This window comes from Lutibacter sp. (genome assembly GCF_041555395.1).
GTDB lineage: Bacteria > Bacteroidota > Bacteroidia > Flavobacteriales > Flavobacteriaceae > Lutibacter.
Genome location: NZ_JBFFKM010000021.1, coordinates 1 through 40,530, shown reverse-complemented (window position 1 = coordinate 40,530; position 40,530 = coordinate 1). Strand labels below are relative to the sequence as shown.

General features: G+C 35.0%; 35 protein-coding genes, 1 tRNA gene and 1 pseudogene. 13 read left to right on the top strand and 24 right to left on the bottom strand.

What is annotated here, in order from left to right:
• From ABY285_RS06440 to ABY285_RS06430, 3 genes are all read right to left on the bottom strand, one after another.
• On the bottom strand, window positions 1–1,175 hold a 1,175-nt coding region (locus ABY285_RS06440; RefSeq protein WP_372768222.1), incomplete at its 3' end, for a carboxypeptidase-like regulatory domain-containing protein.
• 128 nt (window positions 1,176–1,303) lie between these two features.
• Window positions 1,304–1,978 carry a hypothetical protein gene (locus tag ABY285_RS06435; RefSeq protein ID WP_372768220.1) on the bottom strand — a complete coding sequence of 225 codons (675 nt, stop codon included), beginning with the start codon at window positions 1,976–1,978 and terminating at the stop codon, window positions 1,304–1,306.
• Window positions 1,979–1,981: 3 nt separating this feature from the next.
• On the bottom strand, window positions 1,982–5,728 hold the full coding sequence (locus ABY285_RS06430; RefSeq protein ID WP_372768218.1) for a reprolysin-like metallopeptidase: 3,747 nt from the start codon (window positions 5,726–5,728) through the stop codon (window positions 1,982–1,984).
• Window positions 5,729–5,883: 155 nt separating this feature from the next.
• Between ABY285_RS06430 and ABY285_RS06425 the strand changes: the two genes are divergently transcribed.
• The 7 genes from ABY285_RS06425 to mgtE all read left to right on the top strand — a co-directional run bounded on the left by ABY285_RS06425 (window position 5,884) and on the right by mgtE (window position 13,431).
• Complete coding sequence (locus ABY285_RS06425; protein ID WP_372768216.1) at window positions 5,884–6,825, top strand: bifunctional riboflavin kinase/FAD synthetase; 942 nt, start codon at window positions 5,884–5,886, stop codon at window positions 6,823–6,825.
• A gap of 18 nt (window positions 6,826–6,843) precedes the next feature.
• Window positions 6,844–7,422: a hypothetical protein gene (locus ABY285_RS06420; RefSeq protein ID WP_372768214.1), complete on the top strand. Its 579-nt coding sequence runs from the start codon at window positions 6,844–6,846 to the stop codon at window positions 7,420–7,422.
• A 131-nt stretch (window positions 7,423–7,553) separates the two neighbouring features.
• A complete protein-coding gene (serS, locus tag ABY285_RS06415; RefSeq protein ID WP_372768212.1) occupies window positions 7,554–8,828 on the top strand; it encodes a serine--tRNA ligase in 1,275 nt (424 codons plus the stop codon).
• Window positions 8,829–9,098: 270 nt separating this feature from the next.
• Window positions 9,099–10,874 carry a tetratricopeptide repeat protein gene (locus ABY285_RS06410; protein WP_372768210.1) on the top strand — a complete coding sequence of 592 codons (1,776 nt, stop codon included), beginning with the start codon at window positions 9,099–9,101 and terminating at the stop codon, window positions 10,872–10,874.
• A 100-nt stretch (window positions 10,875–10,974) separates the two neighbouring features.
• Window positions 10,975–11,307, top strand: coding sequence for a DUF4286 family protein (locus tag ABY285_RS06405; protein WP_372768208.1), 333 nt, complete (start codon window positions 10,975–10,977; stop codon window positions 11,305–11,307).
• A gap of 5 nt (window positions 11,308–11,312) precedes the next feature.
• Window positions 11,313–12,089: a 16S rRNA (adenine(1518)-N(6)/adenine(1519)-N(6))-dimethyltransferase RsmA gene (gene rsmA, locus ABY285_RS06400; RefSeq protein ID WP_372768206.1), complete on the top strand. Its 777-nt coding sequence runs from the start codon at window positions 11,313–11,315 to the stop codon at window positions 12,087–12,089.
• Window positions 12,079–13,431 carry a magnesium transporter gene (gene mgtE, locus ABY285_RS06395; protein WP_372768204.1) on the top strand — a complete coding sequence of 451 codons (1,353 nt, stop codon included), beginning with the start codon at window positions 12,079–12,081 and terminating at the stop codon, window positions 13,429–13,431. The genes rsmA and mgtE overlap by 11 nt, the downstream gene beginning before the upstream one ends.
• Before the next feature lie 227 nt (window positions 13,432–13,658).
• Here mgtE and ABY285_RS06390 read toward each other — a convergent pair whose 3' ends face one another.
• Window positions 13,659–14,189 carry an RNA methyltransferase gene (locus ABY285_RS06390; RefSeq protein WP_372768202.1) on the bottom strand — a complete coding sequence of 177 codons (531 nt, stop codon included), beginning with the start codon at window positions 14,187–14,189 and terminating at the stop codon, window positions 13,659–13,661.
• Between the two features lie 231 nt (window positions 14,190–14,420).
• Between ABY285_RS06390 and mutS the strand changes: the two genes are divergently transcribed.
• Window positions 14,421–16,994, top strand: a complete 2,574-nt coding sequence (mutS, locus tag ABY285_RS06385; protein ID WP_372768200.1) for a DNA mismatch repair protein MutS — start codon at window positions 14,421–14,423, stop codon at window positions 16,992–16,994.
• A 107-nt stretch (window positions 16,995–17,101) separates the two neighbouring features.
• A complete protein-coding gene (tatA, locus tag ABY285_RS06380) occupies window positions 17,102–17,650 on the top strand; it encodes a twin-arginine translocase TatA/TatE family subunit (protein WP_372768198.1) in 549 nt (182 codons plus the stop codon).
• Between the two features lie 29 nt (window positions 17,651–17,679).
• On the opposite strand, the gene ABY285_RS06375 is transcribed toward tatA, so the two are convergent.
• From ABY285_RS06375 to ABY285_RS06365, 3 genes are all read right to left on the bottom strand, one after another.
• Window positions 17,680–18,321: an O-methyltransferase gene (locus ABY285_RS06375; protein WP_372768196.1), complete on the bottom strand. Its 642-nt coding sequence runs from the start codon at window positions 18,319–18,321 to the stop codon at window positions 17,680–17,682.
• A gap of 105 nt (window positions 18,322–18,426) precedes the next feature.
• Window positions 18,427–18,681 carry a hypothetical protein gene (locus tag ABY285_RS06370; protein ID WP_372768194.1) on the bottom strand — a complete coding sequence of 85 codons (255 nt, stop codon included), beginning with the start codon at window positions 18,679–18,681 and terminating at the stop codon, window positions 18,427–18,429.
• Window positions 18,682–18,694: 13 nt separating this feature from the next.
• Complete coding sequence (locus ABY285_RS06365; protein ID WP_372768192.1) at window positions 18,695–19,264, bottom strand: sigma-70 family RNA polymerase sigma factor; 570 nt, start codon at window positions 19,262–19,264, stop codon at window positions 18,695–18,697.
• A 319-nt stretch (window positions 19,265–19,583) separates the two neighbouring features.
• Between ABY285_RS06365 and ABY285_RS06360 the strand changes: the two genes are divergently transcribed.
• The 3 genes from ABY285_RS06360 (at window position 19,584) to ABY285_RS06350 (ending at window position 22,901) form a co-directional block, all read left to right on the top strand.
• Entirely contained in the window at window positions 19,584–20,738 is a 1,155-nt protein-coding gene (locus ABY285_RS06360) for an amidohydrolase (RefSeq protein ID WP_372768190.1), read from the top strand.
• Window positions 20,735–21,895: an alanine racemase gene (gene alr / locus ABY285_RS06355; RefSeq protein ID WP_372768188.1), complete on the top strand. Its 1,161-nt coding sequence runs from the start codon at window positions 20,735–20,737 to the stop codon at window positions 21,893–21,895. Before ABY285_RS06360 ends, alr begins: the two co-directional genes overlap by 4 nt.
• Window positions 21,896–22,055: 160 nt before the next feature.
• On the top strand, window positions 22,056–22,901 hold the full coding sequence (locus ABY285_RS06350; RefSeq protein ID WP_372768186.1) for a mechanosensitive ion channel family protein: 846 nt from the start codon (window positions 22,056–22,058) through the stop codon (window positions 22,899–22,901).
• Between the two features lie 81 nt (window positions 22,902–22,982).
• Here the strand turns inward: ABY285_RS06350 and ABY285_RS06345 are convergent, their stop codons facing one another.
• The 6 genes from ABY285_RS06345 to ABY285_RS06320 all read right to left on the bottom strand — a co-directional run bounded on the left by ABY285_RS06345 (window position 22,983) and on the right by ABY285_RS06320 (window position 28,298).
• Entirely contained in the window at window positions 22,983–24,821 is a 1,839-nt protein-coding gene (locus tag ABY285_RS06345) for a M1 family metallopeptidase (protein WP_372768184.1), read from the bottom strand.
• Window positions 24,822–24,923: 102 nt separating this feature from the next.
• On the bottom strand, window positions 24,924–26,567 hold the full coding sequence (locus ABY285_RS06340; RefSeq protein WP_372768182.1) for a S8 family peptidase: 1,644 nt from the start codon (window positions 26,565–26,567) through the stop codon (window positions 24,924–24,926).
• Window positions 26,568–26,583: 16 nt separating this feature from the next.
• Window positions 26,584–27,444 (bottom strand): MBL fold metallo-hydrolase, encoded by an 861-nt coding sequence (locus tag ABY285_RS06335; protein WP_372768180.1) that lies wholly within the window; start codon window positions 27,442–27,444, stop codon window positions 26,584–26,586.
• Window positions 27,445–27,538: 94 nt separating this feature from the next.
• Window positions 27,539–27,609, bottom strand: a tRNA-Cys gene (locus ABY285_RS06330).
• A 103-nt stretch (window positions 27,610–27,712) separates the two neighbouring features.
• Entirely contained in the window at window positions 27,713–28,081 is a 369-nt protein-coding gene (gene folB, locus ABY285_RS06325; RefSeq protein ID WP_372768178.1) for a dihydroneopterin aldolase, read from the bottom strand.
• A 1-nt stretch (window position 28,082) separates the two neighbouring features.
• The gene (locus ABY285_RS06320) at window positions 28,083–28,298 is read right to left on the bottom strand and encodes a zinc ribbon domain-containing protein (protein WP_372768176.1); all 216 of its coding nucleotides are present in this window, start codon (window positions 28,296–28,298) and stop codon (window positions 28,083–28,085) included.
• A gap of 218 nt (window positions 28,299–28,516) precedes the next feature.
• On the opposite strand from ABY285_RS06320, the gene ABY285_RS06315 reads away from it, so the two are divergent.
• Window positions 28,517–30,196 carry a glutamine--tRNA ligase/YqeY domain fusion protein gene (locus ABY285_RS06315; RefSeq protein WP_372768174.1) on the top strand — a complete coding sequence of 560 codons (1,680 nt, stop codon included), beginning with the start codon at window positions 28,517–28,519 and terminating at the stop codon, window positions 30,194–30,196.
• A 62-nt stretch (window positions 30,197–30,258) separates the two neighbouring features.
• Here the strand turns inward: ABY285_RS06315 and ABY285_RS06310 are convergent, their stop codons facing one another.
• The 11 genes and pseudogenes from ABY285_RS06310 to ABY285_RS06260 form a co-directional block, all read right to left on the bottom strand.
• Window positions 30,259–31,233 carry a DUF4837 family protein gene (locus tag ABY285_RS06310; protein ID WP_372768172.1) on the bottom strand — a complete coding sequence of 325 codons (975 nt, stop codon included), beginning with the start codon at window positions 31,231–31,233 and terminating at the stop codon, window positions 30,259–30,261.
• Window positions 31,233–32,759, bottom strand: a complete 1,527-nt coding sequence (locus ABY285_RS06305) for a LysM peptidoglycan-binding domain-containing protein (protein WP_372768170.1) — start codon at window positions 32,757–32,759, stop codon at window positions 31,233–31,235. The genes ABY285_RS06310 and ABY285_RS06305 overlap by 1 nt, the downstream gene beginning before the upstream one ends.
• A 6-nt stretch (window positions 32,760–32,765) precedes the next feature.
• Window positions 32,766–33,716, bottom strand: coding sequence for an OmpA family protein (locus ABY285_RS06300; RefSeq protein WP_372768168.1), 951 nt, complete (start codon window positions 33,714–33,716; stop codon window positions 32,766–32,768).
• A 23-nt stretch (window positions 33,717–33,739) separates the two neighbouring features.
• Entirely contained in the window at window positions 33,740–34,501 is a 762-nt protein-coding gene (locus ABY285_RS06295; RefSeq protein ID WP_372768166.1) for an exodeoxyribonuclease III, read from the bottom strand.
• A gap of 137 nt (window positions 34,502–34,638) precedes the next feature.
• The gene (locus ABY285_RS06290) at window positions 34,639–35,295 is read right to left on the bottom strand and encodes a 3-oxoacid CoA-transferase subunit B (protein WP_372768164.1); all 657 of its coding nucleotides are present in this window, start codon (window positions 35,293–35,295) and stop codon (window positions 34,639–34,641) included.
• A 3-nt stretch (window positions 35,296–35,298) separates the two neighbouring features.
• Entirely contained in the window at window positions 35,299–36,000 is a 702-nt protein-coding gene (locus tag ABY285_RS06285; protein ID WP_372768162.1) for a CoA transferase subunit A, read from the bottom strand.
• A 10-nt stretch (window positions 36,001–36,010) separates the two neighbouring features.
• The gene (locus ABY285_RS06280; RefSeq protein WP_372768160.1) at window positions 36,011–38,299 is read right to left on the bottom strand and encodes a transglycosylase domain-containing protein; all 2,289 of its coding nucleotides are present in this window, start codon (window positions 38,297–38,299) and stop codon (window positions 36,011–36,013) included.
• Window positions 38,296–38,742 (bottom strand): gliding motility lipoprotein GldH, encoded by a 447-nt coding sequence (locus tag ABY285_RS06275; protein ID WP_372768224.1) that lies wholly within the window; start codon window positions 38,740–38,742, stop codon window positions 38,296–38,298. Before ABY285_RS06275 ends, ABY285_RS06280 begins: the two co-directional genes overlap by 4 nt.
• Before the next feature lie 31 nt (window positions 38,743–38,773).
• On the bottom strand, window positions 38,774–40,006 hold the full coding sequence (locus ABY285_RS06270; protein ID WP_372768158.1) for a stage 0 sporulation family protein: 1,233 nt from the start codon (window positions 40,004–40,006) through the stop codon (window positions 38,774–38,776).
• Window positions 40,007–40,118: 112 nt separating this feature from the next.
• Window positions 40,119–40,349, bottom strand: a complete 231-nt coding sequence (locus tag ABY285_RS06265) for a ferredoxin (protein ID WP_372768156.1) — start codon at window positions 40,347–40,349, stop codon at window positions 40,119–40,121.
• 36 nt (window positions 40,350–40,385) lie between these two features.
• Window positions 40,386–40,530: pseudogene (locus tag ABY285_RS06260) on the bottom strand (U32 family peptidase); the annotation flags it as partial.

Here is a 40,530-nt window from a genome sequence, read left to right as displayed (position 1 = left end):
TTAATATAATATCTATTGGCGCCTTGGTAAATGGTATTTCCTTGTCCAAATTTTCCATTATAAACAATTTCTAAATCGTTGGCAAAAGGCCTGTAATGCAAAGCAAAATCAGTTTTAGCGCTTTTTGCTTCATAATCCATTAAATCTACCTCATTATAACCAGTTCTTGAAACTGTACCTAATGTTCCTGCAGGAGTACCAAAAGTAGCATCCATATTAATTGAAACCTCATCTCCATATACGTTTAAACCGTCATAAGCAGGATTGGCTCTTGTAGCTCCAGGATTGTTATAATCTTCATAGTCTGTAGCATACCACTCTGTTCCTTTTAGGAACGAAAATGAAGCTTTTGCAGCAAATTTATCACTGAATTTATGTGCAATTCTAATTCCCACATCAACAAAACTATTATCTCCAGCTGCTTTTTGAGAGGTAATTCCTGTTTTTCCATAAACACTAATTCCTTCAGAAGTAAACGGGTTTTTACTTGTCATAAATAAAATACCATTAAAGGCATTAGCCCCGTACAAGGCAGAAGAAGCTCCCGGAAGTAATTCAACGGTATTCACATCAAGTTCAGACATTCCCAATAAGTTTCCTAAATTAAAGTTTAAAGCAGGGGATGAATTGTCCATACCATCAACCAACTGCATAAAACGCGTGTTGGCAAAAGTTGCAAAACCACGGGTATTGATTGATTTAAATGTTAAACTATTCGTGTTAACATCCACACCTTTTAAATTTTCCAATCCGTCATAAAAAGTTGGAGAAGACGTGTTTTTAATATCCCTAATGTCCATTCTTTCAATAGTTACCGGAGACTCTAAAACGCGTTCTGGTGTCCTTGATGCTGATACAACTACTTCATCTAACGCTGTGGCAGATTCGGTGAGCAATACGTTAACAGTTTGTTCCATTTGAGTAATTTCAACTTTAGTTGATGCATACCCAATAAGCGAAATCTCTAAAGTAAAAGGTGGATTCTGAGCTACTTTAAATGAAAAGTTTCCATCAAAATCAGTGGCAGTCCCAATTGATTTACCTTCAACTTTTATATTAGCGCCCGGAATGGGCTCACCAGTTTTTGCTTCTTTCACATTTCCTGTAATAGAAGTTTGGGCAAACACAACTGAACCCATAAAAAGTACAAAAATAATACTTAATAATTTTTTCATAATATCCTAAATAATAATTGGTTAATGTTGATGCAAAATACAAAAAAATTTCAATTATTATAAAAAAGGAAATAAAAAAAGGAATAAAATCTAGATTTTATTCCTTTTCCCTGATAATATGATAATTATCAACCTGTTGTAAAGACCCAAACCTGTCCAATAGTTTGTCCGCCTTTGTTATCTTTCACCACTATTTTCCAATAATACGTTGTTGAAGCCGATACGGTTTTGGTTAAAGTGGCTGTACTTTGATTTGGTGAAGCAACAATTGTTGGTGGATTTGCTGTTCCAAAGTATACATCATAGGTTAAAGTGTCGTTGGCATCCGCATCACTTGCCGTCCATTCTAAGCTTACCGTTGTTCCGCTTTGCACTGAATTTAAAGCCGGACTCAACAAAACCGGTGAAAACGGCAAATGATTTGAAACACTTTCTCCATAGGTATAAAACTTATATACCAAAGAGTAACTGCTGGAGTCTTCATTATCCGTTGCTTTTACGCGCCAATAATATGCAATATCTTCCTCTAAAGGAATAGTTTGTGCGGTACTTTGGATATTGAATATTTGTTTATCTAATGTGAATGACATGTTTTGCGCTACTTCTATTTGATAGGTTATCACATCTCCATCTGAATCTGAAGAAGCATTCCATTTAAAAGTTACAGGATTCTCAATACACAATAAATTATTAGCAGGAGACATCAATGTAGGTGCTGTTGGTGCATGGTTAACGTCACTACCTCCACCTCCGCAAGACCACAAACCTATACTTAGTAATGCAATATATAAAAGATTTTTCATTCGTTATTGTTTGATAATTTTCAAGGTAACGGGTTTGTCTAAATTTACTTTTGCAAAATATAAGCCCGTTGGTTTGTTTTCCAGGCTTATCTGAACTTTCCCGTAAACAACCGGATAGGTTTTTACCGAAATCAATTGTGAAAGGACGGAATACAATTCAATAACAACTTCGGTTTGAGTTGTAGGAACCGTGATTTCAAAAGTACCTTGGGTAGGATTGGGATAAGCAATAACGGCATCAAATAAATCGATTATTTTTGAATAAATACCCTCACAACTTACACTCGTTTTAACTTCTAAAACATCACCGCTTTTTACATCAACAGAGAATATTCGCGAAGATGTTTGAAACTGTTCTTGTCCGTTTACAAAAATATTAAATGGAGTGGTTCCTTCCACAATTTCTACAGAAGCTTTGCCCGCTGCAACACTTGTTTTTCCTGAAACCGTTGTTCCTTCAACAACTTCAACAGTATAACATTGCGAATAGGTATCGCCAGCAACACCAATACAAAAATCATAGGTATCTGGCTGTAAATTTTCAAAAGTATAATTGTTAGTAAAAGTTTTAGTAGTGCTAAAACCTAAAGAGCCTGTAACATTAACTTCATAATTATGCGACTCTATTGCTGAAATTATTATTTGTCCATTGCTTTTATTAGGGCAAGTTTCTCCTATAACCTCAATGTTGAAATTATTAGAAGGTAAACTGAAAACGCTGGGAACACCACAAATTTCAATGCTCCAATTATTAATGATTCCTAAATCTTCAGGCCCTGAATCTATCGCTTTTAATATCCAATTACCTAAAGAGTATTCGTTATTAAAAGTTGACAAATTCCCTTGAGGCATAAAACTACCTGTATAAGGAGCTGTTCCATTGCTAATTGAAATAGACGCATCATCATCAAAAACAGTGTTTGCATAATCAACGCCTTCGTCATATCTGCTGGCTACTAAAAGTACTGAAGTACCGGCTGGACTTATTAACATCAAATCCAAATCTCCTATCCAAGGATGGGTGATGTTCACGGTAACATTGACATCTCTAATGATTTTATTGTTCGTAATAAAAATTTTTGAAGAGGCACCTGTGGCATTGTAATCAGGAATATTCAGGGGGACATCGATGGCATTTTCGATGTCACAAACATCATTTTCTGTTGTAAAATTAAATGAGGAAGAAAAACTGCTCTCCCCACAACCGTTTATCGATTTAACCCTCCAAAAATAATTGGTGTTAGGCTGCAAAAGTTGAGGATTATACGAATTAATGTTCACATTTTCCCATTCCACAATTGTTACGAAAGAAAGGTCAGTTGCAATTTCTACATTGTAATTCAGGGCGTTTACATCACTTGCCCAACTTAAAGTAAAAGGTTTTAAAACTTCTGTTGAACCATTTGCCGGTAAATTTAATACAGGTGCATTTATGGTTGAAGAAAAAACACCCAAATTTACAACGGTTGTTTTTGTTATTGAAGAAGAAGTTCCGATAACCGAAATATTATAATTATTAACATCCGCATTTGCTATTCCGTTCACCTCCATTTGAACTGGAGTATTGTCAGCTGAAGCTGAAGCTGGTTTAAAAGTAACCGTTGTGCCGGCGGGATTTCCTTCATAAGAAAAAGTTGTTACTTCGTTAAATTCGTTAAAAGTATTATAAGTGAAGCTATAAACAGCATTTTCCGGAATACAAACATTTTTAGAAGAGGTGTCAAAATTCATTATAAATTCTGACCTTTGGATGGTAATATTTTTGGTGTTTACCGAATAAAAAATATTCTCAACACTTTCTACTTTAATCCGAACTGTTTTTGTTGTTGAAATATTTGGAACAACAATAGGTTGAGATCCGTCGTTGGGTGTATCAGAAGCTAATGTTATTGGGTAAGTTAAACCTCCATCAACAGATAAAAGTATGTTTACAAAAGAACAATTTACAGGGGCCAAATTAGAATTGGCAACATTCCAAGTAATTGTTTGGGCAGTTCCAGTATCCCAAGTTACTGCAGCAGATTGAGAAGTAACCTTAAACGGACCGGCACCTCCAATGAAAGTAACAACAGTTTCCCTACTAGCCGTTTGTCCGCCGAAAGGATTGTTATCTCTAACATTTACGCCAAACCGCATCGTTCGGGCAACAGAAGGCAATACTTCCCACGTATTTGATAAATTTCCTGCATTTACTGTTGTTTGATTTGGAAAATAACGCATTGAAGAACTGACTGGAAGTGTTGACCTGAAAGCCGGACCAACAGTAGCTGTTGAAACTGGAGGAGCAGTAGCTATTTCGATATCCAATTGTTCCCATGTATACTTTAAATTATCTCCATTAATATCCAACGCATTTGCATTTAATATAAAAGGGGTAGAAATTGGGATCGTATAATTGAGCAAGTCATTTACTGTTGGCGCACTATTCCCCGTTACCGAAATTGCTGCGCATGTACTCTGTCCTGTTGAAATATTTGCAAACATTTCCCTGATACTCACCAAATGAAAATAAGGATCTGCAAGGTTTTGCACATTTTGCGGTGCACAAAGTCCGGCATAGGACATAATGGTTGAACCGCTCCCGGGCTCAACTGCTGTTGCTGCATTTTTGTTAGCACCGGCACAATTGCTCGCTTCTCCGTTAAAGGTGTGATGTGCCCCGTATTGATGACCCATTTCATGGGAAACATAATCTATATCATATGCATCTCCTATTGGATTGGTTGACCCAGTTATTCCCCTAGCTTTTCCATCACCACAAGGAGAACTTAACTGCGCCAGACCTCCGCCTCCTGTACTAAAAGTATGTCCTATATCATAATTGGCTGTTCCAATCTTAGTATCAATAACTGTCTGGCTTTCTTCCAATAATAAATCGGAATCGTTATTTGTGAAACCATCAGTTAATGCATCTAAGAATATAATATTTGTGTTATTTGCTACGAGTATCATCCTTATGGCAACATCTCTTTCAAAAATGCCGTTTACCCTGGTCATAGTTGTGACTATTGCCGATAAAACTGCCTCTTTTTTTATGGCATCTGTTGCCGTGGAACTTATTCCTTGTCGGTCTAAATGAAACTGAGCATATTCTCCAGTTGTGGCAACTGCCAATCTAAAGGTTCTTAGTTTCCCGTCATTTGCATTTTCGGCTTTAGCAGAAATGGTTGTTGTGGTTGTTTTTTGGGAAGTATTTACCTCATCAAATTTACATTCAAAGGGTTCAATGGCAGGTAAATTTTTACTAGAATAAAAGATGTAAGAATCATTGTTTTCAGTATAAGGATCAATATAAACACTTCCTTCAGCATTACCCAAAAACATGGCATGCAAACCAAATGGAGACACACTGAATCTTATTGCGGAACCAGGATTGTCAATTCCTTTTCCAACATAAGACCTGATATCAGGATATTGTTTTTGAAGATTTTCTTCCATGACTGAAGCTTCAAAAATCCGATATTTTTCCAGCTTTCCATTTTCATTCGGAAAACTTATAACAGTATTCGATTTTTCTAAATTTCCTTTTCGTTTTGGGGCATTATTTAACCTGCTTTTAAGCTGATTTACATTTAATTGATATATTTCAAATTTTTTCGGAAGGGATTTTCTGATTAATTTTTTTGAAGCGGTTTTCTCAAAATCAGTCTTTTTAGTCCATAATTCATCCGAATTTTGTGCAGAAACGGCAAAAATTAATAGACACAAAGAAAATGTTAATAACAACTGTTTTTTACAATGTCGTTTCATAAATTAATTTGATGTTGAGACAAGCTTAATTTACAAAGATAATAGGATATTCCTTTGCTTACAATTTTAATACCAAATTAATCACACACATCAATCTCGTTTTAATTAATTAAAGTATTTTTGTAATCCATAAATAACCAATACTGTTTTCAACTTTGAAAATTTATACCGATTTATCTAACTATACTTCAACAAATAAAACTTTTGTTACCATTGGCACCTTTGATGGCGTGCATGTTGGCCACCAAAAAGTATTGTCAAATCTTGTCCAAAGCGCAAAAAAAAACAATGCTTCTTCTGTTTTATTGACATTTTTTCCGCATCCCAGAATAGTTTTGCAGAAAAATGCCAGTATAAAATTAATCAATACTATTGATGAACGTATTAAATTGTTGGATAAAACAGGGTTAGAAATATTGGTGATTCACGAATTTACGAAAGATTTTGCTGAAAAAACGGCATTCGATTTTGTGAAAAATGTATTGGTTGACAACCTGAAAATTTCTAATTTAATTATTGGTTATGATCATCGCTTCGGTAAAGACAGGGAAGGTAATTTTGAACAATTAACCGCCTTCGGGGAAAAATTTGGTTTTAAGGTGAACAAAATACCCCAGCAAGAAATTGACCACATTACCATCAGCTCCACAAAGATCAGAAAAGCCATTGAACTTGGCAATATTGAGGACGCAAACCGCTATTTAGGGTATTATTTTATGCTAACCGGGGAAGTTGTAAAAGGCAAAAATTTAGGAGAAAAAATTGGATTTCCAACTGCAAATTTATCGATAAAAGAAACCTACAAACTTTTACCTAAGACAGGGTCTTATGTTGTGAAGGCTGAACTGGAAGGTGAAACCGTTTACGGTATGATGAATATTGGATACAACCCCACAGTAAAGGGCAAAAACCAAACAATTGAAATTCATTTTTTTGATTTCAACAAAGATTTATACGGTAAAACCATTCAAATTGATGTGTTGAAATTTTTGCGGGAGGAGCAAAAATTTAATTCTGTCGAAGATCTGAAAAATCAATTATTGAGAGACAAACAAAATTCATTAAAAATAATACAAAACAATTATTTTGACCTTTAAATTTACTAAATTCATCAAATGAAAAAGCTACTCCCATTACTCATTTTAATAATTGTCTCTTGCAAATCGACTAAAAATACAATTTCAACTTTTGTGGTAAACGAAGCTTTTTTGATAAATACTGTAAATTGTCCCGAAAACGGCACTTGCACCATTGAATTGCTGCCAAACACATCCTTGGAATTTAAAAAAGATGAATTTGGCAATACCTATCCGGTGATTGAAGAAGGAAATAAAACGATTTTTAAATATATCTATACAAGAAATCCAGTTCCAAATACCCAGGACAGCAATTATTCGGAACTTGTTTTTGCCGAATTGGATTCAATTGTTTCAGAAAAAACATTCACCGATGAAGCACTTCAAAATATAAAACTGCACTTTGGCCGCTTGTGTTTTTGCAAAGGCGAAACGGGTTATTATCCAGTTAAAAACGGAAAATTTAAAATCTCTAAATCTTCTAAAAAATCATTTAAAATAGACTTTAATTTTAAGATTAAGGAGGTTCCTCAAATTATTTCGGCAATAAACGAAACCGTTTGTGTTAAATCAAATGAAACGAGCAAGACAAATTTAGACATACAAAGAAATGATTAATGGCGAACCTGCCTGCCGGAAGGCAGGTAGCATCTGTTACCACTAAAAAATAAAATTAAAACAGATGAAACTAATTAACCTCTTTTAACTGCAATTTGTTAAATTTGCCTTTCAATTAAAGGATAATAATCATGTTACAAGTTGCGTTTATTAGAGAAAACAGAGAAACTGTTTTAAAAGGTTTGGCGAAAAGAAATTTTAAAAACGCTATAGAAATGGTCGACAAAACCATTTTGGCAGATGAGGAAAGAAGGGCAATACAAACAGAACTGGATGCTGTTTTAGCCGAATCCAACAAACTTTCTAAAGATATCGGTGGACTTTTTAAATCAGGCGAGACCCAGAAAGCGGCTATTTTAAAACAAAAAACCATTCTGTTAAAAGATCAGTCAAAGGAATTATCTGAAAATCTTCAGCAAAAAGCAACCGAATTACAGGAGTTATTGTACCTGATTCCAAATATTCCAAATGAAATTGTGCCTGCAGGAACTTCCGCAGAAGACAATTTAAACATTTTTCAGGAAGGTGATATTCCAAAATTGCACAAAGGAGCCATGCCGCATTGGGAATTGGCAAAAAAATATGACATTATTGATTTTGAACTTGGTAATAAAATAGCCGGAGCTGGTTTTCCCGTTTACAAAGGAAAAGGAGCAAAATTACAACGCGCTTTAATCAATTATTTTTTAGATAAAAATACCGCTGCCGGTTATGATGAAGTTCAGGTACCGCATTTGGTGAATGAAGCATCGGGATTTGGAACCGGACAATTGCCCGATAAAGAAGGGCAAATGTACCATGACGCCACAGATAATTTATATTTAATTCCAACAGCGGAAGTTCCAGTTACCAATATTTATAGAGACGTTATTTTAAAAGAAGAAGAGTTTCCCATTCGTAAAACAGCTTATACGCCTTGTTTTAGGAGAGAAGCCGGTTCTTATGGCGCACATGTTCGCGGTTTAAACAGATTGCATCAATTTGACAAGGTTGAAATTGTAAGAATTGAACATCCATCAAATTCATATGCAGCTTTAGAACTTATGGTAAATCACATAAAAGGAATTTTGCAAGAGCTGAAATTGCCTTATAGAATATTGCGATTGTGTGGTGGCGACTTGGGGTTTACTTCGGCCTTAACTTACGATTTCGAGGTGTTTTCTACGGCACAGGATAGGTGGCTTGAAATTAGTTCAGTTTCAAATTTCGAAACATTTCAGGCAAATCGGTTGAAACTTCGATTCAAAAACAGCGAAGGAAAAAGTGAATTGGCACATACGCTCAACGGAAGTTCGTTGGCATTGCCACGCGTTTTGGCCGGCTTGTTGGAAAATTGTCAAACGCCCGAAGGAATTAAAATTCCGGACGCTTTAGTATCATACTGCGGATTTGAATACATCAATTAGCACAAACAGTGAACATTAATTTTTTGTAATTATTCATTTCAATTAACGCCTCAAAATAAGCGTTCAATTGTCCGTTTTTCATGAAATTTATTGCGCTACTCTTTTTTGTTTCGTAATTTTCTACAAGTGCTTGCATAACTTAAAATTTAATGGTTCTTTCTAGAAAGACTTTTTACGCGTAAATTTGTAACAGCACAATTTAGAAAACCCCTTTATTTATAAAAACTTTAACACTTGTTTGGTTATCTTTGAAAATGTAAAAATCACTTCATGCGCTGCACTTTATTTCTACTTGTCTGTTTTTTTTCCTTGCAAATTTATGCACAGGAAACGCAACTGGCATCCCAATATTTTAGAAATGGCGAATATGAAAAAGCAGCTTCTGTTTATAAAAGTTTGTATGAGAAAAATCCATTAAACAACAATTATTTAAACTATTTAATTGACTGCTATCAGCAGTTGGAAAAATTTGAAGAAGTTACAGACCTCCTTAATTTACAATTAAAAAAATTTCCGAATCAAGAATATTTATATGTTGAATTGGGCTACAATTACCAATTGCAAAATCTTCAAGACAAGGCAGTTCCCTATTATGAAAAAGCCTTAATTTTCATTGAAAAATCACCAAATGCAGGCTATTTTATCGGTAAAACTTTTCAGGATAATTACCTGCTCGATTATGCATTGCTTGCTTATAACAAAGCAATGGAAGTAAATCCGAATGCCAATTATAAATTTCAAATTGCATTAATTTATAGTGAAAAAGGGGAGATTGAAAATATGTTTAACACCTATTTAAACCTTATTGAAACGAATGAAAATTACGAATCGATTGCGAAAAATTATATCGGAAAGTTTATTACTGAAGATTCTGAGAGCGAACCTAACTTTTTGCTGAAAAAACTCTTATTAAAACGATCGCAAAACAATCCTAATAACACTTGGAACGAATTGTTGAGCTGGCTTTTTATTCAGCAAAAAGAATATGACAAGGCATTTATTCAGGAAAAAGCGCTGCATAAAAGAAATTTAGAAAACATAAATGGTGTTGTGGCTCTTGGAAAAATCACCTTTGAAAACAATGATTTTGAAATCACAAAAAACTGTTTCAACTATGTATTGGAAAATACGGTAGATTTAGAAACGGAATTAATTGCCAAGTTGTATTTGCTTGAAGTGGCTAATAAAACAAACGAACCAAATGAAACTATTGAAACCCTTTTTCAACAATTTTTCAACCAATACGGAAAAAATGTTGCCACTATTAATATCCAAGCGATTTATGCGGAATTTTTAGCCTTCAAAAAAAATGAACCTGAACAAGCCATTTCAGTATTAAAAGAAGCCTTAAAATTACCTGTCAATCAATTTCAAAAAGGGTATTTAAAAACAAAGTTAGCCGATATATTGGTGTTTGACAACAAATTTAGCAGTGCATTAATATATTATACCCAAGTTCAAAACGATTTAAAAAATCAAACCATCGGACAAACAGCGCGGTTTAAAATTGCACAAACTTCCTATTTTAAAGGTGATTTTGAATGGGCGCAATCACAGTTAAGCGTATTGAAAAAGTCCACTTCGCAACTCATTGCAAACGATGCGCTGGCCTTAAATCTGCTCATTACGGACAATGTGGTAAAAGACAGTTTAAAAATGGCATTGAAAAAATATGCTGTTGCCGATTTACTCTCTTATCAAAATAAAAACAAACAAGCCATTGATACTTTAATGGTTGTTTTGAGTCAATACAAAGGACATCCCATTGAAGATGAAACATTGTTTAAACAAGCGCAGTTATTTGAAAAAATAAATCAGTTTACCGATGCAGAAAACAACTATTTGCAAATTATCAACCTAAACAAAGAGGATATCTTAGCCGATGATGCGCATTATTATTTGGCTGAATTATATTTAAATAAATTAAACTCCGTTGAAAAAGCAAAAGAATACTATCAAAAAATTATATTTGAATACCCATCGAGCATTTATGTAGTTGATGCACGCAAAAAATTCAGAAAACTACGAGGCGATGAAATAAATTAACAAAATTTGAATTATTTAATCTTTTAATTTTTGAATCTTTGACCATTTGAACTTTAGCCTTTAACCTTTGAAACTTTTAACTTTTAACTTTTTTAAAAACATGTACATCTACAACGTTACCACAAATATAGAAGAATCCATTCATGACGAATGGCTAAAATGGATGAAAGAAAAGCACATTCCCGATATGCTCTCAACCGGAAAATTCAACTATGCCAAAATGTGTCAAGTGATTATTGAGGAAGAAATGGGAGGTACCACCTATTCTGTACAATATTCTACAGACAGTTTAGAAACTTTGCAGGATTATTATAAAGAAGACGCTGTGAGATTACGTGATGAGGCACTTAGGCTTTTTAGCGGTAAATTTGTAGCTTTCAGAACCGAATTAAAAGTGATCAGTGAACAATTTAGTATGAGCGTTAAAAACTAATTATAATGAGTGTCAGAGCAAAAAAACACCTTGGGCAACATTTTTTGAAAGACGAGCAAATAGCACAAAATATTGCCGATAGTTTAACAGAAAATGGTTATGAAAATGTATTGGAAATTGGTCCGGGAATGGGTGTTTTAACAAAGTACCTGCTTAAAAAAAAGTTAAAAGTGCACGTGATTGAAATTGACACAGAATCAGTGGAATATTTAAAAGCCAACTATTTAAATTTAGCCGACAGAATTATTTTAAAAGACTTTTTAAAAATTAATTTATCCGATTATTTTGGAGACGAACAAGTGGCGATTATAGGCAATTTTCCTTATAATATTTCCACTCAAATTGTTTTTAAAACACTTGAAAACAGACATCAAATACCTGAATTTTCAGGCATGTTTCAAAAAGAAGTCGCCAAACGCATCGCAGAAAAAGAAGGCAGTAAAGTATATGGAATATTATCTGTATTAACCCAAGCCTTTTATGATGTTGCGTATTTATTTACGGTTCCCCCCACCGTTTTTAATCCGCCGCCAAAAGTGGAATCCGGTGTAATACGGCTTATAAGAAAAGAGAATTTCACCCTACCTGTTAACGAAAAACTTTTTTATACTGTTGTTAAAACCGCATTCAACCAACGAAGAAAAACATTAAGAAACAGTTTAAAAACACTCAATTTATCTGATATTTTAAGAGAAGACCCTATATTTGCAAAACGTCCGGAACAATTATCTGTGCAAGAATTTATAAGTCTGACTTCTAAAATAGAAAACGATGTCATTTGAAATAACAACAGAATATATCGAAGAAATTAAGCAGTTAATTGCTGACGGTAAAAACGAGGAAATTTTAAAGCACCTGGAAGAGGTGCATTACGCCGACATTGCTGAAATTATTGAAGATTTAACCGTTGATGAAGGAATCTATTTAATAAAATTACTCGATAGTGATGTAACTTCTGATGTTATTACCGAATTAGATGAAGATACGCGTGAAAAAATATTAGGTGGACTTTCATCCAAAGAAATTGCAGAAGAAATTTCTGAATTGGATACTGATGATGCTGCCGATATTATTGCTGAACTTAACAACCGACAACAGGAAGAAGTAATTTCCCATATTGAAGACACAGCACATGCAAATGACATTAGAGACCTTTTGCGTTATGACGAAAATTCTGCTGGTGGTTTAATGGCAAAAGAGCTTGTAAAAGTTAACGAAAATTGGAATGTGCTTACTTGTGTTAAAGAAATGCGCGCCCAGGCAGAAGAAGTGTCGCGCGTACATTCCATCTACGTGGTTGATGACAATGATACCTTAAAAGGCCGTTTGTCTCTAAAGGATTTATTAACAACCTCAACCAGAACTGCTATTAAAGATGTATTTATAAAAAAAGTTGATTTTGTGCATGTTGATGATAAAGCGGAAGATGTGGCGCGAATCATGCAAAAATATGATTTAGAAGCCATTCCTGTTGTTGATAAAACTGGTCGCTTGGTGGGGAGAATCACCATAGACGACATTATTGACGTAATTACAGATGAGGCTGAAAAAGATTACCAAATGGCGGCAGGGATCTCACAAGATGTTGAGGCCGATGATACCATTTGGGAATTGACAAAAGCACGCTTACCTTGGCTAATTTTAGCCCTTTTGGGCGGATTTGTAAGTGTTTCCATTTTAGGCGGGTTTTCAACTGCGTTGGTAAAATATAAAGAACTTTTCTTTTTTACGCCGTTAATTGCTGCTATGGCGGGAAATGTTGGCGTACAGTCTTCTGCAATTATTCTTCAAGGCTTGGCAAATGATACTTTAAAAGATCCTTGGTTGAAAAGACTTCTGAAAGAAGTTTCTTTAAGCCTATTAAATGGCTTGGTGCTCGCCGCTATTTTAATGTCTGCAGGCATGTACTTTTTAGGCTTCGACGTTAAAGTTGGACTTACCGTTGCCATTTCCCTGGTTTCAGTAATTATTATCGCCTCTATAATTGGAACATTTGTACCCCTTCTTTTAGACAAAGTAGGAATAGATCCTGCATTGGCCACAGGTCCTTTTATAACAACAAGCAATGATATTTTTGGAATTTTAATTTATTTTTGGATAGCCAAAATGATTTTAGGATTTTAATTTTTGGGCATTACACTTCGTGTCAGGCTTTTCGCACTCGCTTTTTAATTATTTCCAACAATAAAAAGAGCTCAAACAATTGATTCAACCCTTAATGCAAATTGATTTACGATTTTTGATTTTGAAGCTATCATAATCAAATTTTAACAGTAAACATCATGAGTTTGGCAAATTACACCTGCATTCATGATGTAAAATACTTGATGTCTAACACCAAATAACAGCTGCTAAAATCTAAATTTCTTGAACAAATCCCAAAGAACAACACCTACGCTTACTGAAATGTTCAAAGAATGTTTGGTGCCAAATTGTGGAATCTCAATGCAATAGTCTGAAGCAGAAACCACTTTTTGCTGAACGCCTTTTACCTCATTTCCAAATACTACCGCATATTTTTGGTTTGGTTCTATGTTGAAATCTTGCAGCATCGTGCTATTTTCTGCCTGTTCAATGGCTAAAATTTTAATTTTTGAAACTTTTAATTTTTGAATAAGCGCAAGCGTATCTTTGGCATATTCCCAATCAACAGATTCTGTAGCGCCCAAAGCGGTTTTATGAATATCCTTATTTGGTGGTTGCGCCGTTATTCCGCATAAATAAATTTTTTCAATTAAAAAGGCGTCACTTGTCCTGAAAACCGACCCGATATTATTTAAACTTCTAATATTATCGAGAATTACAATGAGGGGAATTTTGGCTGTTTTTTTAAACGCTTCAACATCCAATCGTTCCAATTCGCTGTTTTTTAATTTACGCATTTATTATTGTTTAATCGTTTATTTGTTTAACTGTTTAATCGTGTAATTGTTTTAGGCTCTTTTACTCTATTCCTAAATTTTTTAATATTTCATTGGCTTATTGCCTAATTGGCTCATTGGCAAATTTTTTAATTCTTTAATTTTTCAATCTTTCAATTAAAATGTAACTTCGCAAAACTAATGTAAATTCTTAAAAAATTGGCGCCAAAAATCGAGAAAGTCTCTCCCTTAATGAAACAATACAATGCTATTAAGGTGAAATATCCTGATGCGATGTTGTTATTCAGGGTTGGTGATTTTTACGAAACTTTTGGTGATGATGCCAAAAAAGCATCCCAAGTTTTAGGAATTGTATTAACCAAACGTGGCGCAGGAAGCGAAACCGAAACCCCTTTGGCAGGATTTCCGCATCATTCGCTGAATACTTATCTTCCAAAATTAGTAAAATCAGGAATGCGGGTGGCAATTTGTGACCAGTTGGAAGATCCGAAAATGACAAAAACCATTGTAAAACGTGGCGTTACGGAATTAATTACGCCTGGCGTTTCCTTAAACGATGAAGTTTTACAATCAAAAAGCAATAACTTTTTAGCTGCGGTACATTTTGGAAAAAGATTGCTCGGGATTTCATTTTTAGATGTTTCCACAGGTGAATTTTTAACCGCCCAAGGAAATTCGGAATACATTGACAAGCTGCTCCAAAATTTTAGTCCGAGTGAAGTATTGGTCCAAAAACAACACAGAACCAAATTCAACGAGCTTTTTGGCGACCGTTTTTACACTTTTTATTTAGAAGACTGGATTTTTCAGCCCGAATATGCCAACGAAGCCTTAACCAATCACTTTAAAGTGAAAACCCTCAAAGGTTTTGGGATTGAAGAACTAGAAGAGGGCATCATTGCTTCAGCAGTGGTTTTATATTATCTGTCCGAAACGCAACACAACAAATTAGACCATATTGCTGTCATCAATCGCATTTCAGAAGAGAATTATGTTTGGATGGACCGATTTACCATTCGAAATTTAGAGTTGTATCATTCCAATTCGCCAAATGCCGTTACGCTTTTGGAGGTTATTGACAAAACCATTTCGCCAATGGGCGGAAGATTACTGAAACGTTGGTTGGCATTGCCTTTAAAAGACCTTAATCGTATTAAAAAGCGCCATGATATTGTAAAGTATTTTATGGACAACGACGATTTTTTTGAGTTGACCACTTATCAAATAAAGCAAATTAGCGATATTGAAAGATTGGTTTCAAAAGTTGCCACAGGAAAAGTGAATCCTCGCGAAGTTGTAGCGCTTAAAAACTCATTAAATGCCATCATTCCCATAAAGGAAGCCGCTGAAAAAAGCAACAATGAATCATTAAAAATAATTGGCGAACAGTTGCAAAGCTGCACCATCATTCGACAAAAAATTACCAAAACCTTAAATGAAGATGCTCCGGTAAATATTGCAAAAGGAAATGCCATTGCAGGAGGTGTTTCGGCCGAATTGGATGAGTTGCGTGCCATTTCAAAGTTGGGAAAAGGATATTTGGACAATATGCAGGCTCGCGAAATTGAACGAACCGGAATTTCTTCCTTAAAAATTTCCTTCAACAATGTTTTTGGGTATTATATTGAAGTGCGCAATACCCACAAAGACAAAGTTCCGGAAGAGTGGATTCGTAAACAGACTTTGGTAAGTGCCGAACGCTATATTACTGAAGAATTAAAAGAGTACGAAACCAAAATTTTAGGCGCCGAAGAAAAAATTGGAAAACTGGAACAAGAACTTTTTGCAGAACTGATTAGTTCCCTTATGGATTCTATTCAGCCCATACAACTGAACGCCCAGTTAATTGCCCAAATTGACTGTTTAAGTTCTTTTGCCGAAGTTGCCAAACAAAACAATTATGTGCGTCCGCTATTGGATGAAAGCACTGATTTGGAGATTAAAAACGGTAGGCATCCGGTTATCGAAAAGCAATTGCCCATTGGTGAGGAATACATTGCCAATGATGTTGTTTTAAACAGAAATCAGCAACAAATTATTATGATTACCGGCCCTAATATGAGCGGTAAATCGGCCATTTTAAGACAAACTGCCTTAATCGTTTTGTTGGCGCAAATGGGAAGTTACGTACCAGCACAAAACGCCCGGATTGGTGTGGTCGATAAAATATTTACGCGTGTTGGCGCCAGTGACAATATTTCTATGGGTGAATCCACTTTTATGGTGGAGATGAATGAAACAGCCAGCATTTTAAACAATATTTCTGAAAGAAGTTTGGTCTTATTGGATGAAATTGGCCGAGGAACAAGCACTTACGACGGAATTTCAATAGCCTGGGCCATTGCCGAATATTTGCATGAACATCCTTCAAAAGCAAAAACATTATTCGCCACACATTATCATGAGTTAAATGATATGACCAATACTTTTGAACGTGTTAAAAACTTTAATGTCTCCGTAAAAGAATTGAAAGACAAGGTTGTTTTCCTGCGGAAATTAGTTCCCGGAGGCAGCGAGCACAGTTTTGGTATTTACGTTGCAAAATTAGCCGGAATGCCTTCATCAGTTATTCACAGGGCTTCAAAAATGTTGAAGCAACTCGAAAAAAACCACACCAACTCCAGCGTAAAAGAAACCCTGAAAACGGCTTCTGAAAACGACATGCAATTGAGCTTTTTTAAGTTAGATGATCCTTTGCTCGAAAATATCAAAGAAGAAATTCTCTCCACTAATATTGACATACTTACCCCTATTGAAGCCTTAATGAAATTGAATGAAATAAAACGGATGCTTACAAAAAAATAATCTGTATTTGGGTTAATGATTTTGTAATGTAAATTATTTTTTGAGATTGTTAAGATTTATTCTTTGAACTGTTTTTTAACTATCTTTGTAACCTAAAAAATTTGAACATGTTTTTATTTATTAGCGGCGGCGAAATATTTGTAATTCTTTTGGTGGTTGTCATGGTATTTGGTGCGGATAAACTTCCAGAAATTGCCCGTGAATTGGGAAAAGGAATGCGTCAGATTAAAAATGCAACCAACGATATTAAACGGGAAATACACAATAGCGCCGAAAAAAATAATCTTGATATTGATGTTGCAGCAAAAGTTAGAAAAGAAGTAAATAAAATAAAAGATAATTTCGACGATTTCTCTAATCCGGTAAAAAAAATTAAAACCGATATAGAGAAATCCTTAAATCCATTAAAAGATGATGATGGAAATTTAAAGAGCTATTTTAATAAACCCAAAGACAGTAAAAATAATATCAAAGATATTTCAGCTGATATTACCGCCGATCCCTCAACTACGGCAAAAGAAGTTAAAGATCTTGACTCGGATTCCTCAACGCCAGCGCAAGAAGTTAAGAATGTTGCAGCCGTTTCTCCAACTCCCGAGAAGGAAATTGAAGATCCAGCAGAAGATCAAAACGGAACTGTCAAAAGGGGAAAATAATTTTCAATTTATCTCGTTAAAACCCAAACTTATTTTACCCTGCTAATGGACAATCCATCGCGAATTGGCAGTAAAATCGTTTCAATTCTATCATCAGCATTTAACATTTTATTGTATTCAACCAAGGCTTTGGTATCTTTATCGTTGGGGTCAATCTCTTCAACAACCTTTCCACTCCACAGCACATTGTCCGATAAAATAACTCCGCCCGAGTTCATTTTTCCAATAATCATGTTAAAATATATGCTGTAATTTGTTTTATCGGCGTCAATAAAAACCAAGTCAAACTTTTCGTTTAATGTTGGCAAAATATTTAGCGCATTTCCAACAAGTTGTTTTATTTGTGAAGTATAAGGTGATTGTTTAAAATATTTTTTGGCGAAATCTTCCAATTCTTCATTTTTATCAATGGTAAAAAGCATACCTTTTTTTTGAAGGCCTTCAGCTAAACATAAAGCCGAATATCCGGTATACGTTCCAATTTCCAAAATGGTTTTTGGCTGTATTAATTTAGAAATCATTGACAGAATTCTGCCTTGATAGCCACCGCTCAACATCCGTGGATTTAATACTTTTTGCCATGTTTCCCTATTTAACTGCTGTAAAAATTCCGGTTCCCTTTGTGAATGATTTACGGCATATTGGTCTATTTTTTCGGGCAAGAATTTCATTTTATTTTATTTATAAAAGTATAAAAAGACGTTGAAAGAGACATAAATTTTCAAATAAATAGAACCTCTTTGGCTGCCTTAATACCAATTAAACATTCAAATGTCTTATGATTCTATTTTTGTTTTAAGATTCTGTTCCATGCATTCCTTTTCCTCTTGTTCTAATTGGGGCGCTTTACTGTAGTCCTCCTCTTTTAATTTTTGATAACAAGTGCTCATAACCTTATTTTGTTTTGCGTAAAGTCCACATTTTTTGCATAAAAATAAATGAATATTCAATTTTATTTTTTCCCACAACTTTGATTCTCCATACTGGCTTTTATCGCAAATTGTGCTTGCCTCATCACAAGTTAATTTCATGTGTTGTTTTCTTTTAATTTTTAAACCAATTTTCTTCCATACATTTTCTGAGCTGGGTTCTGGCTCTGTGAATAATTACCCATAAATTTGACGAAGTAATATCGAGTTCTTTACAAATATCCTCTGTTTCAATTTGATGAATGGTTTTCATTCTAAAAACCATGGCGTATTTTTCGGGTAAATTTGCTATGCATTTTTCTAAAACTACCGCCAGTTCTTCGTTTTCAATCCTTTTTTCAATTTCCCCGCTCCAATCTGTTGGGGCACGTTCTTCCAGCCATTCTCCCTCACGTTCTCCATGGGCATAAAAATTCATGCGCACTTCAGCCTTGCCTTTTATTGAATTTATTTTTCGGTAATAATCAACAATTTTACGTTTCAGAATAGAAATAAGCCAGGTACGTTCACTTGCTTTACCTTGAAAATTGTCTTTTGCTTTTAAAGCCGAAAAAAAAGTATCCTGCACCAAATCCTTGGCCAAATCCCTGTCGTTAATCCGGCTAATGGTGTAATTAAAAAGGTAATCAGCGTGTAAACTGACCCATTTTTCAGGATTGAGAAGATGTTTATCGGTTTCAGACATTTAAACTTTATTAGCTCGGTGGCTAAGGTAAATAATTTAACAGAATTATGCTATTTTAATAAGGTTACCCTTTGTTTGGGTACTATTCGGTAATTTTTTTTTAAATATTTTTTAAATGAAAAAATGTTATAAAAAAGACATCATTAACAGTTCCTCACCCCAACTCTATCAAAATCGGGCTATATTTGCCAAACGCCACTAAACTTCCTAATTCAGAATTTTTGATTTCTATATTATTTTTTATTTTTAGTTTTCGATTTTTCTCAGTAAATTTTATTTATCATTGTTACGAATTCGGAAAGCATAAAAAATAATACAAATGGAACCAACTCTAAATAAAGAACTATTAACCGAACTCGTAACTTTTCGTAAAATGTTGCATGCAAATCCTGAAGTTTCAGGAAAGGAGTACAATACCGCGAAAAGCGTTACCGAATTTTTAAAAACCTGCAAGCCCACCAAGGTCATTGAAAATATTGGAGGAACCGGTATTGTGGCTGTTTTTGATAGTGGGAAACCTGGAAAATCGGTTATGTTTAGGGCTGAATTAGATGCTTTGCCCATTCAAGAAATAAACAGCTTTGAACATTCTTCAATAATTCTCGGTGTATCACACAAATGTGGGCATGATGGGCACACCACTGTTTTACTGGGATTGGCCAGGTTACTGACTGAACAAAAACCCAAAAGCGGAAAAATATTTTTGTTGTTTCAGCCTGCGGAAGAAGATGGTGAGGGGGCAAAAGCGATTTCTTCAGATCCGAAATTTAAAATGCTTAAACCCGATTATATTTTTGCTTTTCACAACCTGCCAGGATATCCATTAAACCAAATTGTTATAAAAAACAATTCATTCACTGCTGGCGTAAAAAGCATTATTATTCAAATCAATGGGAAAACGGCACATGCCGCAGAGCCTGAAAATGGCTTAAATCCAGCACTTGCCATTGCAGAAATTTTGCAGGAATCGGCAAAACTTTCCAATAACGATCCAAAAAGGGATGATTTCACTTTAATAACGCCAATTCATATTGAAATGGGTGAAATCGCTTACGGAATTTCTGCAGGCTACGGTGAAGTCAGATTAACTATCCGTACTTGGGATGAAGACAATATGGAAAAATTAACGACTGAATTAATCAGTTGCATTAAAAAAGCGGCTATAAATCACAATATGCCAATAACCTATTCGTGGACTCACGAATTTTATGCGAATCAAAATAATGACACCGCTGTTTCCTTAATTAAAGAAGCCGCGTCAAGTTTGTCTTTTGACATTTTCCAAAGAAAATTTCCTTTTAAATGGGGAGAAGATTTTGGCCTGTTCACACAAAATTTTAATGGCGCTATGTTTGGTATTGGCTCAGGTAAAAAAAGTCCGGCATTACACAATCCCGATTATGATTTTCCTGATGAAATTTTACCTAATGCAATTCAATTGTTTCAAGAAATAAGTTTACGTATTTTATTATGAAAATATACCACACGTCCTATCTGGAAATCAGCAAATCTGCGCTAGAGCATAACCTTCAATATTTAAAAAACTTGATTAGTGATGGCGTACAAATATCTTCTGTAGTTAAGGGAAATGCTTACGGTCATGGCTTGGAAGTATTTGTTCCTCTGGCTGAAAATTGCGGGATCAATCATTTTTCAGTATTTAGTGCAGATGAGGCTTTGCGTGTTCATAACTCAATTAGTGAAAACAGTACGATTATGATAATGGGGTTAATAAACAATGAAAAACTGGAATGGGCTATTGAAAACAATATTGAGTTTTATGTATTTGAGCCAGACCGTTTAGAAAAAGCACTTGAAACGGCTAAAAGAATAGGGAAAATTGCGAAAATTCACATAGAAGTGGAAACAGGAATGAACAGAACAGGGTTTGCTATGGATCAACTTCCGGCGGTGTTTCAATTATTGAAAAATAATAGTTCTCATTTGTGTTTTAAAGGACTTTGTACGCATTTTGCAGGTGCAGAAAGTATTGCCAATTACTATCGAATTAAAAAGCAGCAACAAGTTTTTCGAAAAGTTATAAAAAAAGTGGATGCTGCAGGTTTAAATCCCGAGCAAAAACATACTGCTTGTTCAGCTGCCGCATTGCGTTACCCGAAATTTCAAATGGATATGGTTAGATTGGGTATTATTCAATATGGATTTTTTCCCAATAAAGAAATTTTAATTGAATATTTAACCAAAAAGAAAGAAAACAAAAATCCATTACAACGCCTTATTTCTTGGAAAAGTCGGGTTATGGATGTTAATAAAGTTAAAACAGGTGAATTTGTTGGTTATGGAACCTCTTATCTCGCTAATTCTGATTTAAAAATAGCCATAATTCCTGTAGGTTATGCGCATGGTTTCAACAGAAATTTAAGCAACCAGGGTATTGTATTGATTAACGGACAGCGTGCGAGTGTTGTAGGAACGGTAAATATGAATATGATTACTGTCGATGTTTCCAACCAAGTTAACTCGGTTGAAAAAGGCGATGAAGTGGTATTGATTGGAAAACAGGGTGATTTGGAAATAAGCGTTTCATCGTTTAGTGACTTCAGTGATCAGGTTAATTATGAATTATTGACAAGATTACCTGAAAATTTACCCAGGTTGGTAGTTGATTGATAATGATTGATTCCCAATTAGAGCAGCCAATAAAATGGTGTTTTATTTAATTTATTGATGAATAATTACTATCTTTAGTAGTGGTTCGGTCAATTTTATTGAATACTTAAACTGATGACGAAAAAATAAAAAAGACCGTGAAGATTCTAAATTATCAGTTATGAATAAATTAATGGATGTGTTTTCTGATTTTTATAATGATTTCACGAATAAACTACCCATTATTTTAATCGCTCTTGCTGTTTTTACCATTGGTTTTCTAATTGCTGGAGGTTTAAAAAAGCTGATTCAAAAAAAAATTAAGCCAAGATTAAAAAATACCTTATCAGCCGATTTTATTTCACAAGTCATCAGTTTCATTATAAAGCTAATTGTTATTATCGTTGTTCTAAATTTGTTGGGTTTTAAAAATTTTACTTCACAAATATTGGCCGGAGCCGGGATTCTTACCTTTGTGATAGGTTTTGCTTTTAAAGATATTGGAGAAAATTTTTTGGCAGGTATTTTACTTGCTTTTAAAAGTCCCTTTAGGCTGAAAGATCTTATCGAATCCGGAAGTGTATTAGGATACGTTCAGGAATTGAATTTAAGGGAAACACTGGTGAAAACACCTGATGGTAAAGATGTATTCATTCCCAATGGCCAAATCCTAAAAAATCCGCTAATAAATTATACTTTGGATGGTTTTTTACGCTATGAATTTATTATTGGCCTTGATTATAACAGCAACCTCGCAAACGGAATTAAAATTATTTCAGATTCCATATTGGAAATAAATGAAGTACTGAACACTAAAAACAAAAAAACAACAGTTCTTATAGATGAATTGACGGCCAGCACCGTAAACTTTAAAATCTTATTTTGGATAGATACTTTTCAAAGCACTTCAAAAACCTATCATAACAGTATTAGGTCATCCATCATAGATAAAGTCGTTCAAAATTTATTAAAAAATGGATTTTATCTACCTTCAACTATTGTTGAGATTAAAAAGTATAAAGCGTAATTCAGGTTTATTTGATTTTTTTGAAAATGAAATATAGCTACTAAAAATAAGCATAAAATCAATAATTTTTAGATTTTATGCTTATTCTTTTTCAAACACATTATTTTCCCTGTGAATATCTGCCATAAGTTGAGAACTGTCAATTTCAACAGCTTTCACATCTTTTGAAGTGGAAAAAGTATATGTTGGGTGTGCCCAGGACCAATTTTTTAAAAGAGTTGCTGTTGTCGGTTTTTCGCCAAGCATCATTTGTAAAGGAATGTAAAAAATTTCCGTGCTGCCATCATCATAGGTGACGGAAACATCAATAGGCATTGGCATCTGACCCACTCTTGCCAACGTAATTTTATTACCCTCAATTTTTGCGATAGCATAATCAATGGTATGGGTAGTTTCAATCCATTCGTTTAAATACCAATCCAATTGAATTCCTGAAACTTTTTCGGCAGTTCTTTTTATATCGTTAGGTGTTGGGTGCTTAAATTTAAAATCGTCAAAATATTTTTTAATTGTTTTTTCCACATTTTCTTCTCCAATAATATAATTCAACTGCGATAAAAACATGCTTCCTTTGGTGTAACTTCCAATACTGAAGGCGGCATTGGTATTAAACCTGTCGGAATGCGTTGTCAACGGTTCTTCAAAGTCGTTTTTAACCGCGTAAAAATAGCCTCTGTAATCTTTTGGTGATGGTTTTCCGTTGCCGCCTTTCAAAATTAAGTCAGAAGCCATGTTTGAAATATAAGAAGTAAAACCTTCATCCATCCAAGAATGTTTACTTTCATTGGTAGCTAAAAGATGTTGAAACCATGTGTGAGCCAATTCGTGAAAAACAGTGCCCACAATATCATTTAAGGTTTCACCTCCGGCAACCAACGTACACATGGCATATTCCATTCCACCGTCACCACCTTGAATCACTGAATATTGTTTCCAAGGATACTGTCCAATATTTTCATTAAAATAATCCAAAGCTTTCTCTGTTAAAGGCTGTACTTCTTTCCAAGCTTTTGCATATTTTTTGTCATTTTTATAGAAAAAATGAAGTTCCGTTCCGCTAGACGTTTTTAAAATATCATGAACATAATTTGGGTCGGCTGCCCAGGTGAAATCAATAACATTTGGCGCGATAAAATGCCAGGTCAATTTTTTCCCCTTCGGAAGCCTTAACAATTTTGAAGTATCTTCATATCCGTGACCAACTTCCTGCGGATTTTTCAAATAGCCTGTTCCGCCAATCGTGTATTTTTTATCAATATGAAGGGTAACGTCAAAATTAGCCCAAACACCATGAAATTCTCTTGCAATATAAGAATCTGCATGCCAGCCTTCAAAATCGTATTCTGCCATTTTCGGATACCATTGCGCCATGGAAAGCGCTACGCCATCCTCACTGTTTCTGCCTGCTCTTCTAATGTGGACAGGAACCTGTCCTTCAAAAATCATTTCGAATTTTACAGTTTCACCCGGTTGAATCGGTTCTTTCAAAGTTACTTTTAAAATTGTTCCTTCTGTAATCAGTTGTACATCTTTTCCATTTTGCTTTAGCGATAGAACTTTTAAATAACCTATTTCATTGGGTTTTAATTTTGAAATTCTGCTCTCGAAAATTGGATTTTCTTTAGTCTCAATATTATTTACCATTCTACTGTCCGGGTCAATAACAGCCTGTAATCTGGCATCCATTTCACTGTTTGGCTGAAAAGCATTGAAAAACAAATGATAGAAAACCTTATGTAAAACATCCGGGGAATTGTTGGTGTATGCTAATTCCTGTGTTCCTTTATATTTATAATTTTCTGCATCTACCTCCACATCCATTTTGTAATCTGCGTGCTGCTGCCAATAATAAGCCGTGCTGGTTTGCCCGAAAACGGTAAACGAAATAATTGAAATAAAAAATACAAGAAGTCTTTTCATGAGAGGTTCATTTATGGACTGCAATATATACATATCTTTAGAAAACAAAAAACACACAGTTAGACCGTGTGTTTTTTTAACAGAAAATTATAAGTTTTGTGTTTAATTTACCATTTTATCAGCCAACAATAACGCGTTGTAAGCGTTTGCAATGCTTGCTGCTTTTGACAAATTGGAAAATGCTGCTTTTTCCCCTTTTTGACCAGGAATAAGCACTTGTAAATTTACTTTAACACCAGAATTCATAATGATGTGTTTTACCTGACTAGCAGACAATTGCGGATAGTAAGAACGAACTAACGTTGCAATACCAGCAACTTCCGGTGAAGCCATTGAAGTACCGCTGTATTTTGCATATTCGTCTTTAGGTACGGTTGAATAAATTTGAACTCCAGGAGCAAATACATCAACATTTAGTTTGCCATAATTAGAAAATGAAGCTGGTAGGTTTTCATTAAAATTAGAACTCATTGCTCCAATAGTAAGTACATTGTCTGAAATTTCATTTATTTTATCTTCAGAATCATTTGGCCAATTGTCTTTTATGTCTATGTTTTTATTGTCGTTTCCGGCAGCATGCACCAACAAAACATCTTTTTCTGCTGCGTATTTAATTGCATCAAAAACCCATTCTTTGTTTGGGGAAAAACTTTTTCCAAAACTCATGTTGATTACTTTTGCGCCGTTGTCTACGGCGTATCTGATTGCCAAAGCAACATCTTTATCGCGCTCATCACCATCAGGTACAGCTCTAACTGCCATTAATTTCGCGTTATTGGCAACCCCGTTTAATCCTTTGTTATTGTTACGGGTTGCTAATATAATTCCAGAAACATGTGTTCCGTGAGATTCGCTTTCTTTATCACCGATTACAAATCCGTTCCCGTATTTTGTGTCGTTCATATCTTCTGGGTTGTCGCCTACAATGGCTCTTCCGTCAAAATTGAAATCGTAGTTTTTAATTTTCTTTTGGGTGGCGTAATAATCCAAATAAGCAGATTCATCAAGACCTCTTCCAAATAAACCCATCAAATCATTTACTTGTGTTTTTAGCGTTTGGTCTTCAGTATTGATTCCTTGTAAATCTTCCAACGTTAAGGTTTCTTTACCTAAGTGTTTTTTCACCGCCGCAAAATTTTCGCCTATTTGTTCCATGCGAGCCAAAGTTTGAAAATGTCTTGAAGAAGAAGCTTTATAAGCTTCAAGATATTCTTGATATTTTTTAAAATCTGCTTTATCGGCCTCACTTATATTTTCAATAGTTTTGCCTTCAAAACGTGGGTTTAATTTGGCAACAATACGTGTAATTTCCAATTGTTCAGGAGCCGCATCACCGTTTCCACCTAAAAAGTTCCATCCGTGAATATCATCAACATAACCGTTATTGTCATCGTCAATTCCATTTCCTGCAATTTCTTTGGTGTTTGTCCACAAAACATCTTTTAAATCTTCGTGTTCAATATCAATTCCAGAATCGATAACACTAACAACAACTGTTACTCCTTTTTTTCCTTCTAAAAACTTATAAGCTTTGTCTAAGCTCATTCCCGGTATGGTATCAGCAACCAAATCGGCATGGGCCCAATGATTAAATTGTTCTTCGCCAATGGCGCCTTTTTTTTGTGAAATGGATACGGTGGTATCCATTGTTGGTACTGCCTTGTCTGTAATAGATTTTACAGAACCGCAACTTACTAATGTGACTGTTGCCAATGCAGCAACATACATAGGGTTAAATATTCTCATCCTTTTTGTTTATTGTTTAATTAAATACTTCGTTAAATGTATAGGTTTGGTTTAATCGCACACCTTTTTCAGTGTGTTTTACGGTACAAAGTTCATTGGTTGCATCGTGCTCGAAAAACAAAAAATAATTGTTATCGGCAGCATTGTTTAAAAATTTCTCTTTTTCTTCCATTGTTAATAGCGGACGTGTGTCATATCCCATTACATACGGCAAAGGAATATGCCCAACGGTTGGCAACAAATCCGACACAAAAACAATGGTCTTTTCCTGGTATTGAATGTGAGGAATCATTAGTTTATCGGTATGGCCGTTTGCAAATAAAATATCAAAACCAAGCGGGGTGTTTTTCGTAAAATCACCAGTTGGTATATCCACAAAATTTAATTGCCCGCTCTCTTCAATCGGATTTATATTTTCTGTTAAAAAAGATGCTTTTTCTCTCGGATTGGGTTTTACGGCCCATTTCCAATGGTTTTTATTGCTCCAAAATTTTGCGTTTTTAAAGGCAGGTTCATAGCTTGTTCGCATATTGTTCCATTGAATGCTCCCGCCACAATGGTCGAAATGCAAATGGGTTAAAAAAATATCGGTAATATCATCTCTGTGAAAACCATATTTTGCCAAAGAGGCATCTAAGGAAAAATCACCGAAGAAATAATAATAGCTAAAAAATTTGTCTGTTTGTTTATTCCCGGTACCATTGTCGATTAAAATAAGACGGTCGCCATCTTCAATAAGCATGCAGCGCAAGGCCATGTCAATTAAATTATTTTCATCTGCGGGATTGGTTCGTTGCCAAATTACTTTAGGAACAACGCCAAACATAGCGCCGCCATCCAGTTTAAAGTTACCTGTTTCAATAGGGTAAATTTTCATAAATAAAACTTTAACACAAATATACAAGAATTTATATTTAACATCGTGTTAAAGAAAACAAAAAACCCAAGCAAAATTGCTTGAGTTTTTTTTGAGGCGTCTAGCGGATTCGAACCGCTGTACGAGGTTTTGCAGACCTCTGCCTAGCCACTCGGCCAAAACGCCATTATCGGATTGCAAATTTAGGTATTTTTAATTTGTTGGCAATTATTTTTTTATTGTTTATGTGTTAAATTGTTTATTTTTTGACTTCAGGCTTTGCAACTTTTCAATTTTCAAACTTTCTAACTTTTGACATTTCAACTGTTACCATCGCCACATTTCCGCCAATTGGCGGATTTATTTTTGAAACAGCAACATCTGCTTTTTCAACCAAAGGGATTTCCAGCAAAATTCTCTCCAAAATGCGCTTCACAACCGTTTCCAGCAATTTGGAGCGAATTGCCATTTCCTGTTTCACAATTTTGTTTAAATGAACATAATCTACCGTGTCAAAAAGGTTGTCGCTTTGTGCCGACGTACTTAAATCCGCTTTTACCGAAACATCTACACGATAATCGGAACCAATTTTCCCTTCTTCAAGTAAACAACCATGGTAGGCGTAAACTCTTATATTTTTTAACTTTATAATTCCCATTTTAACTTGTAAAAAAATCAAAAATATTGCTCAAAGCTTTGGTGGTGGATTTATAAAATTCAGTGTATTTACAATTCCCGCAAGTAACCGAAGTGTATTTTTCGGTCTGAATATCAAATATTTTCGAAAAGATTCCTCCTGTTGCTCTCATTTCACCAATTATATAAGTTTTGTTGGCGCATTTCGGACAAGTATAACTTAGTGGTTTTGTATTCATTTATTAGATATTTTATTTTTGTGATTGAATTTCTTAGCTGCTATTATTCTTCGGGATTATTTAAAACATCCTCATTTTTCAAGGAAACAAAAGCGAATATTGTAAACTATTCGATTTATAACCATAATATTATCCAAATATACTAATTAGCAAAGTGTTTTGTAGTTGCATTGCCAAAAAAAATCAATAATTTTGCACCTTATAATTTTCCTGTTATTATGAGTGAAGAAAAAAAATCGCTGAATTTTATTGAGCAAATTATTGAAGATGATTTAGCGAATGGTTTGGCAAAAGAAAAATTACGATTTAGATTTCCGCCTGAGCCAAACGGTTATTTGCATATTGGCCACGCGGCTTCTATTTGCTTAAATTTTGGTTTGGGATTGCGATATAATGCGCCGGTTAACCTGCGTTTTGATGATACGAATCCTGCAAAAGAAGAACAGGAATATGTAGATTCCATAAAACATGATGTGCAATGGCTGGGTTTTAAATGGGACAAAGAATTGTATTCTTCCGATTATTTTCAGCAATTATATGATTGGGCAATTCAGCTGATAAAAGAAGGAAATGCTTATGTTGACAACCAATCTTCAGAACAAATGGCTTTGCAAAAAGGAACCCCAACCGAAGCGGGAACTGACAGTCCGAACCGAAACAGGGCTATTGAAGAAAATTTAACGCTGTTTTTAAAAATGAAAAATGGCGATTTTGAAGAAGGTTCTCACGTTTTGCGGGCAAAAATTGACATGAAACACGTGAATATGCATATGCGAGATCCAATTATGTATCGCATTTTAAAAAGACACCACCACAGAACGGGAAATGATTGGTGTATTTACCCAATGTATGACTGGACACATGGTGAAAGCGATTATATTGAGCAAATTTCACATTCTATTTGTACGCTGGAGTTTAAAAGTCACCGGGATTTATACGACTGGTATATTGACCAAGTTTCTGATCCGTCAAAATTACGTCCGAAACAACGCGAATTTGCAAGAAGAAATTTAAGTTATACAGTCATGAGCAAACGCAAATTGCTGCAATTGGTTGAAGAAGGAATTGTTACAGGTTGGGATGATCCAAGAATGCCAACCATTTCGGGTTTGCGAAGAAGAGGTTACACACCGGAATCCATCAGAACTTTTAGTGAAACCGCAGGAATTTCAAAGCGTGACAACGTAACCGATGTGGCTTTGCTGGAACATTGCATTAAAGACGATTTAAACAAAACGGCGCCACGCGTTATGGCAGTTTTAAATCCGATTAAATTGGTGATTACCAATTATCCTGAAGGAAAAGAAGAATGGTTATCGGCTGAAAACAACCAGGAGGATGAAAGCGCTGGTTTTAGAAAAGTGCCTTTTAGCAATGAAATTTATATTGAAAAAGAAGATTTTAAGGAAGAAGCCAATAAAAAATTCTTTAGGCTTTCTATAGGCAAAGAAGTCCGTTTAAAAAACGCTTATATTATTAAAGGGGAATCCGTTGTTAAAGACGAAAACGGCGAAATTACCGAAATTCACTGTTCGTATGATACCGATAGTTTAAGCGGTAGCGGAACAGAAGCAAGCCAACGTAAAGTAAAAGGCACTTTGCACTGGGTTTCTATTAAACATGCCGTAAAAGCTGAAGTTAGGGTTTATGACCGATTGTTTACAGAAGAAGCGCCAGACAGCCACAAAGACAAAGATTTTAAAGACTTTTTAAATCCCGATTCTTTAACGGTTCTTGAAGCTTTTGTTGAGCCAAGTTTAAAAGAAGTCAACATTTTGGACCGATTCCAATTTCAACGTTTGGGCTATTTTTGTGTTGATAAAGATACCACTTCAAACCATTTGGTATTTAACAGAACTGTGCCACTAAGAGACAGTTGGGCAAAAATGAGTGATTAGGTTTAATTTTGTAAAAAAACGGTCTTCTGAAGAATTAATTTTGCAGAAGACCGTTTTTTGATTTAATTTATCTTGATAGTTTTCATGATCGCTTCCAATTCAAACATATAATCGCGTTTGTTCATGGAAGGTGCATAAGTTAAACCTTCAACCACCACCAATCTGTTATTTGCTTTGTCTATTACAGAATAGCTTAAAAAAGGACCGGCCATATAAAGACCTTTCACTTCCCATTTTCCTTTGGCTTCAAGTGCGTTTTTTCCATCTAGTTTTACGTCAAAAATATGCGGCGTATAGGCTTCTTCAGTAATCATATACGACCCTTCAATTTCTCCGGGAATGTACTTTTTACCAATAGTATCTCTGATGGCAACCAGGTTATTTCCGTTTTCATCATCAATGGATTTAATAGGAACCGTGTAGGAAAATAATTCCATGCTATTTCCACCATCCAAACGCATGCGATACCAAACAAAATTTCCTGTATCATCAACTTTGCTAAAGGTTTTTGGAATTTTTACAGAATAACCGTTTTTGCTAAAGGTCTCCATTTTTGTAGGATCCCAGTAATCTTTATAAATTGAGCGTTGCACTGTAAGCAAGTCTGCATTTTTGAATTCAGAAATCAGTGCTTTTCCATTATTTTGAATTTCCAGAATCAGTCCTGCTTTATCTTTGCCTGTAATGGTAATTATTTTTTGGGGTGATGCATATACATCTGAAACAGCCGTGAAAGAATTTTTATCTACAATTCCAATATTTAAAATGCTTCTGCTGGCTTTAAACATAGTCCCAAAACTTTCCGGCGGAACTTGCGTTACTTCAAATTGCGCTTCTGGCTGTGGCAAACCTAAAACAGGTTCAGCAATAATTTTTCGCAATTCATCGCCAATTTCGCCTTGCCATTCACTGTTTTTCATGACAATAAGCAAATTATTCATTCTGCCGTTTGCTTCTTTCAATGTCTTTTGATTGCCTCCTGTATCACAGGAAATAAACAATGAAATTATTGCTAAAAATAATCCGATCTTTTTCATTAATTAAATATTTTTAATTTGATTCCGGGTTTCAGGCTTTTTACACTCCAAATATTGTTCCATTCTTTAATATTTTGTACAGAAACATTCGAATATTTTTTTGAAATAGACCAAAGTGAATCTCCTAATTTTACAATATAATAAGTGTCTTCCCCTTTATCCTTTTTTGTTGGAGCCGTTTTTGAAGAAACAACCGGGGGTGCATTTTTTGGATAAATCACCAGTTTCTGCCCTATTTGCAATCTTGTACTTTTTAAATTATTCCAACGTTTTAAGCTGCTTTCCGAAACCCCATGTTTGGCTGCAATTTTCCCTAAATATTCACCGCTTTTCACTCTATGTGTAATCCTGTCCTTCATTACCACATATTCCGGAATTGGCTTTTCTCGTTTTGCATCTTCTACATCTGCATAGGCATAGATCAATTGCTCGTTGCTAACAAAATTCCCAATATCTTTTACGGGCAGTGTAAGCGTGTAATTTTTGTCTTTTATATATGGAATAATTTCCAGTTTATATTGTGGATTCAAAAATTTCAGGACTTCAACATCAACGTTTAAGGTTTCATTAATTTGCCCAAAAGTTAATTGTCTTTTAACCTGAACAGTGTCTGTTGCGTAATATGACATTGCATTTTCCTTTGATTTTAAATTGTGATCATTTGCAAATTCAAAAATATATAAAGTAGCAAAAAAGGCGGGCACATATGAGGCGGTTTCACGAGGTAAGTATTCCCGTATATTCCAATAATTGGTACTTCCTCCAGATCGTCTGATTGCTTTAGAAACATTTCCGGGTCCAGAGTTGTATGCCGCCAATGCCATGCTCCAATCTCCGTATATTTGATATAAATTTTCTAAATACATGCAAGCAGCTTCGGTAGCTCTGTACGGATCTGAACGTTCATCTATATAAGAACTTACCTCTAAGTTATATATCTTTCCTGTTTGATACATGAATTGCCACAACCCCGTTGCGCCCATACGAGAACGTGCATTTGGATTTAAAGCCGACTCTACAACCGCCAAATATTTTAATTCCAAAGGAATATTATATTTCGCCAAATGTTCCTCAAACATGGGGAAAAAATAACGTGCTCTTTCCATAATAGTAGAAAGCGAAGATTTTCTTTTTTGCAAATAGGTTCTTATTACTTGCTCTAACTGAGGGTTGTATTCAATTTTAAAGGGAGTTTTACTGTTTAAATATTTCAAACGCTCTTTTAATAAATTTGTTGGTAACTCTTCAAGATCCGTAACCAATATTTCATCGTCTTCCAAAACATACTGCTCGGTATCATATAAAGGCGATTTCACCAATTCATTCATCCACAAACTATCAATTAACATGGCATCTGAATGAATTTGAAGCACTAAAGAATCTGGATTTTTAAAAAATAATAGCGCACTGTCTGATAAAAATTCTTTTGGATTTTCGTTTTTATCAGGTTCTGAAGTCTCTGATTTCGTTTGTGAAAACCCGAAACCAAAAAACAATAAAAACGCAATATATATTAAATTTTTCATAGGAGATTAGTTGTTTAACAGTTTTGAAATTTCATCTAAATTAGGCGCCAGAATAATTTCAATTCTTCTGTTTTTTGCTTTTCCTTCAGCAGTTGTATTTGAACCAACCATCACATATTCACTTCTTCCTGCCGCTGTAATTTGCGTTGGATTTACGCCTTTGTTTTGTAAAATTCTAACAATAGCTGTTGCGCGTTTGACAGATAAATCCCAGTTGTCTATGATGGTTGCTCCTGTGTATGGAACATTATCTGTATGGCCTTCTATGAGTACATTGATATCAGGATTTTTTGACAAAACACTTGCCAACTGTTCAACGGCATTTTTTCCTTCACTTCCAACTGCCCAACTTCCTGAATCGAAAAGCAATTTATTTTCCATAGACACATAAATTTTTCCGTTTTTTTGAACTACGGTCAATCCTTTTCCTTCAAAATTAAGCAATGCACTGGAAATGGCATTTTTCAACTGTTGCATTTGGGCTTCTTTTGCATCAATTAAACCCTGAAGCTCATTAATTTGATTAGAACGTTCTGCCAATTCACTTTGAATTTTTTCCAAACGGAGACTTTCAATAGTCAATTTTCTTTCTTTCTCTTCCAATTGGAATAACAATTCCTGATTTTTTTGAGATTGCTCAGCCAGTTTTTTTGAACTTTGGCTTGAAAGCGCGTTATAAGATTCGTCTAAATTCTTATATCTATTTTGAAGAGAAATGAACTCGGTATCCAATATTTCCTTTTGGATTTTGAGAGCGTCATAATCACTGTTAAGCTTTTCTAAATCGGCTTCCAACGTTTTTTTTGCAGTCAATAAATTATCTTTTTCTTCAATCAATGATGAGTTTGAAGAACGCAAATTATTGAATTTTGTTTCTAATTCCTGATATATCTTTTTTGACACACACGAGTTTAATGTGATTGCTATAATGAATAGAATTGCTGCTTTTTTTAACATTGTACTGCTTTTATTTATTTTAATTATTCAATTTCGACTACGATGGGACAATGGTCTGAATGTTTTGCCTCCGGTAAAATATAGGCTCTTTTAATCCTGTCTTTCATCTCATCGCTTACCATATGGTAATCTATGCGCCAGCCTTTATTGTTGTTTCTGGCATTTGCTCTGTAACTCCACCAACTGTAATGATGTGGTTCTTTGTTTAAATGACGAAACGAATCAACAAAACCACTGTCTATAAAATTCCCCAGCCAGTCGCGCTCAACGGGTAAAAACCCGGAGGTGTTTTTGTTCTGAACCGGATTATGAATGTCAATTTCTGTATGGCAAATATTGTAATCGCCACAAATAATAATATTGGAAAGTTCTTTTTTGAGGTTGTTTACATAGTCAAGAAATTGAGCCATGTAGTTGAATTTGAACTCCAATCGATCATCATTGGTTCCGGAAGGTAAATACAAGCTCATTATTGAAACATTTCCAAAATCTATGCGTAAATTCCTTCCTTCATAGTCCATTGAGGCAATTCCAGTACCGTAAACTACTTTGTCGGGCCTTGTTTTTGATAAAATTGCCACCCCGCTATAGCCCTTTTTTTCTGCTGAAAACCAATAATGATAATTATAGCCGGCATTTTCAAACAAACTTAGATCTAACTGTTCTTTATGCGCTTTTATTTCCTGCAAACAAATGACATCCGGATTCGCAGCTTCTAGCCACTCAATAAATCCCTTGTTTACCGCAGCTCTGATTCCGTTGACATTGTATGATATTATTTTCATCTGTTTAAATTTTATTTTATAGCGGTAACAGATGCTGTTCGCCATAAATTATTCCTTTGTGTGTCAAAATTTGCAATGCTCGTTTCATTAAGCCTTTATTATTTATAAAAAGGAAAGCATCACCTTAGCCTTTTTTATTAAAACTTCATTTCAGGAATTTCTCCTTCAATAATTAAGGTTCCTTTTGTAGCTGCTACAATTTCTTCAACCGAAACTCCCGGAGCTCTTTCTATAAGATAAAATGCGTTGTTCTTAATTTCTAATACAGCCAAATTTGTGACTACTTTTTTAACACAATTTACACCTGTTAATGGTAAAGTACAGCTTTTTAATAATTTCGATTCACCGCTTCTATCAGTGTGCATCATTGCAACAATAATGTTTTCTGCAGACGCCACCAAGTCCATTGCTCCACCCATACCTTTTACCATTTTGCCTGGAATTTTCCAGTTTGCGATATCTCCATTTTGAGAAACTTCCATGGCCCCTAAAACAGTTAACTGAACATGTTGTCCACGAATCATAGCAAAACTCATTGCAGAATCGAACAAAGAACCGCCCTTTAAAATAGTGACCGTTTGTTTTCCTGCATTAATTAAATCGGCGTCTTCTTCACCTTCTATTGGGAATGGCCCCATACCCAGCATTCCGTTTTCAGACTGAAAAACAACATCTATATTTTTAGGAATATAGTTAGCTACTAATGTTGGAATTCCGATTCCTAAATTTACATACCATTTATCTTGTAATTCTTGGGCAATTCTTTGCGCTATTTCTTGTTTTGATAAAGCCATTTTTTAAGATTTTGGAGTTACTGTACGTTGTTCTATTCGTTTCTCATACCCTGTTCCTTGAAAAATTCGTTGCACAAAAATACCAGGTATATGAATTTGATTTGGATCTAATTCTCCAGCTTCAACCAATTCTTCAACTTCAGCAACTGTTATTTTACCCGCCATAGCCATCATCGGATTAAAATTGCGTGCGGTTCCTTTAAAAATAAGATTTCCCGCAGTATCTCCTTTCCAAGCTTTAACAAATGCAAATTGGGAATTAAAAGCCTGTTCCAGTACATACATTTTACCATTAAATTCTCTGGTTTCCTTTCCTTCTGCAACTTCTGTACCGTAACCTGCAGGTGTATAAAATGCAGGAATTCCTGCTCCCGTAGCTCTACATCTCTCGGCCAAAGTTCCTTGTGGTATTAATTCTACCTCTAACTCTCCTGAAAGCATTTGACGTTCAAATTCTTCATTTTCACCAACATAAGAAGAAACCATTTTTTTAATTTGACGTTTTTTTAATAAAAGCCCCAAACCAAATTCATCAACTCCGGCATTGTTGGAAATACATGTTAAATTATTAATATCCAACCTCACTAATTCTGAAATACAGTTTTCCGGAATTCCGCATAAACCGAATCCACCGAGCATAAAGGTCATGCCGTTTTCCACGCCTTGTAAAGCATCTTGTGCATTTTTTACTACTTTGTTTATCATAATTTATCTTTTAAAATTCAGGATCCTCGTTTGTTTTTATGTCGGATGTGTCGTTATCGCTTTTTTGTTTTCTGCAATCTATTTCGATACTCAATTCTTCGGGTCTTTCAAAAGCTTCTTTGCTAACATTCAAAGTTGGGTCTGCATACAATTTTTTATAATACAGCCCCCAAATTGGCAACGCCATGGTTGCGCCCTGTCCTTTACTAATCCCAGCAAAATGTACGGCTCTATCTTCACCGCCAACCCAAACTCCGGTTGCCAGATTAGGCACAATGCCCATAAACCAACCATCAGACTGGTTTTGGGTTGTTCCTGTTTTTCCTGCAATTGGATTTACAAATTGGTACGGGTAGCCAGTTACCACATCATCAGGATAACTTGCTCCACTGGTACGTAAACGAATACCCGAACCTGATTCTGTAACACCTTCCAATAAATTAGTGATCACATAAGCTGACTCTTCGCTTATAGCTTCTTTCGAGTTTGGCATAAATTGCTCTAAGACCATTCCGTTTTTATCTTCAATTTTTAATAGCATCATAGGTTCCACTCTTAAACCTTTATTTGCAAAAGTTGAATATGCTCCAACCATTTCATATAAGGATAAATCCACAGACCCCAGTGCTATTGAAGGCACTTCAGGAATTTCACTTTCTATTCCAACACTATTGGCCAAATTAACCACCGTTTTAGGATGCACCATATCAATTAGCTTTGCGGTAATAACGTTTACCGAACCCGCCAATGCTTGTTTTAAAGTTAATTCCCCGCCATATTTATTATCCGAATTATTTGGTGTCCAATCTTCTTGCATGCCATATTTTTCTTTTGGAACCGTATAGGGTGTATTTGGTAATTTATAACAAGGCGATAATTTCAATTGGTTAATTGCCGCAGCATATACAAAAGGTTTAAAGGTAGAACCTACCTGACGTTTTTGTTGTTTAACCGCATCATATTGAAAATGTTTATAATTTACGCCACCAACCCAGGCTTTTACATGGCCTGTTTGTGGCTCAACGGATAGTAATCCCGATCGCAAAATGCGTTTGTAATAGCGAATAGAATCATAAGGAGACATAATGGTGTCTATGTCGCCTTTGTAGGAAAAAACGCTCATGTTTGTTTTTTCATCAAAAGAAGCCTTGATTTCTTGCTCTGAAGCTCCATTTGATTTCATACGAATCCAACGCCCCGAACGTTTCATAGCCTGCCCCATAGTAAATGCAATCTGGTCTTTGTCTAAGTCGTAAAACGGCGCTGTTTTGTTGCGTTTTTGTTCTTTATTAAATACGCGTTGCAAGTTGGCCATATGTTCTTTCATAGCTTCTTCAGCATATTTTTGCATACGCGAATCTATGGTAACGTAAATTTTGAGCCCGTCCCGGTGCAAGTTGTATTCGGTACCATCAGTTTTTGGATTGTTCTTTATCCAGCTTTTCATAAAGTCACGCAGGTATTCCCTAAAATAAGTTGCGGAACCATCGCTATGGCCTTCTTTATTTACATTTAAGTTTAAAGGTGTTTTTTGTAATGAATCCCTCTGCTTTTCCGAAATAAAATCATTTTTATACATTTGATTTAAAACCACGTTTCTACGATTTTTCACCAATTCTTCTCTTCTTAGGGGATTAAAATAAGAAGCATTTTTAAGCATTCCAACCAACATTGCAGATTCCTTTATTTTTAAGTCAATCGGTTCCTTTCCAAAATAAATTCGAGACGCTGAACGAATACCCACCGCCAAATTCAAATAATCGTACTTGTTTAAGTACATGGTTAAAATTTCTTGTTTGGTATATTGGCGTTCTAACTGAATTGCAATCACGTATTCCTTTACTTTTTGAAGAACCCTTTCCACGATGTTTCTGGATCCTTCTCCGTGAAACAAAAGTTTGGCCAATTGCTGTGTTATGGTACTTCCGCCTCCTTCACTTCCCAACATCACAACAGCGCGTATGGAGGCTCTAAAATCGATTCCCGAATGATCATAAAAACGTTCGTCTTCGGTAGCAACCAAAGCGTTTATCAAATTTTCGGGTAAATCTTTATATTTTACGGGAGTTCTATTTTCATAGGCATATTTCCCCAATGTTTTTCCATCTATTGAAATCACTTCTGAAGCCGTGTTTTTTTCGGGACTTTCCAATTCTTCAAAAGTGGGAAGTTTGCCAAAAGCACCAAAAGAGGCCAACAAAAATAACAGGATGATAAAGGTAATTCCTCCAAGAATGGCCATCCAGAACCATCTAATATATTTCAAAAATTGATTGTTATTTGTTTCTGTTTTTGTCATTTTTTTTCTTTTTCAATTCTTAGTCCAACATCAGTGATGCCTTTTAAAGGGTTTTTTCCTTCAATATCATTAATGCCGCGTGTTGCGTGCTGAATGTAAAATTTGTAGGTGCCTATTTCAGAAAATACAACATTTTCCTTATAAAACAGTTTGTTTTCTTTAAGATCCGTAAATCCCGAACCCAGCCACTTACCGGAAGCGTCCGTCATTTCGTATTCCAGAGTGTCTATCACTTTAAAGCCGTTAGGCATTTCAAGTTTGGCAATTAGGAACAAGGAACTAAACTCATAATCCTTATTATTTCTGAGGGTAATGAATACATTATTTAATGAAATGGTATCCATATTGTTTAGGGTAAAATCAACGCTCTTTTCTGAATGCCACTCTTGTTTTTCAATTGGTATGTATTGATCAAAAACGGCATTTGAGTTGCATGACAACATCAAAAAAGTAAAGGTCAGTAAACTGAGTTGTCTATATGTTTTTATTTGGGTTTGCACTTCTTTTTGGAGGTCTTTGTTTTTTGTTTTTTGAACTGCCGCTCACTTGTTGCGATTGAACCGGGGTTTGCAAATTTTTAGGTTTATTTTTGTGTTTCTTTTTATTTTTTCTTTTTGGAACGTCAAATCGCGTTAAGCTGTCTTGCCCAACAACATCCTCAAATTCAACAACATTTTCAACCAATAATTCAAATTCATAATCTTCCAAAGAAGTTGCGGGAACATTGTTTTTATTTAAGTCTATTATTTCTTTTACGTTATCCACGGTAAGTTTAAACCACTTATTTCTGTCTTCTTTATAAGTGTACCACAGTACTCTTTTAAAAATATCCATTTTAATAAAAACGGCTTCTCCTTTTTTAGTTTTTAAAACAATGTCTTGTCGGGGGAAATCTTTTAAAGCGTCTAAATAGGTATCTAATTCATAATTTAAACAGCATTTTAATTTTCCGCACTGGCCGGCTAATTTTTGTGGATTTAACGACAATTGCTGATAGCGCGCCGCAGTGGTATTTACTTTTCTTAAATCTGTTAACCAGGTTGAACAGCACAACTCTCTTCCGCAGGACCCCACACCTCCAAGTCGGGCTGCTTCCTGACGCAATCCAACTTGTTTCATTTCAACTCTAATACTGAAAGTACTTGCCAAATCCCTAATTAATTGTCGGAAATCAACACGATCATCGGCTGTGTAATAAAAGGTGGCTTTGTTGCCGTCACCTTGGTACTCAACATCAGACAGTTTCATTTTGATACCCAGTCTGCCAAGAATTTCCCTGCCCTTATATTGCGTTTCGTATTCCTTTTCCCGGGCAGCTTTCCAGATATCAATATCTTTTTGGGTTGCTTTTCTGTAAATTTTCTTTACTTCTTCACTATCAAAGGCAACGCCTTTTTTCTTCATCTGAATCCTAATCAATTCACCGGTAAGTGAAACCGTTCCAATGTCATGGCCCGGATTTCCTTCCACTGCAATGATATCTCCTATAGAAATTTGCAAATTATCAACATTTCGATAAAAATGTTTTCGTCCGTTTTTAAATCTAACCTCAACAATGTTAAGCGGTTCCTGCCCTGTTGGCAGTGACATGTTGGATAGCCAGTCGAAAACCGAAAGTTTCTCACAACCATCAGTGGCGCAATTTCCATTACTTTTACAGCCTTTCGGCACAGTATTTATATCTGTAGAGCAACTATTACAGCTCATATATTTTTATGTTTTATATTGTTCAGTAAAACTGAAAATCAATTTTACCCACTTCACTAATTTGTAAAGATATCATTAATATTATTAACCGTATAACGATAAAATACGCGTATTATGTTTGTTTTACGTCAATAATTTTTACGGGGCAGGCTTCTTTGGCCTTTGTAACAGATTCCAAAATGCCTACATCCGCTGATTTTAGGGTGAAAAAACCCCTTTTTTCTATTGAACGAAGCAGCACAGCTTTACCGTCTTTTTTCGACATTTGAAACTGGGCAGCTGCCTGTTCAACACAGTAATTACAACCAATGCACTTGGCCCTTTGCAATGTGATAATTACCATAGTTGATTTAATATTTTTAGATTTTAATTTTGACCTTTAAGCTTCAACTACATTTTCAACAATTTTATACAATTTATCCGACGGACGAATTCTAAAATCTATTTTAAAAGTACAAGAATCTCCTTTTTGGGCTTTTTCTCCCTTAATGTCATTTATAAACATTTGGGTCACTTCCATTTCT

Bases quoted from the DNA above. Each gene is read 5' to 3' on its own strand.
- mutS (WP_372768200.1), top strand. From the start codon at position 14,421: ATGAAACAATACAATGCTATTAAGGTGAAATATCCTGATGCGATGTTG.
- rsmA (WP_372768206.1), top strand. From the start codon at position 11,313: ATGAGTGTCAGAGCAAAAAAACACCTTGGGCAACATTTTTTGAAAGAC.
- ABY285_RS06420 (WP_372768214.1), top strand. From the start codon at position 6,844: ATGAAAAAGCTACTCCCATTACTCATTTTAATAATTGTCTCTTGCAAA.
- ABY285_RS06295 (WP_372768166.1), bottom strand. From the start codon at position 34,501: ATGAAAATAATATCATACAATGTCAACGGAATCAGAGCTGCGGTAAAC.
- folB (WP_372768178.1), bottom strand. From the start codon at position 28,081: ATGGGAATTATAAAGTTAAAAAATATAAGAGTTTACGCCTACCATGGT.
- ABY285_RS06305 (WP_372768170.1), bottom strand. From the start codon at position 32,759: ATGAAAAATTTAATATATATTGCGTTTTTATTGTTTTTTGGTTTCGGG.
- ABY285_RS06430 (WP_372768218.1), bottom strand. From the start codon at position 5,728: ATGAAACGACATTGTAAAAAACAGTTGTTATTAACATTTTCTTTGTGT.
- ABY285_RS06320 (WP_372768176.1), bottom strand. From the start codon at position 28,298: ATGAATACAAAACCACTAAGTTATACTTGTCCGAAATGCGCCAACAAA.
- alr (WP_372768188.1), top strand. From the start codon at position 20,735: ATGAAAATATACCACACGTCCTATCTGGAAATCAGCAAATCTGCGCTA.
- ABY285_RS06275 (WP_372768224.1), bottom strand. From the start codon at position 38,742: ATGTTGTCATGCAACTCAAATGCCGTTTTTGATCAATACATACCAATT.
- ABY285_RS06370 (WP_372768194.1), bottom strand. From the start codon at position 18,681: ATGAAATTAACTTGTGATGAGGCAAGCACAATTTGCGATAAAAGCCAG.
- ABY285_RS06435 (WP_372768220.1), bottom strand. From the start codon at position 1,978: ATGAAAAATCTTTTATATATTGCATTACTAAGTATAGGTTTGTGGTCT.
- ABY285_RS06360 (WP_372768190.1), top strand. From the start codon at position 19,584: ATGGAACCAACTCTAAATAAAGAACTATTAACCGAACTCGTAACTTTT.
- ABY285_RS06300 (WP_372768168.1), bottom strand. From the start codon at position 33,716: ATGTTAAAAAAAGCAGCAATTCTATTCATTATAGCAATCACATTAAAC.
- ABY285_RS06390 (WP_372768202.1), bottom strand. From the start codon at position 14,189: ATGCGTAAATTAAAAAACAGCGAATTGGAACGATTGGATGTTGAAGCG.
- ABY285_RS06265 (WP_372768156.1), bottom strand. From the start codon at position 40,349: ATGGTAATTATCACATTGCAAAGGGCCAAGTGCATTGGTTGTAATTAC.
- tatA (WP_372768198.1), top strand. From the start codon at position 17,102: ATGTTTTTATTTATTAGCGGCGGCGAAATATTTGTAATTCTTTTGGTG.
- ABY285_RS06350 (WP_372768186.1), top strand. From the start codon at position 22,056: ATGAATAAATTAATGGATGTGTTTTCTGATTTTTATAATGATTTCACG.
- ABY285_RS06290 (WP_372768164.1), bottom strand. From the start codon at position 35,295: ATGGCTTTATCAAAACAAGAAATAGCGCAAAGAATTGCCCAAGAATTA.
- ABY285_RS06410 (WP_372768210.1), top strand. From the start codon at position 9,099: ATGCGCTGCACTTTATTTCTACTTGTCTGTTTTTTTTCCTTGCAAATT.
- ABY285_RS06280 (WP_372768160.1), bottom strand. From the start codon at position 38,299: ATGACAAAAACAGAAACAAATAACAATCAATTTTTGAAATATATTAGA.
- ABY285_RS06310 (WP_372768172.1), bottom strand. From the start codon at position 31,233: ATGAAAAAGATCGGATTATTTTTAGCAATAATTTCATTGTTTATTTCC.
- mgtE (WP_372768204.1), top strand. From the start codon at position 12,079: ATGTCATTTGAAATAACAACAGAATATATCGAAGAAATTAAGCAGTTA.
- ABY285_RS06345 (WP_372768184.1), bottom strand. From the start codon at position 24,821: ATGAAAAGACTTCTTGTATTTTTTATTTCAATTATTTCGTTTACCGTT.
- ABY285_RS06405 (WP_372768208.1), top strand. From the start codon at position 10,975: ATGTACATCTACAACGTTACCACAAATATAGAAGAATCCATTCATGAC.
- ABY285_RS06315 (WP_372768174.1), top strand. From the start codon at position 28,517: ATGAGTGAAGAAAAAAAATCGCTGAATTTTATTGAGCAAATTATTGAA.
- ABY285_RS06375 (WP_372768196.1), bottom strand. From the start codon at position 18,321: ATGAAATTCTTGCCCGAAAAAATAGACCAATATGCCGTAAATCATTCA.
- ABY285_RS06285 (WP_372768162.1), bottom strand. From the start codon at position 36,000: ATGATAAACAAAGTAGTAAAAAATGCACAAGATGCTTTACAAGGCGTG.
- ABY285_RS06270 (WP_372768158.1), bottom strand. From the start codon at position 40,006: ATGAGCTGTAATAGTTGCTCTACAGATATAAATACTGTGCCGAAAGGC.
- ABY285_RS06340 (WP_372768182.1), bottom strand. From the start codon at position 26,567: ATGAGAATATTTAACCCTATGTATGTTGCTGCATTGGCAACAGTCACA.
- ABY285_RS06365 (WP_372768192.1), bottom strand. From the start codon at position 19,264: ATGTCTGAAACCGATAAACATCTTCTCAATCCTGAAAAATGGGTCAGT.
- serS (WP_372768212.1), top strand. From the start codon at position 7,554: ATGTTACAAGTTGCGTTTATTAGAGAAAACAGAGAAACTGTTTTAAAA.
- ABY285_RS06335 (WP_372768180.1), bottom strand. From the start codon at position 27,444: ATGAAAATTTACCCTATTGAAACAGGTAACTTTAAACTGGATGGCGGC.